The sequence below is a fragment of the Nitrincola nitratireducens genome (assembly GCF_000585235.1).
GTDB lineage: Bacteria > Pseudomonadota > Gammaproteobacteria > Pseudomonadales > Balneatricaceae > Nitrincola > Nitrincola alkalisediminis.
Genome location: NZ_AONB01000004.1, coordinates 1 through 57,671 on the forward strand (window position 1 = coordinate 1; position 57,671 = coordinate 57,671).

General features: G+C 46.7%; 54 protein-coding genes (1 of these 54 running past the window's edge). 46 read left to right on the forward strand and 8 right to left on the reverse strand.

Annotated elements, in window-relative coordinates; all coding sequences use genetic code 11:
• The first annotated feature begins 296 nt into the window (after positions 1–296).
• The 3 genes from D791_RS05285 (at position 297) to D791_RS05295 (ending at position 2,560) form a co-directional block, all read left to right on the forward strand.
• On the forward strand, positions 297–716 hold the full coding sequence (locus D791_RS05285) for a nucleotidyltransferase substrate binding protein (RefSeq protein WP_036508753.1): 420 nt from the start codon (positions 297–299) through the stop codon (positions 714–716).
• Positions 717–726: 10 nt separating this feature from the next.
• Positions 727–1,032: a nucleotidyltransferase domain-containing protein gene (locus D791_RS05290; protein WP_036508755.1), complete on the forward strand. Its 306-nt coding sequence runs from the start codon at positions 727–729 to the stop codon at positions 1,030–1,032.
• Between the two features lie 82 nt (positions 1,033–1,114).
• Positions 1,115–2,560 carry a hypothetical protein gene (locus D791_RS05295; RefSeq protein WP_036508757.1) on the forward strand — a complete coding sequence of 482 codons (1,446 nt, stop codon included), beginning with the start codon at positions 1,115–1,117 and terminating at the stop codon, positions 2,558–2,560.
• 39 nt (positions 2,561–2,599) lie between these two features.
• Here D791_RS05295 and D791_RS05300 read toward each other — a convergent pair whose 3' ends face one another.
• Positions 2,600–3,994, reverse strand: coding sequence for an MBL fold metallo-hydrolase RNA specificity domain-containing protein (locus tag D791_RS05300; RefSeq protein ID WP_036508760.1), 1,395 nt, complete (start codon positions 3,992–3,994; stop codon positions 2,600–2,602).
• On the opposite strand from D791_RS05300, the gene D791_RS05305 reads away from it, so the two are divergent.
• The gene (locus D791_RS05305) at positions 3,989–4,171 is read left to right on the forward strand and encodes a hypothetical protein (protein ID WP_036508763.1); all 183 of its coding nucleotides are present in this window, start codon (positions 3,989–3,991) and stop codon (positions 4,169–4,171) included. The genes D791_RS05300 and D791_RS05305 overlap by 6 nt on opposite strands.
• A gap of 126 nt (positions 4,172–4,297) precedes the next feature.
• On the forward strand, positions 4,298–5,665 hold the full coding sequence (locus D791_RS05310; RefSeq protein WP_036508766.1) for a Fic family protein: 1,368 nt from the start codon (positions 4,298–4,300) through the stop codon (positions 5,663–5,665).
• A 191-nt stretch (positions 5,666–5,856) separates the two neighbouring features.
• Here D791_RS05310 and D791_RS05315 read toward each other — a convergent pair whose 3' ends face one another.
• On the reverse strand, positions 5,857–6,234 hold the full coding sequence (locus tag D791_RS05315) for a hypothetical protein (protein ID WP_036508768.1): 378 nt from the start codon (positions 6,232–6,234) through the stop codon (positions 5,857–5,859).
• Positions 6,235–6,482: 248 nt separating this feature from the next.
• On the opposite strand from D791_RS05315, the gene D791_RS05320 reads away from it, so the two are divergent.
• On the forward strand, positions 6,483–7,763 hold the full coding sequence (locus tag D791_RS05320) for a Kelch repeat-containing protein (protein ID WP_036508770.1): 1,281 nt from the start codon (positions 6,483–6,485) through the stop codon (positions 7,761–7,763).
• A 380-nt stretch (positions 7,764–8,143) separates the two neighbouring features.
• Positions 8,144–9,496, forward strand: a complete 1,353-nt coding sequence (locus D791_RS05325; RefSeq protein ID WP_036508773.1) for a hypothetical protein — start codon at positions 8,144–8,146, stop codon at positions 9,494–9,496.
• A 61-nt stretch (positions 9,497–9,557) separates the two neighbouring features.
• Here the strand turns inward: D791_RS05325 and D791_RS05330 are convergent, their stop codons facing one another.
• Positions 9,558–9,935, reverse strand: a complete 378-nt coding sequence (locus tag D791_RS05330) for a hypothetical protein (RefSeq protein ID WP_036508775.1) — start codon at positions 9,933–9,935, stop codon at positions 9,558–9,560.
• A 171-nt stretch (positions 9,936–10,106) separates the two neighbouring features.
• Between D791_RS05330 and D791_RS05335 the strand changes: the two genes are divergently transcribed.
• From D791_RS05335 to D791_RS05425, 19 genes are all read left to right on the forward strand, one after another.
• Positions 10,107–11,273 (forward strand): CAP domain-containing protein, encoded by a 1,167-nt coding sequence (locus tag D791_RS05335; RefSeq protein WP_157682245.1) that lies wholly within the window; start codon positions 10,107–10,109, stop codon positions 11,271–11,273.
• Positions 11,258–11,947 (forward strand): hypothetical protein, encoded by a 690-nt coding sequence (locus D791_RS05340; RefSeq protein WP_036508780.1) that lies wholly within the window; start codon positions 11,258–11,260, stop codon positions 11,945–11,947. Before D791_RS05335 ends, D791_RS05340 begins: the two co-directional genes overlap by 16 nt.
• 58 nt (positions 11,948–12,005) lie before the next feature.
• A complete protein-coding gene (locus D791_RS18820) occupies positions 12,006–14,225 on the forward strand; it encodes an NF038132 family protein (RefSeq protein WP_051514258.1) in 2,220 nt (739 codons plus the stop codon).
• Entirely contained in the window at positions 14,195–15,940 is a 1,746-nt protein-coding gene (locus D791_RS05350) for a GspE/PulE family protein (protein ID WP_202806818.1), read from the forward strand. Before D791_RS18820 ends, D791_RS05350 begins: the two co-directional genes overlap by 31 nt.
• The gene (locus D791_RS05355) at positions 15,940–17,145 is read left to right on the forward strand and encodes a type II secretion system F family protein (protein WP_036508782.1); all 1,206 of its coding nucleotides are present in this window, start codon (positions 15,940–15,942) and stop codon (positions 17,143–17,145) included. Before D791_RS05350 ends, D791_RS05355 begins: the two co-directional genes overlap by 1 nt.
• A 28-nt stretch (positions 17,146–17,173) precedes the next feature.
• Positions 17,174–17,593, forward strand: a complete 420-nt coding sequence (gene gspG, locus D791_RS05360; RefSeq protein WP_081763743.1) for a type II secretion system major pseudopilin GspG — start codon at positions 17,174–17,176, stop codon at positions 17,591–17,593.
• 5 nt (positions 17,594–17,598) lie between these two features.
• A complete protein-coding gene (locus D791_RS05365) occupies positions 17,599–18,063 on the forward strand; it encodes a prepilin-type N-terminal cleavage/methylation domain-containing protein (RefSeq protein ID WP_036508784.1) in 465 nt (154 codons plus the stop codon).
• Positions 18,053–18,466, forward strand: a complete 414-nt coding sequence (locus D791_RS18825) for a type IV pilus modification PilV family protein (protein WP_051514263.1) — start codon at positions 18,053–18,055, stop codon at positions 18,464–18,466. The genes D791_RS05365 and D791_RS18825 overlap by 11 nt, the downstream gene beginning before the upstream one ends.
• A gap of 4 nt (positions 18,467–18,470) precedes the next feature.
• Positions 18,471–19,070: a prepilin-type N-terminal cleavage/methylation domain-containing protein gene (locus D791_RS05375; RefSeq protein WP_036508786.1), complete on the forward strand. Its 600-nt coding sequence runs from the start codon at positions 18,471–18,473 to the stop codon at positions 19,068–19,070.
• Positions 19,042–19,914 carry a type II secretion system protein GspK gene (locus D791_RS05380; protein ID WP_157682247.1) on the forward strand — a complete coding sequence of 291 codons (873 nt, stop codon included), beginning with the start codon at positions 19,042–19,044 and terminating at the stop codon, positions 19,912–19,914. The genes D791_RS05375 and D791_RS05380 overlap by 29 nt, the downstream gene beginning before the upstream one ends.
• Positions 19,915–19,931: 17 nt before the next feature.
• Complete coding sequence (locus D791_RS05385) at positions 19,932–20,945, forward strand: PilN domain-containing protein (protein WP_036508791.1); 1,014 nt, start codon at positions 19,932–19,934, stop codon at positions 20,943–20,945.
• The gene (gene gspM / locus D791_RS05390; RefSeq protein ID WP_036508794.1) at positions 20,942–21,493 is read left to right on the forward strand and encodes a type II secretion system protein GspM; all 552 of its coding nucleotides are present in this window, start codon (positions 20,942–20,944) and stop codon (positions 21,491–21,493) included. The genes D791_RS05385 and gspM overlap by 4 nt, the downstream gene beginning before the upstream one ends.
• Positions 21,490–22,059: a hypothetical protein gene (locus D791_RS05395; protein WP_036508796.1), complete on the forward strand. Its 570-nt coding sequence runs from the start codon at positions 21,490–21,492 to the stop codon at positions 22,057–22,059. The genes gspM and D791_RS05395 overlap by 4 nt, the downstream gene beginning before the upstream one ends.
• A 178-nt stretch (positions 22,060–22,237) precedes the next feature.
• Complete coding sequence (locus D791_RS05400) at positions 22,238–25,402, forward strand: M26 family metallopeptidase (protein ID WP_036508799.1); 3,165 nt, start codon at positions 22,238–22,240, stop codon at positions 25,400–25,402.
• 211 nt (positions 25,403–25,613) lie between these two features.
• Positions 25,614–27,752 (forward strand): type II secretion system secretin GspD, encoded by a 2,139-nt coding sequence (gspD, locus tag D791_RS05405; protein ID WP_081763746.1) that lies wholly within the window; start codon positions 25,614–25,616, stop codon positions 27,750–27,752.
• A gap of 22 nt (positions 27,753–27,774) precedes the next feature.
• Positions 27,775–28,311 carry a hypothetical protein gene (locus D791_RS05410; protein WP_036508813.1) on the forward strand — a complete coding sequence of 179 codons (537 nt, stop codon included), beginning with the start codon at positions 27,775–27,777 and terminating at the stop codon, positions 28,309–28,311.
• 89 nt (positions 28,312–28,400) lie between these two features.
• Positions 28,401–30,353, forward strand: a complete 1,953-nt coding sequence (locus D791_RS05415) for an SBBP repeat-containing protein (protein WP_036508816.1) — start codon at positions 28,401–28,403, stop codon at positions 30,351–30,353.
• A gap of 147 nt (positions 30,354–30,500) precedes the next feature.
• Entirely contained in the window at positions 30,501–32,600 is a 2,100-nt protein-coding gene (locus D791_RS05420; protein WP_051514269.1) for a glycosyltransferase family 2 protein, read from the forward strand.
• On the forward strand, positions 32,591–33,598 hold the full coding sequence (locus D791_RS05425) for a glycosyltransferase (protein ID WP_051514271.1): 1,008 nt from the start codon (positions 32,591–32,593) through the stop codon (positions 33,596–33,598). Before D791_RS05420 ends, D791_RS05425 begins: the two co-directional genes overlap by 10 nt.
• Before the next feature lie 14 nt (positions 33,599–33,612).
• Here the strand turns inward: D791_RS05425 and D791_RS05430 are convergent, their stop codons facing one another.
• Positions 33,613–34,476, reverse strand: coding sequence for a nitrate- and nitrite sensing domain-containing protein (locus tag D791_RS05430; RefSeq protein WP_036508818.1), 864 nt, complete (start codon positions 34,474–34,476; stop codon positions 33,613–33,615).
• 22 nt (positions 34,477–34,498) lie between these two features.
• The gene (locus D791_RS05435; protein WP_036509133.1) at positions 34,499–35,635 is read right to left on the reverse strand and encodes a methyl-accepting chemotaxis protein; all 1,137 of its coding nucleotides are present in this window, start codon (positions 35,633–35,635) and stop codon (positions 34,499–34,501) included.
• A gap of 531 nt (positions 35,636–36,166) precedes the next feature.
• Between D791_RS05435 and D791_RS05440 the strand changes: the two genes are divergently transcribed.
• The 10 genes from D791_RS05440 to D791_RS05485 all read left to right on the forward strand — a co-directional run bounded on the left by D791_RS05440 (position 36,167) and on the right by D791_RS05485 (position 45,779).
• Positions 36,167–36,433: a type II toxin-antitoxin system TacA family antitoxin gene (locus D791_RS05440; RefSeq protein ID WP_036508821.1), complete on the forward strand. Its 267-nt coding sequence runs from the start codon at positions 36,167–36,169 to the stop codon at positions 36,431–36,433.
• Positions 36,424–36,927 carry a GNAT family N-acetyltransferase gene (locus D791_RS05445; RefSeq protein ID WP_036508835.1) on the forward strand — a complete coding sequence of 168 codons (504 nt, stop codon included), beginning with the start codon at positions 36,424–36,426 and terminating at the stop codon, positions 36,925–36,927. The genes D791_RS05440 and D791_RS05445 overlap by 10 nt, the downstream gene beginning before the upstream one ends.
• Positions 36,928–37,125: 198 nt before the next feature.
• Positions 37,126–38,169 carry a capsular polysaccharide export protein, LipB/KpsS family gene (locus D791_RS05450; RefSeq protein ID WP_051514273.1) on the forward strand — a complete coding sequence of 348 codons (1,044 nt, stop codon included), beginning with the start codon at positions 37,126–37,128 and terminating at the stop codon, positions 38,167–38,169.
• A gap of 33 nt (positions 38,170–38,202) precedes the next feature.
• A complete protein-coding gene (gene kdsA, locus D791_RS05455; protein WP_036508837.1) occupies positions 38,203–39,045 on the forward strand; it encodes a 3-deoxy-8-phosphooctulonate synthase in 843 nt (280 codons plus the stop codon).
• 317 nt (positions 39,046–39,362) lie between these two features.
• Positions 39,363–40,268, forward strand: coding sequence for a DMT family transporter (locus D791_RS05460; protein ID WP_051514274.1), 906 nt, complete (start codon positions 39,363–39,365; stop codon positions 40,266–40,268).
• Positions 40,269–40,289: 21 nt separating this feature from the next.
• Positions 40,290–41,507, forward strand: a complete 1,218-nt coding sequence (locus D791_RS05465) for an MFS transporter (protein ID WP_051514275.1) — start codon at positions 40,290–40,292, stop codon at positions 41,505–41,507.
• A gap of 300 nt (positions 41,508–41,807) precedes the next feature.
• Positions 41,808–42,935, forward strand: coding sequence for a C4-dicarboxylate TRAP transporter substrate-binding protein (locus D791_RS05470; RefSeq protein ID WP_081763747.1), 1,128 nt, complete (start codon positions 41,808–41,810; stop codon positions 42,933–42,935).
• A gap of 78 nt (positions 42,936–43,013) precedes the next feature.
• Positions 43,014–43,505, forward strand: coding sequence for a TRAP transporter small permease (locus D791_RS05475; protein WP_036508840.1), 492 nt, complete (start codon positions 43,014–43,016; stop codon positions 43,503–43,505).
• A 25-nt stretch (positions 43,506–43,530) separates the two neighbouring features.
• The gene (locus tag D791_RS05480; RefSeq protein ID WP_036508842.1) at positions 43,531–44,823 is read left to right on the forward strand and encodes a TRAP transporter large permease; all 1,293 of its coding nucleotides are present in this window, start codon (positions 43,531–43,533) and stop codon (positions 44,821–44,823) included.
• A gap of 98 nt (positions 44,824–44,921) precedes the next feature.
• Positions 44,922–45,779 (forward strand): alpha/beta fold hydrolase, encoded by an 858-nt coding sequence (locus D791_RS05485; protein WP_036508845.1) that lies wholly within the window; start codon positions 44,922–44,924, stop codon positions 45,777–45,779.
• A gap of 188 nt (positions 45,780–45,967) precedes the next feature.
• On the opposite strand, the gene D791_RS20305 is transcribed toward D791_RS05485, so the two are convergent.
• On the reverse strand, positions 45,968–46,417 hold the full coding sequence (locus D791_RS20305) for an IclR family transcriptional regulator domain-containing protein (protein WP_202806819.1): 450 nt from the start codon (positions 46,415–46,417) through the stop codon (positions 45,968–45,970).
• Positions 46,381–46,605 carry a helix-turn-helix domain-containing protein gene (locus D791_RS20310; protein ID WP_202806820.1) on the reverse strand — a complete coding sequence of 75 codons (225 nt, stop codon included), beginning with the start codon at positions 46,603–46,605 and terminating at the stop codon, positions 46,381–46,383. Before D791_RS20310 ends, D791_RS20305 begins: the two co-directional genes overlap by 37 nt.
• Before the next feature lie 348 nt (positions 46,606–46,953).
• On the opposite strand from D791_RS20310, the gene D791_RS05495 reads away from it, so the two are divergent.
• The 8 genes from D791_RS05495 (at position 46,954) to yddG (ending at position 54,526) form a co-directional block, all read left to right on the forward strand.
• Entirely contained in the window at positions 46,954–48,621 is a 1,668-nt protein-coding gene (locus tag D791_RS05495) for a bifunctional 3-(3-hydroxy-phenyl)propionate/3-hydroxycinnamic acid hydroxylase (RefSeq protein WP_081763748.1), read from the forward strand.
• On the forward strand, positions 48,622–49,572 hold the full coding sequence (locus D791_RS05500) for a 3-carboxyethylcatechol 2,3-dioxygenase (RefSeq protein ID WP_036508851.1): 951 nt from the start codon (positions 48,622–48,624) through the stop codon (positions 49,570–49,572).
• The gene (mhpD, locus tag D791_RS05505) at positions 49,569–50,348 is read left to right on the forward strand and encodes a 2-keto-4-pentenoate hydratase (protein WP_036508852.1); all 780 of its coding nucleotides are present in this window, start codon (positions 49,569–49,571) and stop codon (positions 50,346–50,348) included. The genes D791_RS05500 and mhpD overlap by 4 nt, the downstream gene beginning before the upstream one ends.
• A gap of 42 nt (positions 50,349–50,390) precedes the next feature.
• Complete coding sequence (locus tag D791_RS05510) at positions 50,391–51,326, forward strand: acetaldehyde dehydrogenase (acetylating) (RefSeq protein ID WP_036508854.1); 936 nt, start codon at positions 50,391–50,393, stop codon at positions 51,324–51,326.
• A gap of 12 nt (positions 51,327–51,338) precedes the next feature.
• A complete protein-coding gene (gene dmpG, locus D791_RS05515; protein WP_036508865.1) occupies positions 51,339–52,367 on the forward strand; it encodes a 4-hydroxy-2-oxovalerate aldolase in 1,029 nt (342 codons plus the stop codon).
• A gap of 142 nt (positions 52,368–52,509) precedes the next feature.
• Positions 52,510–52,791, forward strand: coding sequence for a peptidylprolyl isomerase PpiC (gene ppiC, locus D791_RS05520; protein ID WP_036508868.1), 282 nt, complete (start codon positions 52,510–52,512; stop codon positions 52,789–52,791).
• A gap of 62 nt (positions 52,792–52,853) precedes the next feature.
• Positions 52,854–53,594, forward strand: coding sequence for an AraC family transcriptional regulator (locus D791_RS05525; protein ID WP_036508871.1), 741 nt, complete (start codon positions 52,854–52,856; stop codon positions 53,592–53,594).
• A 65-nt stretch (positions 53,595–53,659) separates the two neighbouring features.
• Complete coding sequence (yddG, locus tag D791_RS05530) at positions 53,660–54,526, forward strand: aromatic amino acid exporter YddG (protein WP_036508873.1); 867 nt, start codon at positions 53,660–53,662, stop codon at positions 54,524–54,526.
• 152 nt (positions 54,527–54,678) lie between these two features.
• Here the strand turns inward: yddG and ovoA are convergent, their stop codons facing one another.
• The gene (gene ovoA / locus D791_RS05535; RefSeq protein WP_036508877.1) at positions 54,679–56,796 is read right to left on the reverse strand and encodes a 5-histidylcysteine sulfoxide synthase; all 2,118 of its coding nucleotides are present in this window, start codon (positions 56,794–56,796) and stop codon (positions 54,679–54,681) included.
• A gap of 205 nt (positions 56,797–57,001) precedes the next feature.
• On the opposite strand from ovoA, the gene D791_RS05540 reads away from it, so the two are divergent.
• Positions 57,002–57,574 carry a sigma-70 family RNA polymerase sigma factor gene (locus D791_RS05540; RefSeq protein ID WP_036508879.1) on the forward strand — a complete coding sequence of 191 codons (573 nt, stop codon included), beginning with the start codon at positions 57,002–57,004 and terminating at the stop codon, positions 57,572–57,574.
• Positions 57,574–57,671 carry the 5' end (the start) of a zf-HC2 domain-containing protein gene (locus D791_RS05545; protein WP_051514277.1) on the forward strand. It continues 124 nt past the right edge of the window, so the window shows 98 of its 222 coding nt (coding positions 1–98); the start codon lies at positions 57,574–57,576; its stop codon lies beyond the right edge, outside the window. Before D791_RS05540 ends, D791_RS05545 begins: the two co-directional genes overlap by 1 nt.

A 57,671-nucleotide genomic window follows, 5' to 3' on the forward strand; every position in this document is an offset into this window, starting at 1 on the left:
TCTTCCCTAGCGAATCACTTGAAACAGTTTTAGAAATGCTTTTTCAGCAGTATGTAGGGCGAAGTTTTAATACTAAAGAGCATCGTGAAACCTTGAGAGTTTTTATTTAGTGCATTGATAATACAGTCAATATGTTGCCTTTAATCTAGAAGGAGTGCTGTTGACTTTGTAAGAGCGGAAGTCTTAGTAAAGTATTATGAAACTGGTTTGCATCCTTGCCGAGAATGCCGATTGAGCGAGTGACAGTGATAGACTTTAGTAATGCTAATTTTTTCAACGAAGGAAACTAAACCTAAATGGCAGATGCAGAGATACGCTGGATGCAGCGCTTTGATAATTTTAAGAGAGCTCACTTACAGTTTAAAAATGCGCTGCAATTAATGCGAGAACGATCTCTCAGTGATTTGGAGAAGCAGGGATTAATACAAGCGTTTGAGTTTACATATGAGCTGGCATGGAATCTTCTGCGTGACTATTTAATGTGGCAAGGTGATGCGAATCTTGCTGGTTCAAGAGATACCTTTAGAGAAGCATTTAAACGTGATCTTATTAAAGATGGCCATGCTTGGATGGCTATGCTGCAGGATAGAAATCGTACGGTTCATACGTATAACGAATCCACAGCGAATGAGATAATTTCACAGATTGAGCTAATCTATGCCGGACTCTTTAGTGAGCTAGAGCTTACTTTTAATCGTTTAAATATTTCTGATTGAAGGTAGATAGATGCATTTTGGACTCAACCAAGCTGATATTAATAAGCTATGCCATGTTTTTAGCAAGTATCCAAGCATAGATAAAGTGATTGTTTATGGCTCGCGAGCTAAGGGTACCTTCCGCGATAACTCAGATATTGATTTAACAATAGTCGGTGATTTGGACTGGCTTACCTTTAATGAGTTAGAAACAGAACTGGATGATTTACTACTTCCTTATACTCTTGATCTTTCTCTCTACGAGCAAATAGAGAATAAGGACTTGCGATACCATATCGATCACGTTGGACAAATATTTTTTGATCGGCAGGTATGATTCGTATGCTATGAAATTGACAAGACGGGTTGCTCTGCTAATTTAAGTTCATAACTTGGCGGTGATGTGCAGTGGAGGCAGTATGAAGGTGTTTCAATTAAGTGGGTTGCATGTAAAGAAAATTCTACGATGTTCACTTTCGGTTGCGATTTTAACGTCTTTTAGCACGGTGTCGGCGTACGCAACTGTGGCGGAGCCTGATACCAGTTTGGCGGGGGCGGGTTGGGTAAGGATTGAGTACGTGTCTCCAACCTTTGGTGATGCGCAGCCAAATAATCGTAATAATAATGTGTATGCAGCGAAGGTGAACCCCGACAGTTCTTTTTCGGTGCTGGGCACTACGTCTGTGCGAGCGCAGCAATGCAGTTCGCCTGATTGGTGTTGGACGGTTGATCAGGTTGTTGCCAGTATTGCCAATATTCGTGAGAACGGGACTTTAAATACGGTTGTGACAACGGATGCACAGTTTATTGTTCATGGTGCCTTCACACCGGATGGTAGTAAGGTGTTGTTACTCGCGAATACCGTTCCTGGGGTGACAGGCACGATTAAGCGCTACAATCTTGATGGAACGATTGATACAGGGTTTGCTGACCAAGGGGTGTTTAGAGACCCAAATAGTCTTTTATCTACGTTTTATCCAGGCCTATGGCAAGACAGTGAGGGGCGAATTTTGGTTGCGTCTTTTCCGAATGGATTAGCTCGATTGTTGCCCACTGGCGTGTTGGATGCGACGTTTGGTACGGATGGGGCAACGGGGTCAGCGGGAGGGAATATTTCGTCTGTGGTTGAGGCGACAGATGGTGCCTACTATGTGATGTTGGAGGGTAATATTTCTCCGGGAGCTCGTTTACGTCGCTACACCGGAGCGGGTGTGTTGGATACCGAGTTTGGTACGGAGGGTGAGTTGACATTGCCTACGAATACCTCAGCTGCTCAGATGCTGGCCATGCCTGAGGGTGGGGTGTTGTTGCTGACGGGGTCGTTGCAAACCAATCAGTCCTATAATGCCCGACTAACACATTTTAACCGTCAAGGCGATATTGTCGCTCAGACCGAGCCTTTGTTAGAGCCATCAGTTAGCTTCAGTAACTTTTTGGGATTGTCGAGAGGCGCTTCTTTAACACGTATGCCGGATGGAAAAATCCTCTTAAGTGTGAATAGTCAAGGCGCTGTTCCGCTGACGTGGAGCATTGGATCGATGCGTCTTTTCGGTTTATTTAATCCTGATCTAACACCCGATATAGGGTTTGATGGGGATAATGGTTTATACCTTGCAGAAGAGGAAGGCAAAACTATATACGCATTTGATAATACGCTTCCATTAAAAGTAACTCAGACTGTTGATCCAAAGGGACGAATTGTTTTGGTGGGGGCCAGTATTAATGAAACGGGTCATAACAAGTGGACGGTTGCGCGTTTGATGGGTGACTTTAATGGCATGACTCCGCCACCGCCACCCCCCAATCAGTCAACGCGTCAACGTGGAACGGGCATGCCTGCTTGGTTGTTTTTGAAACAGGATTAAAGTGTTCAAGCGTTTTGAAAAGGTCTTGTTGGTCATTTTTCACATACTGATTTCAGTATTGGGAAGTTTGGTTTGCAAGGCTGTTTTCAACGCGCGTTTGGCCGCTAATTCGCCATGAACGAGGTGTATTTTTTTAGGTGGAAAGCGCATGCGTGTGACAAATCGCACCAATTCGGCTTGGTCAGCATGCGCCGAGTAGCCTGACAGCGTTTTTACCTTGGCACGAATATCAATACGGTCATCATCGAGGATGACATAGCCATCACCCTTTGGACCATGGGTTTGTATGATGCGTCCGGGTGTGCCTTGAGCTTGATACCCAACAAAGACCACTGCGTGACGTGGATCGGGTAGCAGGTGTTTCAAGTAGTTCACTATACGGCCTGCGGTGCACATACCGCTGCCAGCAATCACAATGGCGGGGCGTCCGGATTGCGCTAAGTGGTGTACCATGCGCAGATGTTCGTCGTGGCCTTGAACAGTAATAAGTTGTTCAAATGCCAGTGGATTGCGTCCTTGGCGTAGGGTTGCGTGTGCTTCGGTATCCCACCAACTATTCAGCTTTTTATACAGTTCGGTAAAGTTACTGGCCAGAGGGGAGTCGACGATAACGGGCAGTGCTGTCCAGGGTAAGTCTGCTCGAATGGTTCGATCCTTTTCAAAATGAATAATGGATTCTAATTCGTATAAGAGTTCTTGCGTGCGTCCAATGCTAAATGCAGGAATCATGACTGTGCCTTTGTTTTGCAAGGCTTGGTGCACGACTTGCTGCAGTGCCCGGCGTCGATGCTGGCGGTGTTGATGCAGGCGATCGCCGTAGGTGCTTTCTAGCACCAAAACATCGGCTCGCCAAGGTGAGCGAGGGGCGGGTAATAAGGGTGTGTAGGAGGCACCGAGATCGCCGGAAAAAACGACAATTTGTTTTTGTTTAGACGGACGTTGAGTGATTTCAATTTCAAAATAGCAAGAACCTAAAATGTGTCCAGCACGCTGTAGGCGCAAGCGAACACGATGAGTGTCGGTGTCATAGAGTTCAAACCAAGTTTTGTAAGTCAACGGCTTGACGCGTTGCATGACCTGTTTGATAAAGGTGTCTCGATCACGTGTATGGCGGCTGACGCTGAGTGTAAAAGAGTCCTCTAGCACTAAAGGTAGCATTTCAGCGGAGGGTGCCGAACATAAAATAGGCCCTGTAAAACCTGCCGCTAATAGCCAGGGTAGCCGGCCAACATGGTCGGCATGTACGTGTGTGATCAACAAGGCACGTAGCGTGGAGATGTCGAAGTTGATGGTGTGAGGGTTGGAGGTGTCGGCGGCTTCTTCAGAGCCTTGAAAAAGGCCACAATCAATCAGTAAGCTGTGTTCAGGGTGAGTAAAGAGTTGATGGCAGGAGCCGGTTACGCCTTGACCTGAGCCATGGTGAATAATATGCATGCGATAAGTCCTTTTCGCGGTGGTGTCAAAATCCGAGCAGAGTATACCATAGCGTTTAGAGGTGTAAAAAGCGTCTGCGGGACTGGCGCGGTGAACATGGTGACGGCAGCAGCCGTAGAGCATGTGAATCCTATTCCTGTCTTGTTTCTTCTGGGCGATACCTTTGCCACTTTTTAGGGTTAAACGTTTTTTAAGTTGAAAAAAACGCCATAATCGCGCCAAGCAACTCGTTCAAGCTGGCGCGATTCCAGAAATCGCGCCACAATTGCGCCAATCCTAACTTACAATTGCGCCAACAACACTATGTCATCTACCAACGATTTGTTGAAAAGCATTAATGCATCCACCAATGGGGTCTCAATGGCAGAGCTCATGACCATGCATCCCGGTATAGCCAGACGTTCAGCGCAGCGACAAGTTGCCAAGCTGGTTGAAGATGGGCTGGTCGTTGCTCGCGGGGATGGCAGGGGGCGGCGCTATTTCAGTGCTGTTGTTCTACCAGAAGCACCATCAAAAACAAATGTCCTCACGAATAAGGGCGATGTTTTTCCTAGCTATATCCCGGTGTCTGCGGATAGTCAAGACATATTAAGTTATATCAATCAACCGCTTGAAGCTCGGAAACCTATAGGCTATCAACGGGATTTTTTGGATTCTTACCATCCTAATAAGACCTGGTATTTGTCAGAGTCATTGCGTCGTCAATTACACAAAATGGGCAAAACCACGGACAGTCAAGAACCAGCGGGAACTTACTCTCGCGCTATTTTAAATCGGTTGCTGATAGATTTGTCATGGGCATCAAGTCATTTGGAAGGAAATACCTATTCTCGCTTAGATACACGTGAGCTAATCGAACATGGAAAGTCCGCACAGGGTAAGGCTGCCATTGAGACACAAATGATTTTAAACCATAAATCGGCTATTGAGTTATTGGTGGATAATATCGATTCAGCTGAATTTAATCGCTATACCCTGATGAATATACACAGTGCATTGTCGGAAAACTTGCTACCAAATCCTGCCGATGAAGGTCGAATTCGACAACATGCTGTAGATATTAGTCAGAGTGTCTATCGTCCATTGTCAGCTTTGGTACAAATAGAAGAGGCGCTCGATGTACTACTTAACAAAGCTAATCAGATTAGCGATGCATTTGAGCAATCTTTTTTTATGATGGTGCACTTACCTTATTTGCAACCGTTTGCTGATATTAATAAACGCACCTCCCGCTTGGCTGCGAATCTGCCACTATTTCGGGCTAACCTATGTCCGTTGACTTTTCTAGATGTGCCAGAGCAAGCCTATAGCAGAGCTACGTTGGGCATTTACGAAATGGCGCGAGTCGAATTATTACGCGATCTTTATGTTTGGGCTTATGAGCGCTCGACGCAAGAGTATTTAGCGATAAAGCAAGATTTAGCAGAGCCAGATCCATTACGCCTTACTTGGCGAGACTTTATCAAGCAAACGATTCATCTGGTTGTGACGAGTCCTGAACAAGATCCGTTTACACTTATTCAACAAACAGTAAAAACAGAAATCCCTACGGCTGAGCAAAATGATTTACAAGCGTTAATTGTCGAAGAGTTGAGACGATTGCATGAAGGCGTGTTAGCTCGTTATGGTTTGCGCCCCTCTGAATTTTCTGCATGGAAGGCTGTGCAATAGTCTAATAAAAACTGATTTCATATCAATGGTTCTATTAAACTGGTGGCAATTTATGTCTGATAAATCAGGCTGGAAGCCTTATGACTACTGGGCTCGTTCCGACAAGAGCTGCCGCCGGGTTAATAAACAATATTCCAAACAAAAAAGGCGAGGTTTTAAACCCTCGCCTTTTTTATTAGCTGAAGTGCTGGTTATGGCAGTATTTGCACACGTTTAGCTACACACCAGCCATTGTGAGTCTGTTCATCCGTAAAGGTGATGCGCACGCGTTTGTTTAAGGCGAATGCCATTTGCACAAGGCTGAACATTTCGTATGCCTTGTTCTCGTCATTAAATTGCGCATCGCAATCAAAGGTTATCCAGTTATCAGCGCATCCGGGTAAAACCGATTTTGGGTTGTGTGCAGGAAAATGCGCAACACAAGCACCATATAGGTCGTTGTCAAACATAATACGGTCTACAGGCGCGGTGATCGTGCCAGTTGCGGCCATGGCTGAGTTAAATGCAATGGCGGCGGTGGCGGCGATGGCAAATGCGCTCAACTTTTTAAAGAGTGATAAGTGTTTCATAACAAGTGCCCCTGTTAAATGTTGTGATTTAAGTCTATGTGAGATTTATGTATTTGCAAATTCAGAAATGGCGAAAATAACGTATTTTCGGCGAATTTAGCAGGTTTTTATAAGTCGCTTAAAATTTTGATGGGTTTGTTGATCCTGATCAATAGTTCTGTCCTGCCCGAAAATAAACCCCTCTATGCTTAATAGCATAAAGGCGTATTACGTGAGTGGTATGCTTTAATTCTCATGAGGGCAAGGTTATGAAGAGTTTAAAGGGTATTCTTTGTTTGGCTGCCGTCGTTGTTGGATTGTTTCCTTCATTAGGTGGAGCCTCACTTAGAAATGAAACCCAGACACAGTTTATCGAGGGGCCCCCCATGCAGGTTGCGCGCATGGGGCATCATATTGTTCAACTCCCAACGGGAGAGGTTAAAGTTTTTGGCGGACACGGCAGTGGCTTTCGGTCCTTGGATACTGCGGAGTCCATATCATTTGAGTCAAATGAGTTTTCATTGCAGTCCATGCTATATAAGCATGATGATCCAGCCTTCGCTAGGTTGGCAAATGGTCATTATTTGATAATGGGAGGCAGTCGAGATTGGGGGATTCCTAGTTTCAGTCATGCTCAGATTTACAATCCGTTTACCGATACATATACACCAGCGGGATCAATGGTTCGCTTTAGAGCGGGAGCAGGGAGTACGTTGTTGAACAATGGCCAAGTATTGGTTGCAGGGGCTTGGTGGACACACAACACCGCGCATACCTATGGGGAGGTGTATAATCCGAACACCAACACCTTTTCTGAGACGAATGCTTTTTCAGTGAGGCGTTCTCATCCGATTGTGCTGCCATTGGTTGATGGGCGCGCCGTTATTTTTGGCGGAGTGACTGAGTCAGGACAGCATGTTGATATGCCTGTTGAAATTTATGATCCGGTGAGCGGATTAAACTCTGTGTACCAACAGTTCATGTTTCCGAGTGAGCCAGGTTGGCACGTTGTCCAAGATAAGCGTTTACATGAAAATCAAAAATTGACCGATACTGAGTACCTGTTTTATGCGTGGAAGCGTGAAAGTAATGTCTATCATTATCGACTTTTCACGTTTGATACAGAGAGTTTGGCATTTGAATGGGTTTCAACAGAGGTTGAGTTGCCTACTTCTACGGTTATGTCGTTTAGTTCGCAGCCCGTGCTGAGTCAAAATAAACAGGCGGCGCATGTGCTAGTGACATTGACTGAGGGCGATAATGCGGGTTCTGTTGCGTTGTTAAGTGTCGATTTGCACTCAGGGCAGGTGTACTTATCAGAGCGTAGCATTGCGCTTGGTTATTCTTTAGGTGGTGTTGGTGTATTGGGCTTGCAGGATAATCGGATTTTTGTAACAGGCGGAACGCTTGATGGTTCTAACTTTAATCCGGTTAATAAAACATTTTTCATTGAGCCTATGCTGTTGGGTTCAGAACCTGAGGAACCCGAAGACCCTCATAAATCAAGACGTCGTTCTAAACCGATTTGGTTGTATATCCTCAATAATTAATACGTCATTTTAACATTCACTCTCGTTCAGTTGGGCGAGAGTGATTTTTTTGTCAATCTTGGTGTGGCGATTAAGCACGATGGCTAAGTGATGGGGTAGAGCTGTCTGTTCAAGAGTTAAAACAAGAAGGGATACTAATAGACCAAATTAATTTTAAGCGCTTACTTGGGGAAAACCTAAAAGGCTGACAGTAAAATGAGTTGACACATTTTAAACAAGGACGATAATCTTTTCATTTTATGCATATACTTATGTTGGTAAAGTACCACTAAGTTCGTGGATGTCAGTGCGGGTCGCTCGATTGTGGTAAGCTTTTGTTAATGTATGACCGAAAACACGAGATTTCTGGGAATAGGCGCCGTTGAAATTAGGATGAAACTATGAAAAATAAGATGATAAAGCCGCTTGTGATAGCCGTAGGATTGGCCTCTTCAGTTGGTTGTGTGTTTGCTAATCAATTGATGAATGTCGACAGTCCGGCCGACAACTTGCCAACTCTTACGTCAGTGGGAGGGGAGTTCGAGGGAGTTTCGTTTAATACTTGGTCAGAGCGTTTATCGGGACATTATGTTTCGCGTTGCCAGCAGGTGACAGATGTGCGCTATCAAGGGCGTCCAACCTATGAAAAAGTCTACGAGTTTTTTGAGCCATCTGGTGAGGATACCGAGGTTGATTTATCCGCTGTCTTTTATTATTACAGGGATACCGATACGACGTGCTCTGGTGAGCCGTTGGTCGCTTTAACTTTTGAGGGTGTGCGTGTTGAGCTCGATTCTGAGTTTATGCAGGTTCATCCCGAGTACGGAATTTTTGTGCCTGTTAGTCGTCTAACCTATCATGTAAATAATAGTGGATCTTTTTCATCTGAGCCGACTCGCTTAGCTTCGGGTGACTATGTGGTCGGTGATTTTACATTCAGCCAAGATCATGTCGACGGGGGTGAGTTTAAAGCCCTGCTAAGTGCTGATACGATTTTACACAGGACCTTTGCCGATGATGATGTGGACTTGGATATCAACGGCTTCCCGGAATTAATGGATTTTTTCAATACCTTTGATCAATTACTGAGATATGGTTTCTTACAGCGCCCCTTTGCTGAAGGTATTGTTGCAGTAGGTCAGTTTAGTGCCGATTTATCCTCATTAAACGGTGTCTTTGCCAGTGCGTGTGAGTTAGATGACAATGTGCAGATGCAAAATATCTGGGGGCCTTTTGCGCGTGTTCGTGAGATAGTGACGCTCAATGCTGTGAGTGATAATCAGGTGATAGGTAATTTACAAAAGCATATTTATGATCACCATAATACCCTGTGTCTGGGAGAGCCAATACTGTCATTTGAACAGGAGGGGTTGGTGTTTGATGTGGTGTCTGAATCATCCCGTTTGGAGCCCGAGTTTGGGTTGGATTTGACGGCTTTACGTGTCGATATTGCTGGGCCTACGGCCACGGGTTATGAATGGGTCCCAGAGGGCGATTATATCTTTAGAGATGGTTTGGTGCTCTCTTATGAGATGATTGGAAGTTTTGAAACCAAAGCAATTATAAATACGGATCCCTTTGGATTGATTGCAGGTTTTGATGAAGAGTCCGGTCTTGATCCAGATGGGTATGTGAATGTTTTTGATACCTATTTTTATCGAGTCGCGCTAAGCGAAGACGGTGGCGTCGACATGCCAACCTCCAGAAGACGTGGAGGGTTGCCCGTCTGGTTACCTGCAATTATTCAGCAGTAATGTTTTAAAACAAAAAAAGCGAGGCATTGTCCTCGCTTTTTTTTTTGTGCGCGATGCTTACTTAGGGCAGTAGCTGAACGCGTTTTGCGACACACCAGCCGTTATGGGTTTGTTCATCAGTAAAGGTGATACGGACACGTTTCTCAAGGGCAAATGCCATTTGCACCAAGCTGAACATTTCGTAGGCTTTGTTTTCGTCATTGAATTGAGCATCGCAGTCGAAAGTTATCCAGTTATCCGCGCAGCCCGGTAAAACCGACTTTGGGTTGTGCGCTGGAAAGTGCGCAACACAGGCACCGTATAGGTCGTTATCGAACATGATCCGATCAACAGGTGCCGTGATGGTTCCTGTAGCGGCAACCGCAGAGTTAAAAGCAACAGCGGCGGTGGTGATAACGGCGAAAGCGCTTAACTTTTTCAAAATTGATGTTTTGTTCATAACAAAGGGTCCCTGTCAAATTATGTTTAACCTAGTCTAAATTAATTCTTGGTTTTTTCAAGTCGACAAAGTGGTATATTTCAGCTAATTTTGTACCCAACTACAATGCGTGTTTTTCACGTTTTGATTCAAAATAATGCCTTCAATCCCAATATGCCCCAAGGTTCTGTGATGCTGCCTTTTCAATTCCACCCCCGTGGTTTTTATTCGTTTTTAATGATGGTGGGGGGGATGTGTCTCGCAACCCCGTTAATGGCTGTTGATTTTAAAGGACACTTTTTCGATGTGTCGGATCGAGAGCAGGTTCGACAGTTTTACAATACGGTTTATCGCTCGTCTGATGGTGTATTGGCGAATTGGACAGGAAGTATTGAGAGCTGTGATGCGGGTCGAGTTTCAGAAGCCTATGAAGCAGCAACGCTTCGGCGTATTAATTGGTACCGGGCCTTTGCGGGAGTTCCTTCAACGATTGTTTTAGATGAAACCTATTCACGTAAAGCGCAAGAAACGGCGTTACTTCTCTCGGCAAATAATACCTTAACGCATTTCCCTACGTCGGATATGCGATGTTACTCCGCTGCAGGTGATGAGGGGGCGCAGAAGTCGAACCTAACCTACGGGCAGGCAGGCGCTGGGTCTGTAAAAAACCAATTCGAAGATTATGGTAGTTCAAATAAAAGCGTCGGTCATCGACGATGGCTTCTTTATCCGTTTACCCAAAAAATGGGTGTGGGGAATGTCGTGCCAGAGTCACCCAATCCACGAATTGGAGCAGTTTGGGTTCTTGATCCGCCGAATTTAGCGTCTTGGGGTGCCCCACGTCCAGAGACTCGTGAGGCGTTTGTTGCGTGGCCGCCACCCGGTTTTATTCCTTATCCTCTCGTGTATCCCCGTTGGTCGTTTACCTATCCAAATGCGGACTTTTCCGATGCGCAGGTGACGTTGTTTCGAAACGGTGAAGCGCATCCATTGATGTTGGAGCCCTACGAAGTCGGTGCGGGTGAAAATACGTTGGTTTGGATTCCATCACCTTATAAAGACGGAGATCGCTGGCAATCCGTTGCGGAGGATGAGCAGTATGAGGTAATCATTGACGGCGTTCGCATTGCTGGAGCGCTTCAGACGTTTAACTATTCAGTCACTATTTTTGATCCTTTGTATTCTGCACAGGGTGTGTTTAGTGAGTCGATGTTGCCGCAAGGTCCTGAACAGTTATACAGGGATGATGAGGTAGCATTTAGCATTTTCGGATTACACTTTACAGATGGCTACGAATGGAGTGTACAGACTATTCTTGAGTCCGAGGCTCGTTATGATGCTGAGTGGATGATGATTTAGAGATCCTGCGTTCCGAAGGTTACAGCGGATACGTATCGGGTATTGAGGCATTGGAGGGAGAGCGTTCATACCATTTGGCTCATCCAGTTCCAAGGGAGCAGTTGTTGGTGCTCCCGCAAACATTTTTGGTGAACTTAGATTCTCATATCGCTTTTCAAAGCTATTTAGGGTGGGCGAGCAATGGTCAAGTTGCCTCGTTTGAGGTGAGTGATAACGGTGGTTTAAGCTGGACTCCCTTGTGGGAGCAAGCCGGAGTAGGCAATCCCCAAGGGCAAGTTGTCAGGCAGATTCGTTTGTCATTAGGCGATTATGAAAACCAAACGCTTCAAATGCGCTTTCGCTATCGTTTTAATGATGGAAGCTATTTTCCGCAAGTGTCGGCGTCTGTAGGCTGGCGTCTAGACAGTATTGAGTTGGAAAATCTGGATGAGTTAGACTTATTGATGAATATTCAAACGAATGATTCAGTTCTTAGCAATTTAGATTTACAATCCTTTGAAATTTTTTGGTTACAAGTACGTTCGCGAGTTTTTAAAGATCACTTTACGGAGTGGGGACCAGGCAAACGTTTTGAGTTACTTGCTGACTTTAGGGACGATCCTAAGGATGATGAGCAGGCTCCAAGAAAGAAGCGTAAGGGCTTACCCGTTTGGTTATTTCATATCACACCCTGATTGGCGTGTTTGAATATTGATTTAGCCTTGTATTAATCGTTTAAATTATGGATGAATTATGATTAGAGTAAAGCAAGTTCAAACCGCGTTTAAACTGGGGGTTTTGAGTGCACTCGTGCTGTCAACTCCGTATGTTTATTCGGATACCCTGAATGACAACCTCCGAGCCCAACGTGATGCAAAGCCCAAAAGGGAAGCGCCTCAGTTACGGCAGTTGTTGGTTGACACATCTCAGTCCACCTCCGTCGCAAACTTTCAATCGCGCTCAAAAGGATCTCCTTATGCTGCACTGCTTGACGAGGTGCGCGAGCAGGGCACTATTCGGTTGAGAGTGGGCATAGCCGTTCCCTTTGCTGAAGAAGGCAAGCTGTCAGCGGCACAGGTACGCACTCAACGTGCCGAAATACAATCGGCTCAGAGACGCTTGTCTGAGCGTCTGCAAACGGCTCGTGTAAAAACATTTAATTCAATTCCATTCGTTACGCTTGAAGTCAATGAGCAGGAATTAGAGGCGTTATTGACCTCACCTGAGGTATTAAGCATTGAGCGAATCCAAAAATACCAGCCGATGCTGCCTGAAAGTGGGCGTGTGATTGGTGCGGATGTTGCCTTTGCTCGTGATTTGACAGGGACCGGATGGAATGTTGCTGTTTTAGACACAGGCGTGGATAAAAATCATAGTTTTTTGCAGGGAAGGGTGGTCGCTGAGGCTTGCTTTTCGGGTGAGGGTGGTTTTGACTTAGAAAATTCGCTTTGCCCAAATGGCAGTGCTGTCCAAATTGGCAATAATGCAGGTGGGGCCTGTAGTGCGAGCCTAGACCCGGGTTGCGATCATGGAACCCATGTCGCGGGGATCGTTGCGGGGAATGTTCGTGGCGGCGGTTTGCAAGGGGTGGCACCTGCGTCAGGGATTTTAGCTGTTCAGGTTTTTAGTGGTGATGAGAGTTGTGACCCGTTTGAGCAAAGCTGTATTGGTGCATATGACGACGATATTATCTCGGCACTTGAATATATTTATGATACGGCACGTTTTGACCATTCTATCTCAGCGATTAATATGAGCTTGGGCAGTGGGCAGTATTTTTACCATTGCGACTATTTGTCTATGGCAATGACCAGCGCTATCAATAATTTGCGCTCAGTTGGAATCCCAACCGTTATCGCGACGGGCAATGATGGTTTTACCAATAGCATTGGCTCGCCTGCGTGTATCTCTTCGGCCATCAGTGTTGGATCGACTTGGGACAGCAATTTCTCGAACCAGCAAGATTATTGCCCATCACCCTGGAGTGATCCCACAGGCAGTGTTGATCGTGTTACCTGTTACAGTAATTTGTCTTCTAACTTTGATACCTTGTTAGCGCCGGGTTCTTTGATTCGGTCATCTGTTTTTAACAATCAGTTTGATGCGTGGCACGGTACCTCCATGGCAGCGCCGCAAGTTGCAGGCTGTTGGTCATTGCTAAAACAAGCCAGCCCTGAAGCCGGTGTCGATGAAATTTTTTCTGTTTTGAAAGCAACAGGGACTCAGGTTCAAGATTGGCGTAACCCTGCCAACGTTTTCCCTCGAATCAATTGCTACGATGCTATCACTGCCTTGTTGGCGTTTGAAGACTGGTCCTGTGAAGGAACCTGCGGTGTGGCAGGCACGGATGGTGTCGTTTCACGTCCTCCCGTTGATGAGCCAGTGCGGTGGGTGAGTACGTTTGGATCACAAGAGAACAACGTAGCATTAGAAGGGGTGGGCGGCTCAGGCTACCCGACTAACGGCTCTCGATCATTGTCGCCGCCATTCTTTGGAACCGAGGGTGAAATATTAGAGTTTTATTTTAATTATGTAACGTCGGATGGGGCCGATTACGTTGATTATGCGTGGGCGCGTCTCTTAGACACCGAACTGAACCAAGAGTCATTACTGTTTACGGCACGTACCACGGAAAATGGCAATACGGTTCCCGGTTTGGATATGCCTGCACCAACGGCGGTGATTACTCCTGCCGTCAACCGGATTATTCCGGGGGGCCCTGAGTGGTCAGCTTTAGGCTATGACAGTGGTGATTGCTATTACGAGGGATGCGGGTATAGCGGCTGGATTAAAGCCACGTATACACTGCCAAAGTCAGGCTATTTCCATTTAGAGGTCGGGGTTGTGAATTGGGATGACCAACTCTATGCTTCGGGTATGGCATTTACCATGCCTTACGTGGGGAAAGCACCGCGTGAGCGTAAGCGTCAAGGAATGCCACCTTGGTTACCGGCGGTTATTTTACAAAAATGATAGAAGGGAGGTCTGAAGAGGTTGCCACAGGTGTGGCGACCCAATCGAAGCTTGGCGAGCGCTTGCTTGCCAAGCGTCTGATCAGCGCTTCAGATGTACACCGAGCACTTCAGGCTCAAGCGGAGATGGGTGGTCTTTTGGGGCAGGTGTTGGTTCAGCTAGGTTTGGTTGATGAGTCGATCATTCTAGAAACCTTGTCTGAGCAGCTTGCTTTGCCTTACTTGAGATCGCATGATTTTTCCGACAGCAGGCTGGAGCTGCCAGCAATCAATCTTGAATTTCTTGCGGCGAATCGGGTTGTTCCTGTCAAATATGTGCAGGGGCAAATTCTATTCGCTGCCTCTATTCCCCAAGATCCTTTCTTACAGAAAGCCTTATCCTTGGTGTATCAGAAAAAAGTTCACTTAGCTTTGGCACGTGAGCAGGATATTGATCGTGTGCTGGCTGACTACCAGCAGCCTAATGTGGATGAGGAGGTGTTGTTACACACCCATCAGTATGCGAGTGATGATGAGTTTGTTGAGCACTTAAAAGACCTCGCCAGTGAAGGGCCCGTGATTAAAATCGTGAATGATTTTTTTAATCAGGCCTTAGAGCTCGGTGCCTCAGACATTCATATTGAGCCTTTTTCGGATCGGCTAATTGTCCGCTATCGTGTGGATGGCGTGATTCAAGAGTCACTATCAGCGCCTGATGTGTCCTTGGCGCCCGCGATCATTTCACGTGTAAAATTGCTCGCAAATTTGAATATAGCTGAACGACGTTTGCCACAAGATGGTCGAATTATGCTGCGTATAAAAGGGCATGAGCTTGATTTAAGAGTGTCATCCGTGCCCACCGTTCATGGTGAAAGCTTAGTGATGAGGCTGCTTGATCGGCAAAGTATCCGTTTAGGTCTGACGGATATGGGGTTTTCTAAACATCATCTTCAGCGTTTTCAGAGCTTGCTTGAAAGACCGCACGGTATACTGTTAGTGACGGGTCCCACCGGATCGGGTAAAACCACGACCTTATATGCAGCGTTAAACAGCCTCGACTGTCAATCCACCAAGGTGTTGACGGTTGAGGACCCGGTTGAGTATCAATTGCCGGGTGTGAATCAGATTCAGGTGCAACCGCAAATCGACTTAACCTTTGCTAATGCTCTGCGCTCAATTTTGCGGCAAGATCCTGACATTATCATGATTGGTGAGATGCGAGATTCAGAAACAGCCAAAATCGCTGTGCAGTCAGCCTTGACCGGTCATATGGTGTTATCAACGCTTCATACCAATACAGCCGCAGGGGCTATTGTCCGGTTGGTTGATATGGGGGTCGAGCCTTATTTAATCACTTCGTCCTTGAATGCCATTTTGTCTCAACGTTTGGTGCGCTGCTTGTGTCCGCATTGCCGTGTTCCGGTGGACTCTCTCGATGCTCAGCTCGCTCAAGTGCGTGAGATGCGCGTGACGCAATTCAAAAGCTCGGGGTGTGAACAGTGTCAAGGCACTGGGTACAAAGGGCGTACTGCTATTCATGAGCTCTTAGTATTGGATGGTAGGTTAATTGAGGCCGTGCTAGCTGGACGAGATGCATCCTTTATTCATGAAGTTGCGATTGAGCAAGGGATGCTAACACTCTATGAAGACGGTCTGCGCAAGGTTGCAGCGGGGGTAACCAGCCTTGAGGAGGTGTTACGAGTGACGCAAGATCAAATGATGGATGCACTGATTTAATGGAGTATTTGTACAAGGCGATGACCCGCCAAGGTGCCATCTTAGAGGGCAAGGATTCGGCAGAGTCACCGGATATTTTGGTTGGACGCTTAAAAGCGCGAGGGTTAACGGTCCTTCAAATTGACGCTTTTTCCAGTCAAGATGAGGTGATTACGTCTTCCGTAAGGGCGTTTCCTTTGGTTGAGCTGTGTCGTTTTACCCGAGACTTATCTGTCTTGATGCGCTCGGGTTTGCCGATAGAGCGAGCCTTAAAATTGCTGAGTGAAACAGTATCGAATGCCGCTATGGGAGCGTTTATTACGGATGTTCGTCAGCAGGTTAAGCAAGGTAAACCCCTGAGTCAGGCGTTGGCGCCTTACGAAAAGTCTTTAGGTCGTTTTTATTTGAGTCTGATTAAGGCAGGTGAAGCCAGTGGCCGCATGGTTGAGGTGTTGAGCACTTTGGCTGACTATCTCGAACAGCTGCGTCTACTTCGTTCAAATGTTATTTCTGCGATGATATATCCTGCCATTCTGCTGGCGTTTGCCATTATCTCTATTTGGGTGATGTTAGGCTTTGTTGTCCCACAGTTCGATACATTGTTTTCAGATATGGGCGATGCGTTGCCGCTGCCGACGCGTGTTTTAATGTTTGTTGGTGATTTTTTTAGTCATTATGCCCTACATATGTTGGTTGGGTCTGTGCTCTTGGCTGTTTTTGTATGGAAAGGGTTAAAGACGGACAAGGGGCAAACGTCTTTGCAAGCATTTTTGATGCGATTGCCTTTGGTTGGCTCATTATTAATCACTCTTGAAGTGGCCAGGTTTACTCGGACCCTTGGAACCCTTTTGGCAAAAGGAGTGCCGATGGTCAAAGCATTGGAGATTGCATTAGACACCTTGTCTTTGGTAACCATGAAACAGGCGTTTGCTCAGTTAATTCCGGCCGTTAAGAGCGGCCGGGTCATGTCAGACACGCTAAAAGATTTCAAACGTTTTGTAACGCCAACGTTGATTCAAATGATTCGAGTCGGTGAAGAAACTGGGCGCTTGGATGCTATACTCTTGGACTTGTCGGCGCTGTACGAGGCGGAGGTGGCGGTTAAAATCAAGCGCTTGTTGACCTTATTGGAGCCTGCGTTGATTTTAACCTTGGGGGTGGCAATTGCGTTTATGGTTGTGGCGATTTTACTGGGTATTTTGTCGGTGAATGACTTTATATTTTAATTTTGTCGGTTAGTGTGAAGGGTGTTTCATGTATAAAAATCGTGGGGTTAGGGGCTTTACACTCATTGAGTTATTGGTAGTTCTTGCGGTGTTGGCGCTGTTGGCCGGTTTGGTTGGACCGCGTGTTTTAAATCAGCTAGGGGGGGCAAAGAGTAATACGGCGCTGGTGCAAATTCGTGATTTGGAGCAGGCAGTTGAGTTGTTTATGCTGGATGTTGGGCGTTTTCCGTCGAGTGAAGAGGGATTAAATGCCTTGGTGGTGAATCCAGGTGCTAACGGCTGGAAGGGGCCGTATTTACGACGCAATCAAGTGCCTAAAGATCCTTGGAATCGAGAGTATGTGTATCGTTCGCCAGGTGAGTATGGCCCTTACGACATTTTTTCGTACGGGGCGGATGGGCGCTTAGGGGGTGAGGGTGAAAATGCCGTGGTAGGGAACTGGAATTAAGTCCCATGTCGCTCACACAGCCTAAACCAACGCAAGGTTTTACATTGCTTGAGTTATTGGTGGTGCTGGTGATTTTAACCGGTGTTGTCGGTATTTCGTCGCCTTATATGATGCGTTTGTACGAGACGGTTCGCTTTCAACGTTTTGTCAAAGACATGCAGCAATCTTTATTGGAAGTTCGGCACGCCGCGATGATGTCGGGTGAGGTGCGTCGTTTTTATTTTTCATATGAATCACAACGCTTTGGTGACACTGATGCGCTGACGCAACAGATACCTAAAGCCTTTAAGGTCGATATGATCGCAGCGGCTGAAATTCAAGAGGGGGCTGTTGGGGTGATCGATTTTTACCCTGCTGGCGGCTCGTCTGGAGGGAGTTTAGAGATTCGACAAGACGAGCGCTCTGCACGTGTGCGAGTGGATTGGCTCTTGGGTCGTGTGACATTGGAACCGCTGTTGAATGAATCATAAGCAGATGGGGAGTCCTCTAGCACCGAACTATTCCCCCTCTCGGGATTTAGGCTTTTCGTTGCTTGAAATGTTAGTGGCCTTGGTGATCCTCAGTATTTCTCTGGCCGCCTTGTATCAGAGTGCGGGATTATCGTCTCGGATAGTGGTGGCCGAAGAGCGTCGAGTGAAAGGTTTGTTAATTGCTGAGTCTGTGTTGGAGGGCGTTCAGATGGAGAGTGATCGTCAACCGCGTTCGGGTGTTGTAGATGATTTCGCATGGAGTCTTCGCTTGTATGCCTTACCGGATCATCCTTTGCAACAAACCATCCCGATGGCATTGGTTGAAGTTGATGTATCCTGGCCATCTTTGTTCCGCCACGGATCCGTGCAGCTCCACAGTTTTGTCGTGCTTGGACAGGAGTAGCCAAATGCACCTCACACGTCGACGTATCCAAGTAGGCTTTACGTTATTAGAGGTGTTGGTTTCGCTGGTTCTTTTATCCCTGATAATGACGGTCAGTGTAAGTGCTTTGTTTACGCTCAATCAATCATCAAAACGCATCAACCAAACTTCCACTTCGCTTGATGAAATGCGTTTGGTATCGGCGTTTATGCGTGAAAAATTAACATTGGCTCAATTCCCACGAGGCAATGCTTCGCTTTTTCAGTCGTCCTTACCTTTGACAGGAAAGAGTGATTCTCTTGTTTTATTGAGTGTAATGCGAGCACACCAAGATCAAGGTGGATTGCATGTGATGCGGTTTCGACTGACCCAAGACAAGGGTTTAGTGTTTGAATGGTTACCCTATGTGCCTCAGCGTGTAGAGATTGACTGGGCACATGCAAATGCATTGAGCCTATTGCCCCAGGTAAAACGTTTCAATCTTCTTTATGAAGATGCAGATGGGCAGGTGTCATCCCAATGGCACAGTTTGGAGAAACTGCCAACCTTTATTACGGTTTCAATTGAGGAGCCTGAACGGAGTTGGCCTGCCATTCGTGTTCGCGTCCTGGGTGCTTATGGTTAGGTTTCCATTAATATTTGGCATTCGTAAGGACGAGGGCGTTGTGTTGCCCATGATGTTATGGCTAATCTTGGCCTTATCCTTGATAGTGGCCGGGATTGCAGCTGTCGCAAAGATGGATGCGCGCGTGGTGAGTCATCATGTAGCCAGTATTCAGGCGTTCCAGTTGGCAAAGGGTGCTGTTCATTTGGCCATGCGTGATCTGCAGCTTGCCCGGGAAACGGGCGAACATCAGGGGCGTGGAGTCTTTGTTGTGCAGTATCAATTTAACCAATCTCAGTTGACCGTGACGGTTATGCCAGTAACCGGTTTGATGAATGCAAATCGTGCATCGGAGGCACTTTTATCCTTGGTCTTTCGACAGGCTCTGCAAATGGAGACAGAGGCGGCAGACACATTGGCCGCTCGATGGGTTGCTTGGCGTGCACCTTCAGACGACAATATGAGCGATGAACAGGATTTAGGTGGACGCCGCTTTGAAGTAATAGAGGATCTGCGTCAAGTGGTGGGTATTCAGTTTGATCAATATGCGCGACTTAAAGAACTTGTGAGTGTAATACCCTCTAACCACTCGGGCATTGATCCTGTTGCAGCACCTGCAACACTGTTATTGGCATTATTAGAGGGAGATGAGACCCAGTTTGAACGCTTGATGAGTCTTCGTGAAAATGATGCGCTGGATCATCAGCCGTTTGATTCGATTGAATCTCAGTTCTTAACATCCGCCAGTTCGCGTGGGTATCGTGTTGATGTTAGGATAGAAAAACAGACGGTGTTCATGCATCGGTTTTGGGTGATGCTAGACAGCTATGATGAAAAACAACCCTGGCGGATCGTGTCTTTTTAATAGGATGAAAACTTTACGTGCTTAAACTCGAACCCAAGTTATTTGGTCTTGATTTATCACATTCAGGGCGTTGGCTGCGTCATTGGAATGCACGAGTATGGTGGCAGCAAGATGCGTGGATGCGCGCCTATTTAGATGTGCCTGTGTTGTTGCAAGATCCAGAACATCAGACGCACTATTGGGTCATTAAAGGCGCGGCAATCCCCGCACCCTTGCCGATGCCTAAAAATCCTGTGGAAGGTATTTTACTCCCTGAAGAGGTGTGCTTGGTGAAGCGCCTGCACTATCCCCGCCATCTGCAGGGAGAGTTGGATTCAATCATTGAGAATGAGCTGAAATACTCAAGTCCTTTTCTCGAAGAAGATACCTGTTGGACCTACCGTATAACGCAAACAGATAAGACGTTTACCTTGACGCTTGTGATGGCATCGATTGCGCAAATACACGCCTTTTGTTTAGATCGCACAGTTTCAACGACGTCTAATCACGAAGTTTGGTGTCAGGTTGACGGCCATTTTTTATGTTTTTCTCATTTCAAACACCCTGAGCGAGAGCGTCAATATCAAAAGCGTGTAAGCACGTTTAAGGCATGTGGTGTTTATATTTTAGTGATGTTGGTGTTACTTCCACTCCTGCCGTTGGGAGTCAAGCACAAACAGTTGCAGCGAATTGAAGGTCAAGCGCAGTTATTTCAAGCTCAAGCGCAGGGCAGTATTGCAGCGCGTAATCAGATGCTGGCCTATCAAGCGGGTTTAGCAGAAGTGAGTGCCATGGATGTGACGCTTCCTGCTCCCTTATTTCATTTGAGTGAGCTTTCGCGTTTATTGGACGATAGCGTGTGGCTGACCCACATTGAATTGACGGCATCGGGTATTCGCATAGAAGGCCGTGCACCCGATGCTTCGAGAGTCATGGCGTTGTTATCCGCCAGCGAAACTTATGCGCAGGTGAGAGCTCCATCTCCTATTGTGCGTGATAATGCTGGGTATGAGCGGTTTTTACTGGATGTTGCTCCAAGGAGTGGCCTTTGAACTGGAATGTATCGAATATACAACGGCTGGGTCTATTGAGCACGATTGGGGTGCTGCTTGTGCTTGTCTACGCAGTGTATGTGTCGGGTGTTTATGCGGCCTATAAAGCATATGGCGATCAAGTACATACAGTCTCCGAACGTGTTGCCCGTTTGCAAGGCTTCGTTGAGGCAGGGCCATTAATTGAAGCACAGACACATGAGGCTGAGCGCTTCATGCACAGTCTTGTTTACCCGCGTACCGTTGATGATTTGAATGTTGCCGCTCAGTTACAGCAAAAAGTACGCGCCGTTTTTCAAGCGGTTGAAGGGGATATTTTGGGTGTTCAGATTATGCCAACCCAGGCGTTGGGTGGTTTTGAGCAGGTTCGTGTGCATATTCGTGCTGAGCTCGATATAGAGGGGCTGGAGACCTTATTAAAGCGCTTAGAAGAAGAGTCGCCAAAAATTTGGATTGAGTCTTTGGCTGTTCAACCGATGGGAGCCAATCGTTCAGGGAATCGGTTGACTGTGCAAATACGTTTTGTGTCTTTACGGTGGTTAGCATGAGTCATCCTCTACTAAACGTTACGTTTACTGTGTGCGTTGCATTGACGTTAGGCTTGGTTGGTTTGGCAGGCTTTCAATGGCAGGCATTGCATAAAATGACTTTACCTGAGGCACAGCTACCGAGCTTTCCTAAGGCGGTTGATTTGAGTCCTCAAAGATCAACCCTGCCCTCAAATACCTTAACGATACGGCCTTTGTTTTGGCCCCGTCCTGAATCTGTGACGGTCGAGATCGAAGAAGTCCCTGTGTTTCTGCCGGCACCTGAGGCCTTGTTGACAGCCGATTTTTTAGATGGATTCATCCTTAGAGGCGTTTTTCAGAATGCAGAATACTCAGGTGTGATTTATGAGTATGAAAAAATGTCGGGGCGTCTCAGAGTGGGTGAACATATAGGTGATTGGGAGTTGTTGCATGTGGATGAGAGAGGGGCCATGTTTGGTTCAATGCCTGCTCTATCTGACCAGCTTAACACGCCCTTAAACCATTTTGTTGAACTGCCTTATTTTATCGGAGAAGGCCGTTTTCCGGCTACAAATCTTGACCCAAGTCAGCAAACACTCAAATGATTTCGGTGTTATTTGCGCTATTCACCTGCCCGTCTTACGCTTAAAACGAATCATTAGATGATTTTAATGTAGTGACATCTAGTGAAGATGTGTCAACGCATTCGCACGCAAGAAAAATAAAATGATGTCACAAGATCAGATAAGAGAAGGGAGGTTGAGCCCTTCCTGAGGAGTCGTTATGAATAGCGTGACTGCTTTTTATCGTTTCATCTGCAGCAAAATGCATCGGTCTGTGTTGAGTGTACTTCTGATCATTTTGGTGTTGATGAGCGCCCCAGTGAATGCACAGTTTTCAGGCGGAGATGGAACTGAAGCCAATCCGTATTTAGTTGCCACGGCATCTGATCTTAATCAGGTCAGGAATCATTTAAGTGCACATTTTCGCCAGGTGAGTGATATTAATCTCTCGGGACAGTCTTGGTCTGCTATTGGCAGTTCTCATGTCAATGAGCGTTTTAGCGGTGTATATGACGGTGGCGGTAATCGTATTCTTGGATTAACTCTGCAACGGCCCAATGAACACTATCAAGGCTTGTTTGGTTATATTAGCGGAGGCAGCGTTAAGAATTTACATTTACAGAATGTCTCGATTCAAGCCAGGAGTTATGCAGGGGCATTGGTCGGTTATGCGACTCAATGTGTTATGGAGAACGTGTCTGTATCGGCCACCAATGTGAGTGGATATATGTATGTCGGTGGTTTGGCTGGTTGGCTTTATGCGTGTCAGGTTCGATCAGCGGAGTCTGATGGAGTCGTGTCTGGCTATCAAACAGTGGGCGGTTTAGCGGGCATTACTCAAAGCACAACTCTGCGGTATGGAAGTGCAAGAGGGCAGGTGTTGGGCAGTCACTCGTATGTGGGTGGCTTGTTAGGCCAGCAACAATCAGGTGCTACATTCGACAGTTTTAGTCATGCGCAGGTTAGTGGGGGCAATATTGTCGGTGGACTCATTGCAATGGCCTATGGTGGTGGAGCTGCGATAGTTAAGTCATACAGTGCTGGATCAATTGATTCCGAGGGTGATGCTTTAGGTGGGTTGATTGCTCAGCGTGTTGCTTTGTATGGTGTTCCAGTCGTGGTTGATTCGTTTTGGAATCAAGAGACTGCGGGCGTCAATAACAGTGATGGCGGTGTTGCAAAGTCCACCCTGCAAATGCAGCAGGCTGAAACCTTTATCAATTTTAATTTCCGCACTGTGTGGTCAATGCAAGGCGAGTCTTACCCCACTTTTCAGAGTTTACGTCAGTACTCACAACCTGAGCGGGTACTGTTAGAGTCCTTGCAAGGTCAGGGGACAGCGGAGTCACCCTATTTGATTTACACCGCTGGCGAGTTAAATGCGATGCGTATGAATCCCAGTGCACATTATCAATTAATGAACGAAATCAACTTGATTGACAGTGTTGTGTGGGAATACGGTGCGGGTTGGTTACCTATTGGCTCTTCCGATGCACCTTTTGTTGGAGTACTGGACGGGGCTGGTCATGCCATTCGTAATCTAGTGATTAATCGTCCTACATCTCATGTCCAAGGTTTGCTTGGTCAGACTGCCGAAGGTGCGGTGGTGACTAACCTAAGTGTGTTAGATGCGAATGTGTATGGCGGTGATGAGGTCGGCATCTTAGTGGGGCGCGCAGTTGGTGTCGATATTGACAGGGCTGTTGTCAGTGGCGAAGTCTCCGGACGTAACCAAGTGGGTGGTGTTTCGGGTCGGATTTATTCAAACAGTCGTCTCGTATATGTTGGCAGTGATGTGTCCGCTAAAGGGTTTAATCATGTTGGAGGGTTTGCAGGGGTAACTCATAATATCTCTATGATTTACACCTACAGTCAGGGGGCCGTTCGTGGAGATCAGAATGTTGGTGGCTTATTGGGGCAATTACAAGGTGGTTTGACCGCTGATAGCTATAGCTCTTCGGATGTGAAAGGCCTGCAACAGGTCGGTGGCCTAATGGGGTCAACCTATGGGGGAGGTTCCCTTGTCTTTAGAACCTACAGTAATGGCTCTGTTATGGGCGACCCAGCACACAGTGAGACAACCGGTGGTTTGATAGGCACACGCATTGCACTCTACGGTGTAGGTGAGGTTGAGGACAGCTATTGGGATATTGAAAAATCCGGTCAAGTCGAGAGTAGCATGGGCATAGGGCGCTCATCGGCTGAAATGTCCATGGCTGAAACATTCCAACGTTTTAATTTTAACTTAGTTTGGATGCTTCCAGATCAGATGAATGCATCCCCTGTCTTTCAGGATTTGTCGGTTTATACTCATCCCGAAGAACGTTCGCTGTCTGATTTGAGTGGCTCAGGCACACGCCTTGATCCGTATTTAATTCACAACCGACATGAGCTCAATGCAATGCGGTTAAATGTAAATGCGCATTATCGCTTAATGGCCAATATCGATCTTGCTGATTCGGTTGTGTGGAACATGGGAGAAGGCTGGTTACCTGTAGGTACTCAGGAGCAGATGTTTGTGGGTTCCTTTGATGGCAACGGATTTGCTTTAGAGAACTTGGTGATTAATCGCCCTGGAAAAAATGATCAAGGGCTCTTTGGTCGTACCAACGAAGGGGCTGAACTCAGCCGCGTATCGTTGAAATCCGTCAATGTATATGGCTCTAGTTACACAGGTGCCCTTGTTGGTCGGGCAAACGCAACGGTTATTCATCGAGTTCGAGTCGAGGGTGATCTTTCAGGACGTCATTCTGTGGGTGGTATCGCGGGTGAAATGACCCAAAATGTCAGTGTCGCTAATGTCCGTTCTCAGGTGAGGGTGCGTGGTTACAATTATATAGGCGGCCTTGTCGGCAACAGTGGTAGTACTCATGTTCGTATGGCGTTTTCAACTGGTGAATTGTCGGGTGCGGCATACGTGGGTGGACTTCAGGGGATGCAAAGCGGGGGACTCACTGAAGACAGCTATAGTCATGCCCGAGTTCGCGGGGCAGGTTACATTGGAGGGCTTTTAGGCTCAATTAACTCAGGTTCGGCTCAATTAAGACGTGCCTACAGTGCGGGTCAGGTCTTGGCACTCAACGAGGCATCTGTGCAAGTGGGTGGTTTGGTCGGCGCATCAGGGTGTTTTTATGGTTGCCCAGTCGTTAGTGATAGTTATTGGGATACAGAGTCATCAACTGTGTCAGTCAGTGCGGGTGGGACAGGTTATTCGACTGCCGCAATGACTTGGCCTTATGCCCAAGGGGTTTATCAAGGATGGGATTTTAGCAAAACCTGGCGCAATGACGTGAAACAGGCCGCTCAGGGGTATCCGTATTTGCGTGATCCAGACCAACAGCGTTCAAGACGCGGTGGGTTACCCGTTTGGTTGCTCATTCAGTAGTGTGTGATGTGTAGGTGTACGCCTCTTCTATCGGTTCGTTTGTGTAGAAGAGGCGTTTCTTTTTATTTGTTAAAACATCCCACGACTAAGGGCGAAGCCGTTTAGTCGTGGCAGTTCATGAAGCATTTCGATACACTCTTGCTGTTGATGCTTTAGGATTAAAGCGGCTCAATGTTCATTCGGGCAAATATTCAGGGTAATAGTGAAGTTAATGGCTAGGAATACGTCTATTTGGGTCCCTATTCTTGGGAGTTTTTTCTTAAGTGCTTGCCAATCACCAACACTTAAACCGGTTTCTGATCCAGTACCTGTACTCATGACAGAGCCAGTGTTGATGTCACCGAGTCAAGAGGGACGTTATTCCACGAGTTCTGATAAAGAGTCTGAATCAATTACGCCAACCCTTCCACAGTTATACAAAGGCAATGATCAGGTCGTCCGAGCGCCATCGTCATCAGAGCCTGTGCGTTTTTTTGGCGAAGATGTCAGCTTGAGTTTTGAAGAGGCACCCATTACCCAAGTGGTGCATATTATTCTCGGTGAGATTCTCAAGCTGGATTATGTAATCGAACATCCATTATCCGGCAATATCACGATTCGAACGCGGTCTCCAATTCCTCAAGATCAGTTGTTATCGACACTGGAGTCCTTGTTGCAGGCCAATGGCGCTGTCATGATTCGTGACAATAATGGTCGTTATTTTGTTGGAGCGGGCGCTTCCATGTCGAGCTTAATGCCAGGCATTGCCTCCGCGAACGAGCGCAATGCAGGCTATTCAAATGTGGTTATCCCTTTGCGCTTTATTGGCGCACAGGAAATGGCCGATATTTTAGGGCCCGTTGCAAGTGACTCTGCATTTGTGCGCGTTGATCCCCGCCGTAATCTTTTGATTTTGGCGGGAACTCGCCAACAGCTCGATGGTTGGTTGGATATTATTTCGACCTTCGATATTGATCTACTTAAAGGCATGTCGGTGGGTGTGTTTCCCCTCCAATATGCGCCAGTTCAAGAGGCATTCACCATGCTGCAGGCGCTGATGGGGGAGGAAGTGCTGGGAGATGGGAATATTTCGAGCTTGGTTCGCGTTATTCCGGTAGAGCGTTTAAATAGTTTGTTGGTGGTTACCCCCAGATCACATTATCTGGAGCAGGTGAAGGTGTGGATGGAGCGCTTAGATCAGCCGCCCGATCATTTGTTTGAGCAGCAACTGTTTGTCTATCCGGTGCAAAATGGCTCGGCCGGATATCTCGCATCTCTGATGAGTAAGCTCTTTTCGCCGTCGCCGGGAAGTGCTGAGATGACTGATGCGGGGGTGGCCCCTAATCTCACCGCGTCACGTATTTCTTCAGGAACAACCCCTCCCTCATCAAATCCGATATCGAGCGGTAGTACGACAGGTAGCTCAAGCGCGAGTGCGCAAACGGCATTGCCTGCGTCTACTGGGCCGACCTCGACCAACTACGATTTAGCACAGAATGTTCGAATTGTTGCGGATGAACAAAGCAATGCTTTATTGATTTATGCCAATCGACGCGAATTTCGAAAAATTGAAGCAGCTTTGAAAAAGTTAGACATTGCGCCGTCTCAGGTGTTGATTGAGGCAAGTATCATTGAAGTGTCTCTAAATGATGAGCTGCGCTATGGTTTAGAGTGGTTCTTGCAAGAAAGCTTGGGCAGTGGCTGGCGAGGCAATGCATTGTTGAATTTATCGGATGATCCTATTGGGCCAAGAGTGCCTGGGTTTTCCTTCACCGTCACAAATCCGGCAGGTGCTATTCGTGCGGTGATAAATGCCTTGGCAGAGAAATCCTTAGTCAATGTGATTTCAACACCATCGGTCTTGGTACTGGACAACCATACGGCAACGATTCAAGTAGGCAATCAGCAGCCAATACGTTCAGCGCAGACGGTGACGGATGGCGGAACCATCACCTCGTCGATTCAGTATAAAGATACGGGTGTGATGCTGTCAGTGACACCATCGGTGAATGCAGGCGGCATGGTCAATATGGAGATCAAGCAGTCAGTTACGGACGTAGGTCAACAAGACAGTGCCACGGGACAGCGCAGTTTCTTAGAGCGTAACATTAACAGTCGAGTGGCCATTCGTTCGGGTGAGACGGTTGTTCTAGGGGGGCTGATTCGTGATAACACGTCGAGAACACGTTCTGGCTTGCCCATCTTGCACGATATCCCTGTGATGGGGAACTTGTTTGGTGCAACTGGCAATACGACTAACCGAACTGAGTTGTTGGTCATGATTACTCCGCGTGTACTATCCAATGAGCAAGATCTTCGTGATGTGAGCCGAGAAATGCGCTCGCGAATGTCGGGCTTGGTGTTTGAGTAAGCTTTATTAAGAAGGAGAAGCGATGAGTGCACTGAAATACTCAATGGTCGCCTTAGTGGTTTTAGTGATGGGAGGTGTCGCTTGGCTTTTTAGCCCTGACGATACCGCCCTTAGTCGAGAGGATTCTTCTCGTGTGGTTGATATTGACAAAAATGGACTATACTCAAATCGATCCATGGATTCTGAGAGGTTGTCAGGTGTACTGAGTAGTGGCTCTGCAGAAGCGCCTCGCTTAGAAACCTTAACCCCTTTGTCCCATGCGCGAGTTGAAAGAGTTGACCCAGATGTTCAGTTGGCGGAGTTAGAGCATCATCGCGTTATCCAGCCAAGTGATTCGGCAAGACAAGGTGAGTTTATTGACCCTGATGATGAGTCGTTTCAATACAACCTGACGCGCTCTGAGGCGATTGGTACTTGGATCGATCCAGACGATGAATCGCTACAGCGTACCATTACAGCGCCTGGGCGTGTGGGTGAGTTTATTGACCCTGATGATCTTAGCCTAGAGCGAGAGATTACAAACCCAGGTCATCTCGGGGAAAGGGTGGCGATAGAGTGATGATCGAGCCTTAGATCGTCTATTGTTTGGATTTTGCAATCTTGGTCTATACGAGGTGTGATTAAGAGCAATAACTAAAGGTGTTGACGATGTTAAGTCAGAACGTGTTTGCTCAAGGGTTTTTGAGTCTTCTAATCTTTGCCGTACCATCGCTAAGTTCGGCCAGCCTTTTAAATAGTCTAGACTCATCCAAATGGTTTGTGTGGGCAACAGTGGATGAGCGTGCTTGTGGTGGATCCATCTATCAAGAGTCGATGATTTTTTACATAGATCAGCAGGGAAACCAACTGAATGTGAAAGATGCAGACGGCTATGAATATACGGGTACACTCAATGGGCAGAATTTAACTTGGCAAGGTATGTTTACGGAGGATGAGGGCAGCACCAACATATCGGTTTCGGCGACAATTTCGGATGATTGGATCACTATGGAGGGTAGTTCTCAATTCACATTTACCCCCTTTGTTGGGTTTCCTTGCAGTGGAGGCAGTACCTTTAGCGGCGAGCGTGAGGTAGAAGATACCCCCATCATTGAACCTGAACCTCAACCCATTTATGCACCGTTATCTTCTGAATGGCCTTTGTATTTAGGCGGCAGTGGTCGTGATTTTGCATCTTCTGTGGTTGTTGATGGCAAGGGAAATATTATTGTTGCGGGGAATACCCATAGCCAATCCTTTTCATGGGGTGATGGAGATGATTTACGTCAACAAGAAGGCATGTTTGGCAGTCAGTTTGTTGTTAAGTTTGATGATCAAGGGCGTTATGTATGGGGGCGCATTCTTCAGAACTCGGCGTTCACCACAGGGCTTGCCGTTGATTTTCAGCATAATATCCTTGTTATGGGCCTTTATGATCTAGTCAAATTAGATCCTGATGGGGCGGTGCTTTGGACACATTCGCTTAGCGATTGGGGTAACCAAGCCAGGCTGCGCGACGATGCCTCACCCTATGTTGGTTCGGGTCGACGAATCGGAGTCGACATGTTGAACAGAATTATTGTGGGAGGGCGAACAGTGCGCCCAGAGCTTGCGCAGGGGGGATATTTAACAGAGCATCAAGGTGGGTATGATGGCTATATTCAGGTCATCTCTCCCAGTGGCAATCGTTTGTGGTCAACCTATATTGGTGGTTCAAATGATGAGACCATTGAAGGTATCGCAGTGAGTCCAGTCTCAGGCACGATTTATGTCGTTGGCAATACGTCATCAATGGACTGGGTTTCGGGCGGTATGAGTACTGATCTGAAACAGTTTAAACAAGGCGGTATACCAACGAGTCGTATTTTTGGCCAAACCTGTTTTGTTGCGGCACTCAACTCTGAAGGCGAGCATATTTGGTCAACCTATTTGGGAGGGTCACTTTTAGAACAGCCACCTGTTTTCAATGATAGGATTTACTTGTCTGATAACTGCTTAGCCATCGATCTTGATTTAACGAACACGCTCAATATTGTGGGGCTGACCAGAAGTGTTGCGGACGATGGTGCCGGGTGGATGCCCCCTTTGGGTGAGCCCAGTGCCAGTATGCTCCGTTTAGAGCCTTCGCCCGATTTTCATCAGGATGGCTTTGCGGTGAAAATGTATGACAATGGCTCTGAATTGCTTTGGGGGACCTATTTAGGGCGGAAAGGAAGTCATATTGTGCCATTGGCGTTGCAGTCTACCTATGCGGGTGATTTGTTTATTGTAGGTGTTACATCTTCAGAGTATTGGACGGTAAGGGGGCGTGATACTGTTTATAATGGTGAGCGTGACGGTTTTTGGTTGCATCTGACATCCGCGGGACACACGCGATCGTCAAGTTATATGGGAGGCTTATTGGATGATGAGGCCTGGTCAATTGCGTTCGATAAGGCTGAAAATCCGATTATAGTTGGTATTACCAACTCTCCATTTTGGCAAGAGGGTAAGGCGTCTCTGCGCCTGAACCCTGATCCATACTATCGAGGTGACTCTGACGCATTTGTTGTTCGATTATTGCCACCTTCTTCTCGTAAACCCAAACCTTTACCACTTTGGCTGCCGGCTATTCTGCGCTAGAGGCATCCGTCACTCACTTCATGGGTAAAGTGACAACTAATCTGATTCTTTGTTGATTGTGTCTGAAACATTACATACCATTTGATCCTATTGAATTTATTAAAACTTTAATGCAAATAAAAATCATTACGACAGGTTGTTTCATTGATGATGCAGCACACAGTGTGTGACGATTCGGTCCTTCTTAAGCAAGGTTGGATTGCAATAAAAGGGCGTTTACCCGTATTAAGAAATATGGGGGTGGTCAACTTCACGGCGCAGTCGCGCTATCAGACCCTAAACTTTACTTTACATCTTTCAAAAACAGGGAGCTTTTTTGAGTTAGTCTATTTACCAACAGATATGACTCTACTCAATTTGGATATATTGCAAGACTCGATAGAGCATGATGCGATCGTGGTGAAATTGCGGCGAGTGTTTTGGCCTGAACGTATGTACTTAATGTCAAAGCGTGTTTGGCCTGCATTTAAAAATATTCATCGCTTTCGGCGTTATCGTGCAGGACTGTTTTGGTACACGCCCTTGCTGTCAATCAACAAGGCCTACCAGATTGCTTCCTGGTTTAGAAATCATTCACCAAACATAGAGTATGACGAGTGGTTGGGTGACTTCGATGAAGTTACACCTGAAGAAGCCAGAAGTATCATTGCCTATTCAACTCAGCTTCGCAGCAAAGCACCGAAGGTAATTGTTCTTGTAGACGCACGAGAATATGGCGTTTTTCAATTAGAAGATGTGTTGAAAACACTGACTCGACAACTCTATCGACAGTTTGAAACCTGGGTGCTGGTTGCGGATGAGAATCAAAAGGATCAATTTGCCAAGCGTTTGACGGGGGATAGGTTCACTACGGAAGAGGGGCTGCTTACCGAGCTTAAGCAACAACCCAGTTCTGCATTGGTTTTGTGGTTGGGGAAAGGCACCTATTTGAGTCAGCATGCGTTAACCTGGTTTATTGACTCAGCGAAGGCGCAACCTGACTTCAGCATGGTTTATAGTGACCATGATGTCTTAAATGAACAAGGTCAAAGAGTGAGCCCGCAATTCAAACCAGACTGGTCATCAACCTTTGCTAAAGTATCGGCGTACCCGGGCAATGTTTTATTGTTTCCGCTTGCGCAGGTCACTGATTACCTCCAAGCAGAGCATTACACGCGTTTATCCGCCTACGCGTTGATGCTGAGTGCAGGGTGTCTTTCAAGCGCACCGAAGGTCCTCCATATTCCCTCGGTTTTGTGGAGCCATAATGAGGCCTATTTGACATCCTTCGACGCTCATGTTGAAAAGCCGGTCTTAGAAGAAACATTACGGCTTGAAAAGATCGATGCACGCGTTTCGATCCTAGAGTCTGGCTTTTTCCGGCTTCATTATGAGTTGTTAAAGGCGGATGTGCAGGTTAGCATTATTATTCCTACCCGAAATATGTTACATCTGCTTAAACCTTGTGTTGAGTCGGTTTTAACCAAAACAGAGCGTGTTTCATACGAAATTATTATTGTAGATAATAACTCGGATGAAGAAGACACTTTGGCCTTCATGCATGATTGTCAACAACAATACGAAAATGCGAGAGTTGTGCATTATGCAGATGGGTTTAACTTCTCGGCGATCAATAACTTTGCAGCCTCCTTTGCGAAGGGTGACTATCTGTGCTTATTGAATAACGACACAGAAGTGATTACGCCGAGCTGGTTATTTGAGATGCTGTCGATCCTGCAGGCCGAACCCAATGTAGGTGCCGTGGGAGCAAGGCTATTGTACAGCGATAATCATCTGCAGCATGCGGGTGATTTAATCGGTGGAGGTGGGTGTGCGGATCATTTACACGGTGCAATCGCGTACGATGATCCAGGTTACATGCATCGTGCCGTTTTACCTCAGGATTTGTCAGCGGTGACCGCTGCCTGTGTGTTAACGCCAAAAAGTGTCTTCGAGACTTTAAAAGGATTGGATGCCGAGAACTTATGCGTTGCCTTTAACGATGTGGATTACTGCTTACGAGTGCGTGAAGCCGGTTTACGTGTTTTGTTTACTCCGTATGCAGAGCTTTATCATCATGAGTCTGTGTCTAGGGGCCTTGATAAAAGCCTTAAGCAGAGAAGACGCGGTAAGCGAGAAGCCAACTACATGAGAAAGCGTTGGAAGGACATCATTGGCAATGATCCCTTTTACAATCCGAATTTGAATTATGTGCGTTCGGACTTTTCACTCAACGCTAATCCTCGGGTTAAACGACCATGGGAGTGACGGATAGTAGGGTTGACGCCGTATGCAATATTAAGCATGGACGTTATATTGTTGTTGAAGAAGGCTCAAACCCTTCTTCAGATTTTTTTGTTAAACCCTTACTCACTCGTCTGTCGTTTAAGTTCACGTGTTATCAGCATAGTGATACGCCAAACATCGCTGATATAGAGAATACAATCCTCGTATTTGTGCGTTATATCCCGTCAACGTGGAGATCGTTTGTTGATCAGTATCGTCATCGACTCGCAGGTTTGGTGATCTTTATTGATGATGATTTGTTTGATGGTCGGGTGTTGGCATCTTTATCTTGGGGGTATTTGTCGAAGTGGTATCGCTTGGCTTATCGACATCAGTCTTGGCTGAAACAGCAAAAAGCCGATTTGTGGGTTTCGACCTCTTATCTGTTTGATAAGTACTGTGATTGGTGCGCGCCTGGATGCCAATTAACCTTGATTGATCCAGTATCGCCATACGGGGAGGATGGTGCAGATTCTTTTCTCTCGTCGCCGATCATTTTTTATCATGGTTCACCATCACACAGAGCGGAAATTGATTGGTTACTGCCAGTGTTTGAAAAAGTTCTTCATATGCATCCTCAGGTAACAATTGAGTTAATAGGGGATGATACGTTGAGACGGCGGTGCCTTAAATTCCCTCAGATTCGTGTTTTACATCCTATGTCTTGGTTGTCTTATCAACGTATGTTGAAGGAATCGAAGCGTCTGATAGGGCTGGCTCCCTTGTTAGATACTAAGGTCAATGCCGCTAGAGCACCGACGAAGTACTTTGACATTTCGGCAGCAGGGGCTGTTGGTGTGTATGCAAATAGTCACGTTTATCGTCAATTAGTGACGCATAAGGTCAATGGCCTACTCGTTGAGATGGATCAAGAAGCGTGGGTGGAGGCGATTACGTCTTTAATAGACGATGTTCAGCAAAGAAGAGCGCTGTTCATTGAAGCAGGGCGTAGGCAGCTCATTTTGCCAGATATCGTTTAAAAGACACTAAAAAATCATATAGCCCCCTCAATATCAGTTAATGTCTCGTCGACCAAATCCAGAAGAACATCAATGGTTTGGGTTGCTTGGTTAAAGTAGTCTTTAGCCGAAATAGTGGGGGCGTTGTTGTTTAACAGTTGATCTTGAATACACACAATCAGTTGGTTGACAGCATTCTTGGCGGCACGAAGATCAAACGTAGTGGAGTTGGTTGGTTCTTCCGTTTGTTTGGCTAAAATTGCAAATGCAACGACGGAGAGTTCTTGGATTTTATCACACAAGAAGCGCATGCGAATGCGCTCCTGAGGGGTGCTGCTGGCTTTTGCCGCCATGCCAGTTCCAAGCGCTCTTGCTTGGCCTGCCCACTCTGCGGTTTGCATAACTTCTCTCCAAATACAGTGAGCATAGGTATGCTCTGGGAGGTTAGTGATGCCTGATTCATTAGAAATGTCTTCGGCTAAAAAGATCAAATTACGAATCATGGCGTGATGCTGTTGCAGATTGTTCTCGGGTTTAATTTCATTGGCCTCTTTTAGTCGTTGCCAATGATCAACGTGCCCTTGCCAGCGTTCATTTGTAACAAGGTATGTGTCGTTTTTGTGTTGTTGGAGCGATGCCGTGTTTTGCGCTATGGCCGATCGAGTCTGTTGAAGTGAATGTTTTAAAGACGTATCACCTGAAAGCAGTCCATTGGAGAGGCCGCGATGTTTTTGAATATCTGCGATTAACACACGGAGTGATTTCAGCAGTTGCAGGGTTTGATAACGTTTCGCGCGTGCTGTATTGCGCATGTGCTTGTAAATCAGGATTGAGATACAGCCCAAGAGTATAAAAGTTACTGACATGAGCAGTAGTGGAAATGTGTCAAATGGGGTCATGTGTGTCTCTACTCGTTCAAAATTAGGTGCGGTGTGTGAGTTTAGCTAAGTGCAAGGCAACGGCTTGAGTATGCTGAGCGACTTGGATGTTACAGTCGTTGCTCTCTCTCACCTTGTCTGTCAGTTGTGTGATTTCATTGGCGGCTAGACTTTGTTGAAGCGCACTCGTCGCCACTTGACTGACTTGTTCAGTCACGGTTTCAGTTTGTTGGCAAATTGTGTTTAAGGAGCCTTTCAAAAGCTGTGCACTATTTACACTTTCCTCTGATAGTTGTGATAAGTGATTCATGTAACGACCTACGTCGGCTATATAGTGTTGTATTGCGTCTATATTCTGGGTGATTTCACTGGCTGAGCTTTGGCTACGTATCGCTAGGTTTCTCACTTCGTCTGCGACGACGGCAAAGCCTCTTCCTGCATCGCCCGCTCTAGCGGCCTCGATTGCTGCATTCAGTGCAAGAAGGTTCGTTTGGTCAGCAATGTCTTTGATTACACTCGACATTTGATTAATGATGTTTGAATTGTCGTTGAGTTTAATAATGAGCTCTAGTGTTTCATGGGCTTTTATGGCCATGCTTTGAATATGACCCGAGAGTGATGCGAGCGATTGATTTCCATCCAACGCTTCTTCTCGAGCATTGATGCAGGCCAAGTGAGATTGATCGGCTAACGAGGCGACCTGGCTAATGCTAGTGTTTAACTCTTCCACGGCCGCTGCCGCCGTTGTGGCAGATTGTCCTTGTTGTTCTGCATTTTTGGCCACTTCATTTGCACTGTGTTCGAGCTCTTCTGTGGCGTGAGAAATTTCCTCTAGCTTTTGAGTTAAGGAGAGCCTGAGTCGTTCAGATTCACTGGAGTAGCGCCTAAGGTGCGTAGCAAAGGGCGATTGATAGTGAGACGAAGGGTAGAGTACTGATTGGGTTGACGTTGAATCAGCAATCCATTCCTCTAGCTTCCGCTGCTCAGTATGTATGAGGTGCAAGCTGGTGAGTGATAAATAGCCGATGACAAACAGACCCGAAAATAGCACGTAGCTGGGTTCGGGGACCAAAAATGATATCGCTGAAAAGATCACAAGCACCGCGAGTATGGCAAGCATCATACCCGGTAGTTGTTTCCATTTTAGTAGCAGTAAAGAGGGTGCAAATAAAAAGCTCATCATGCGTCCTTATTAAAAACAAAAACGCCAGCCTCCTCCGTGCAGTATGTGCATAGATGAGTGCTGGCGTCGTTGCCATGATTTGTAAAAAATCATATTTTTGGCCACTCATTGCACGAATGCTTGATATGGCAGGTACATGTACCGTATATAATTTAGGCATGCAATTTTAATACCATGTTTAATAGGCCTTAATTTAAGCGAATATAGGGGGGGGGGAATGTCGCATTTTGTGACAAGGCTAAGAAAGCTTGCATGATTCGAGTGCAAGGGGTGTTAGGAGGGAGGCTAGTATGTATGCAGTAACCTATAATGCGGAATTCTCAATCCAGAAGAGCGGCAAACTCTTTGTAAGGAGCCGCTTTGTGAAGAGCAGTTTAGCCTATAAAGGAGCACTTGAAGTCCGTGAATGTGTTTGCAGAAGGTTACTTGAAGTAATCTGCAATAGAGCGAAGGGATGTCCAGTGTATCTATTGACTATACGAAAAAAACACTTAAACTGTATATTAAATAGATATACAGGATTGTGTGATGGCTACAAAAACAGCTCCAATCAACATGCGAGTACTGCCATCGGTAAGAGATATTATCGATGCTGCAGCAAGCCTGAAAAAAGTGGACAGAACCGTATTCATTCAACAAGCAGCACTCAATGAGGCACATAACGTACTGGCCGAACAGCGGGATTTCGTTCTTGAAGCAAAAGCCTTTGAGGCATTCGATCTCGAACTTGGTGCAGAACCTCAGACTCTTGAAGGTATGACAGATCTCTTTAATAGGAAAGCACCTTGGGAATAAGTGCACCGACACTACTGACCGATCAGCATCAGCTCAATCCGTTTCAATGTGGCATTGAAGAGCTAGATATCTGGTTAAGCAAACACGCCTTGAAGAGTCAAAAGCGGGGAACCGCGAGAGTATACGTGGTCAATGATACGACGACTCGCCAAGTCATTGGTTACTATGCAATTGCCATGGGCTCAGTATCAAGAGAGCAAGCATTCAGTTCGCTAAGAAGAAATAGCCCTGACCCCATCCCAATGGTGATATTGGCTAGACTTGGAGTGGATAGCGCATATCACGGTCGAGGCATTGCCGCGGGTCTTTTAAAAGATTGCATATTACGCTCTATACAAGCAATGAACGCAGTAGGAGGTGCTGGTATTTTGGTTCATGCTATCGATCACAGTGCGCAGACGTTTTACAAAAAATTTGGTTTCAAAGAATCAGCATTTGATCCTCTTGTATTGATGGCACGGATTTGCGATATCGAGAAAACATTAAAATTATAATAAAGTAACCAATTTATTGGCAGGCTCTCAAGCAATCATCCCTGTCTGTATTTTGTAGCTCTGAGTTTTTCCAGCATAGGTTTTAGACCGGAGGATGATCATGAGTGTCTTGTTCGCTGTAGGTGTTTTCTAGCCCACTTTGCTGTCATAGCAAGGTTTTGCTAAAGTGAGCGCCAAACTATTAAACAGCTATGTATTTTGACGCCCTTTGATTTTTCACAGCCAGTCACCCTTGTCGGTTTTTCTCGTTGGAAACGAGGTTTTCTTCCTAATTTCTTCGACGCAGGTCTTCAGTTACGCTTTATCGATCGCCTCGAATTGGATTTGGTTAACGCAGGTGACCAGTTTGTTCTTTGGTCAAATCGTGTGACGCCCGAGTTGGCAGAGGCCATACTGCTCCGGGGAGCAAAGTTATGGCGAATGGAGGATGGTTTTGTTCGCTCTGTCGGTTTGGGGGTGGATTTGGTTGAGCCTTTATCCTTGGTTCTGGACTCGAAAGGGATTTACTATGATTCGACTCAGCCCTCTGATTTAGAATGCCTTTTGAATGAGGCCCAGATGGATTCTGCATTGCTGACAAGGGCTGCCCAAGTATCTCAACGATTGATCCACTTGGGTATTTCCAAATACAATGTGGGTCTTCCAAAGACATTAGATCTTCCTAAAAACAAGAGAATTATTTTAGTACCCGGGCAGGTTGAAACAGATGCTTCAATTCGATTGGGCAGTCCAGACGTTAAAACAAACCTTGAGTTGCTTAAGCGTGTAAGGACAAACTGCCCTGATGCGTTTATTATTTATAAGCCTCATCCAGATGTTGTTGGGGGTGGGCGCATCGGTGAAGTAAACCACGTTGATGCCAGTGCCTTTTGTGATGTGCAAATCACGGATGTTGCGATGCCGGCTCTCTTGTCCCAAGTGGATGAGGTGCACACGATCACCTCGCTAACGGGTTTTGAGGCCTTGATACGTCAGATTCCAGTGGTGACCTATGGTTTGCCTTTTTATGCAGGCTGGGGGTTAACGCAGGATCATTTTGTCTGCGAACGAAGAACAGCCCAACGTTCATTACATGAGTTAATCGCCGCAACGCTGATCCTATATCCTATCTATGTGTTACCGGGCAAGAAGGGCAGTGTTGATGTTGAGGATGCGCTAGAAGAGTTGGCCCGACAGAAGATACAAAATGTACGTCCAACATTAAAAACGCGTCTTTACCGATTGATTAGAAAAAGAATTTAGTGCCCATTGAGTGGCAAACTAACAGGGGAATGTATGATTAGAATTACCGAGAGCATTGGTGTTGATAATGCTCAATCATTTGTGTTGTTTGGTGGCGTAAACGTATTAGAATCACGCGATTTGGCATTGCGTGCCTGTGAAGCCTACGTCAAGGTAACGACTGACTTAGGCATTCCATACGTTTTTAAAGCCAGCTTTGATAAGGCCAATCGCTCTTCGATTCATTCGTATCGTGGACCTGGAATGGAAGAAGGGTTGCGTATCTTCGAAGAGGTGAAAGCGGCGTTTAATGTGCCTATCATCACCGATGTACATGAGATACATCAGGCCGCGCCCGTTGCCGAAGTCGTCGATGTCATTCAATTGCCCGCATTTTTAGCGCGTCAGACGGATTTAGTCGTAGCAATGGCTAAAACTGGGAAGCCCGTCAATATTAAAAAGCCCCAGTTTTTAAGCCCTGCACAAATGTTGAATATTGTTGAAAAATTCAAAGAAGCAGGTAACGATCAGCTGATTTTGTGTGATCGTGGTACGTGTTTTGGGTACGATAATTTAGTGGTTGATATGTTGGGCTTCGGTGTAATGAAAAAAGTATCGGGCAATTTGCCGATTATTTTTGATGTTACCCATGCGTTGCAGCAACGCGATCCAACAGGGGCTGCTTCGGGTGGTCGTCGTGAGCAGGTCGTTGATTTAGCAAGAGCGGGTATGGCTGTTGGTTTGGCTGGATTGTTTTTAGAAGCACACCCTGAGCCATCTAAGGCAAAGTGTGACGGTCCGAGTGCATTGCCATTGGATCAATTAGAGCCTTTCCTCAAGCAGATTAAAGCGATTGATGACTTAGTCAAGAGTTTTCCTGTTTTGAACATCGACTAGGAGAAGAGAGATAAAAATGAGAGGTAGACGCTTGCATCCATGCAGGTTTTCCTCTCAAAACCGACTTCCATTTCGGTGAGCACTCATTCCTAGGACGTTAGGAGAAGGTGAGTGCTGCTTTTCAATACACTTGTGTTACATCTGCGTCGGATGTATACAAGCCACGTGATTCTAAAGTTGGACCTGTAAAGAGTCAATAAAATCAATGGAATGATCTATTTTTCAGTCTATTTTAATGCGCTTGGCTTGATTTTATGGCGCTATTTGATGCAGATTGATGCTACCTGTGCGCCTTTTATAACCTGGAAAAAATAATAATGATTCAATCGCTGAATACGCTGTTTGCATCGCCTCGTTTAGTGAGGGTAGCGCCCTGGATTTTTGTTCTTTTGTGGAGCACAGGGTTTATTGGGGCAAAGTATGGTTTACCCTATAGCGACCCTTTTTCATTTTTGGCTTGGCGCATGCTGTTTAATCTCGCATGCTTTTTTGTGTTGCTCAAGGTGTTTTCAGTCAAGTTGCCCACTCAAATGTCACTGTGGCGACAACAACTCTTCGCTGGTGCTTTGATTCATGGTGCTTACTTGGGCGGTGTGTTCTCTGCAATAGAGTTGGGCATACCCGCGGGTCTAACCGCACTTTTGGTTGGCTTGCAACCTTTGTTGACTGGCGTGCTTGTATTCGTAATTTGGAAGCAGCAACTGAGCTTTCGCCAGTGGTTTGGCCTGTTTTTGGGGCTCGCTGGTGTGGTGTTAGTCGTGCAGCAAACTTCAGGCATGGACTTGGAGCATATCAGCATTACGTGGGTTGGACTTTTGTGGGTTTTGTTGGCCTTAGTGGGCATTACACTTGGGACGCTTTATCAGAAGAACGTATGCGAACCTCAACCGCTTTTAGCCGCTTCTTTCATTCAATATGCAGGATGCTTTGGACTCATGCTTCTGGGTGTATGGATTAAGGGAGAAGGAGCGGTTGAGTGGCATCGAGATTTTATTTTAGCACTGACTTGGTCCGTTTTAGTGTTATCGGTCGGGGCCATTTTATTATTGATGTTGATGATTAAGGCCGGGGAGTCAACGCGAACGGCGAGCTATTTTTATCTTGTTCCACCTTTAACGGCCCTTGAGGCTTGGGTATTGTTTGATGAACGTATGACGGCCTTGGCATTGGTTGGGATGGTGATCACCGTGATGGGTGTGTACTGGGCGAATCGTTCAGTTTAAAAACGTTTGGGAGTTGTGTCAGTGACAAAGTCAGGTTTGAATCCGTGGTGGGTGGTGTTAGCGGGAGGGCTAGTGTTGGCTTACAGCATGGGGGTACGCTTATCCTTAGGGCTGTTGGTGCCAGACATTAGCCTCAATTTAGGTATCTCTGTTTCGGACTTGTCGTTTAGTTTTGCAATGCAGAATCTGCTTTGGGGCGCCGTATCGCCCGTTGCAGGTGCGTTAGCGGAGCGCTATGGCACGGCTAAAATTCTACTGGCTGGCGCACTGCTGTATGCCGCTGGCTTAGTGGTGGCCGCCTTAGCGGCCAGTAGTACGATGTTCTTTGTCGGCAATGCTATGTTGATTGGCATTGGGACGGGAGCCACGACTTTCCCGATCGTTCTCGCCGCCGTCGGTAAACGTTTTCCGGCACATAAACGAACCTTGGCCTTGGGTATTGCCAGCGCGGGCGGCTCGTTAGGGCAGTTTTTGTATGCGATTCTTTTGGGCTATCTTGCACCTTCACAAGGCTGGGTCAGCACCTTTTTAGTGTTTGCCGCAACCACGCTGTTGATCTTAGGGTTGATCGGCTTATTGCGTGATGGTGTGCGTCCCGTTCGGCAGGCCCATGATGCACCACTGCGAATATTTGATTGGCAGGCCATTGCGCAGGCAATGAGATCACGTGAGTATCAACTGCTCAGTATTGGTTTTTTTGTTTGTGGGTTTCATATTGCCTTCATAACTGTGCACATGTCTGGCTTAGTCGCTTATTGCGGTTTATTGCCGAGCGTCGCATCCGATTCCCTGGCCATAATTGGTTTAATGAATATTGTGGGTGTCATTTTAATTGGATGGGCGGGTGATCGTTGGCATAAGCCAGGTCTGTTGTTTGCGATTTACGCACTACGAGGCGGCTTAATTTTAATGCTGTTAACCCAACCGATCACCGATCAGCTTTTGTATGTTTTCTCGGGGATTATGGGCATGTTGTGGTTATCGACCGTTCCTTTAACCAGCGGCGCGGTGGCGCATCTATTTGGGACGAAGAACTTGGGATCACTGTTCGGTATCGTGATGTTTAGTCATCAAATTGGCGCGTTTTTTGGCAGTTGGTGGGCGGGCCTGACATTTGAGTGGTATGGTTCGTACGACGTTGCTCTGATCGCAAGTGCACTATTAGCTTTTCTTGCCGCGGCTGTTCATTTGCCGATGACCCCCAAGCGCATGCAACAATTATCTTTTAGAGATGCCTGATTTTGATCGTGCACCTAGTGCACAGAAGGGTAGTTTTTGATTGCGCCCCTAACTCCCTCTTCCTAGACTTACGCCGTTACTTACAAAAGCGTGCGATTACAATAATCATAAGACACATGGCTTAAACATCGATTGAGGGTGTCACCGGACTGGGTGGAAGGTGGTTCAGTTGAATGTGCAAGGCATGGGTCATAGCATCAATGATGTGCCTCTAATTTTAGTATCTGTATACCTAAGCTATCTAAAATGGATACGGGTATCAAAATAATCGGCATGTCAAAAAAACAATAGGATAATAAAATGACTATGCGTAAATCATTTAGGAGAGTAGCGCTTGCCGCCACACTCATGGGTGCTATTTTTTCACAAACCTCTCTCGCTCAGCAGCTGAGATTAGCCTCTGGGCTGCCGCCGATGCAACCTGCTCATAATCCGCTCTATACCGAATTCCAGAAAATGCTACCTGAAATGTCTGATGGGCGTTTAAAAGGGCAGCTGGTGGGAATGGAAGTCGTAAATTTAGCCAATATGCGTACCGCCATTAGCAGTGGGCTGGTACAGGTTGGACTTTTTCTTCCAGCCTATTTCCCAGCTGATTTACCCAACTTTAACCTAGTGGGTGACTTATCCTTGATGGGGGGCACTCCACACGCAACGGCCGCTGCCATTACTGAATATATTGTGACCTGCGCAGATTGCCAGGCAGAGCTCAACGCACTCGGAATCGTGTATACCGGCTCACATGCCAATCCCTACAATTTACTGACAACGAAACCCGTAGCGGCAGAAACAGACTTGCGTGGAATGCGCATTCGTGTGGCAACGCCTCAGCATGCGCGTTGGGTCGAGGCCATGGGAGCGACTCCTGTAAGCATGGCGACAGGTGAGGCCTTTGAAGCACTGTCACAAGGGATTATTGAAGGTACAGTGACGTCTTTATCCGATCTCATTTCCTTTAATCTCCAAGATGTGATTAAGCATGCAACGCTCATTGAAATGGGGACGTTTCATTCCTTAATCGATCATGCAGTACGCCGTGACACTTGGAACTCGATGTCTCTGGATAATCGCTCTGCCATTATTAAAGCCTCCAATACAACCAGCATGCTCACGACGAGCCGCTGGGTTGAAATGGCGGAGCAATCAAAGCAGATCGCAACTCAAAAAAGCATCGACCTGCTTGAACCTGCAGAATCCTTTATTCAAGCAACGGCAGACTTTGTCATTGCCGATGTGGACACTGCTGTGACCTTAGCGGAAACCCGCTTCGGGGTCACGGGAGCTAAAGCTAAAATTGAGCATTTTCAAGCGCTTGTTGCAAAGTGGGAGACGATTGCAGAATCATTGGAGCATGATCCAATCTTAATGCAAGACGCCATTCAACGCGAAGTATGGGATTCACAAGATTTGTCTCAATACGGGCTGTAGCGTCATTGTCTCTAAATGGAGTGTGATGCCATCAGCTGTGGCATCGCACTGCGTCACTTTGTATCTAGGGTCATGGGTATGTCTTTATTAGCAAAGCTGGTTGAAAAATTAACCTTCAGTTTAATGGTGATTGGCGTTATTGCCGTGGTGGCAATGATGCTGCACATTACGCTGGATGTCGTACTCAGAACGACATTCAACATTTCTGTACCCGCAACTGAGCGTATTGTTACGCGATATTATATGGTCGCACTGGCCTTATTACCGCTTGGTTGGGTGGAGTGGTCTAAAAATATGATAGCGGTCGAAGCCTTCACGCAATTATATGGGAAAATAGGGTTCCTTATCCTGAGTGTATTAACCAGCCTTTTATCGACGGTTATTTATTATCTACTTGGCGTTGCGACCTGGGTGCAGGCCGTTGAGCAGTATAATCTGGGGTCATACATTATGTCGTTGAACCTGGTGATTCCGATTTGGCCTGCTTACTTTTTCGTACCTGCAGCCCTGTTTGTTGCCATGGTCGTTTGTGTAGCACGCATCCCCTTAATGTTGAAAAATCGATATTAATTCTTTGTTTTGTAGAGGTCGGTAAATGAGTATAGAAACAGGGGTATATGGGCTCGTCGCTTTGCTCATATTACTGGGACTGCGGGTTCCCGTTGCTATTTCATTGATTACAGTATCCTTAGTAGGGCTAACGTCCATGCTGGGTTGGGATACGGCTATTCAAATGTTAGCGTCGCGTCCTTATGATTTCCTGGCACGTTGGACATTAAGTGCCATTCCCATGTTCTTGTTAATGGGATTTGTTGCCTACCACTCTGGTTTGACTGCGGGGCTGTTTAATGCGGCTAAAGTGGTTTTTCGTTGGTTACCGGGTGGCTTAGCGATTTCAAGTATTTTTGCAAGCTCTGGGTTTGCAGCCGTTTCAGGTTCAAGTGTGGCATGTGCGGCTTCTATGGGCCGTATCGCCATCCCTGAAATGGTAAAAAGTGGTTATAAACCCAGCTTTGCCTGTGGCACGATTGCGGCTGGCGGAACGATCGGCGCATTAATCCCTCCAAGCATTCTCATGATCATTTATGGGGTGTTTGCGCAGGTCTCGATTACAGAGGTGTTTTTAGGCGGTATCACCATCGGTCTATTAACGGCTTTAGGTTACTGCATCACCATCTTAATGGTGAGTTGGTTGCGTCCTGACATTGTTCCTCGGACATGCCAGGGAGGCGAGGGCTATACGGTTGCGCAAGCGCTGAAAGAAGTATGGCCAGTGGTGGCATTGGGCATCATTATTTTTGGAGGAATGTTTTCGGGTGTCTTTACGGCAACAGAGGCGGGGGCTGTTGGAGCCTTAGGTGCTTTGGTTATTGCGCTCATAATTGGTAAATTGGATTGGTCTGTTTTAAAACACTCAATGATCGATACGCTGACAACCACGTCTTCGTTATTAATAATTGGCGTTGGGGCTAGCATGTTTACGGTCTTTCTGAGCATGAGCGGTCTTTCTGGATATCTTTTAAGTGCTTTAACGGGTTGGGAGCCCAGTTATTTACAACTCATGCTAATGATGGTGATCATCTATTTGCTTCTAGGGCTCTTTATGGAACCCTTTGGTGCAATGCTAGTCACGCTCCCGATTTTTTTACCTATTTTACAGAGCATGGACATTAGCCTTATTTGGTTTGGCGTGTTCTTGGTTAAATTGCTTGAAATAGGCATGGTAACACCACCTGTCGGAATGAATATTTTCGTAATTAAAGGTGTGGCTTCCCAGTACGCAAGCTTGGTGGATATTTTTAAAGGCGTTTCTATTTTTCTGATCGCGGATTTGTTAATTGTCGCGTTTATGATTTTTGTGCCGGGTGCTGTGTTCTTATTTATGTGAAGTGAGTATAGCAGGGGGATCCTATTGCTCTGCATTCTTACATACCAGATAAAACGGACACTTTTTAGTTTAAGTCTCAGATTAAGGGTAATAATACAATGCAATCATTTGATGAAGCCAGCAGCAGTCATTTTGTAGATATTGTGGAAGGCGATCTGTCACTGCGCATTCACTATAACGAGGTTGGGCAAGGCGATAAGGTTGTTGTGACTCTACACGGTTCAGGTCCCGGTGCGACCAGTTGGGCTAATTTTAGTAAAAATATAGCGCCACTGGTTGCTGCAGGATACCGAGTGGTGTTGATGGACAGCCCGGGTTGGGGTAAAAGTGATCCGGTTATTTGTGAAGGATCACGCTCACATTTGAATGCAAGAGCCTTAAAAGGACTTGTCGATGCTTTACACCTAGACAAGGTCAGTTTAATTGGAAACTCTATGGGGGCGCATTCAGCAACCGCTTTTACACTGATGTATCCTGAGCGAGTTGAAAAATTAATTTTAATGGGCGGAGGCACAGGGGGTGCGAGTCCTTATGCGCCTATGCCAACCGAAGGAATCAAAAGGCTTCAGCAGTTGTATCGTGAACCTACGATCGACAATCTAAAAGCCATGATGGATATCTTTGTTTACGATACATCCGATTTGACTGAAGATTTATTTCAGCTTCGTTTAAACAACATGCTGTCGAATAAGGTGCATTTAGAGAACTTTGTTAAGAGCCTGGAGTTGAACCCTAAGCAGTTTCCTGACTTTGGAGCGGAGTTGACTAAAATTACACAGCAAACGTTGATTTTGTGGGGGCGAAATGATCGGTTTGTGCCAATGGATACCGGGTTGAAATTGCTTGCACATATTCCAAACTCAGAATTGCACCTGTTTAATCAGTGTGGACACTGGGCGCAATGGGAGCATGCCGAACGCTTTAATTTCTTGGTTCTGAATTTTTTAGAAAACTAAAAAGACAGATACACACATATTATCTTAGTGTTCATCGTCAAGGCTGAGCTCTATTTTATCGACCGTGGCCCGCATTTTAGCTAAATATTTACGGGCCGCTTCTTCGGGTAACATGGCTTTTGCAATGTAGACGAGATTTAAGACGCCAATAACCGTTTGGTTTTTAAAAATGGGCAGGGCGATAGCCGCTATTTTTGCTCAGCCTCCCATTCAGAGTAATTGCTGCCGTACCCACGTTGACGCGTTCGATAGATTAACTGAGCTATATATTCTTCGTCACGCGCTAACAAGCCTTGAGCGTCTTGACGGCTGCCTAATAGATCCAGCAAGGCTAAGCGTTCGGCTTCTGGGCAGAATGCAAGATAGGTACGACCTGCCGCCGTATACAAAATGGGCAAACGACGCCCAACCATCGAGCGATGAAAGGATAAGCGGCTAAAACGATGTGTGGTCTCACGCACAACCATCGCATCACCATCCAGGGTGCAAAGATCGGTTGGCCAAATGACCTGTGGCAAGAGATCGGCCAGCAAGGGCGCTGCAATGGCGGATATCCATTGTTCATCACGAAACCCCTCACTCAATTCACGGACTTGTATTGTCAATTGATAACCATCATCTGACAGGCTTCGGCGCACGTAGCTTCATCTTGCAGTGTTTCCAGTAAGCGTCGAACGGTGGTGCGATGTATGCCAGTTAGTTTGGCGAGCTCGGAGATACTCGCCCCACCATCCAGCCGATTAAGCGTGTTCAACAAGAGCAGTCCTCGCGTGAGACCACGAACGGTTTTGTATTCAGTTTCTTTAGAGACGGGTTCTCGGCTCATGGAAATGTCCTTTTGTCGGCAACGAGTGTGCACTTAGTGCACAAGAAAGGCCTTTTTGGTTGATGCTATTAAGCATAGCTTTTTATAATCGATGAATAAATGAGCAGGCTAAAAAATATAACAGAATATTGAATTCTTCTTTATTTAAATAAAGATCAATCGATAGGTTATATAAAGATCGATGTAAATTGATGGCCCAATAAAAATCATGAAGAAACTCCATTCTTCATATTATTTTGTCTTAAATGCAGTTTTTTGTTCTATTCAATATTCATATCGTTTGAAGAGGAATAGAGCGACGTTGCTAAACCATAATAAAACAAACGGTACAACACAATGAGTACAGTTATGTCACAGACAGTATCAACTTCCCTTGATTATTCGGCAGATGTGGTCGTGTTGGGTGCAGGACCTGTGGGTCTGACGATTGCAAATTATTTAGGCCAGGTCGGAATACGGGTATTGGTCATCGAAAAGTTGGATACGCTAATTGATTATCCGCGTGCAATTGGCATAGACGATGAGGCGCTGCGCACCTTGCAGTCTGTCGGCCTGATCGACAAGGTTTTGCCGCATACGACTCCCTACCACTGGATGCGATTCTTAACCCCCAAAGGGCATTGCTTTGCATCCATAGAACCCAAGACCGATGAGTTTGGTTGGTCTCGGCGTAATGCATTTATTCAACCGCAGATTGATAAGGTTTTGTTGGAGGGACTGAAGCGCTTTGATCAGGTTAATACATTATTCTCACGGGATATGTATCAGTTTGATCAGGATTCTGAAGGGGTCAATCTCTATATGCGCACTGCGGAGGGTACGGAAGAGCGTGTTCGTTGCCGCTATTTGATTGCAGCCGATGGTGGCAATAGCATGGTTCGTAGGACGCTTAATATTGCGTTCGACGGTAAAACAGCCCCTAACCAGTGGATCGTGGTGGATATCAAGAATGATCCTCTGGGCACACCGAACATCTATATGTGTTGCGATCCCGTGCGTCCTTACGTGTCGGCTGCTTTGCCACAGGGGGTTCGTCGTTTTGAGTTTATGGTGATGCCGGGTGAAACCGAAGAAAGCCTATCTCAGCCTGACAATATGCGTAAATTACTGGCCAAGGTGTTGCCGAACCCCGAAAAAGTTGAACTGATTCGCCAGCGTGTCTATACGCATAATGCACGACTAGCCGCTGAGTTTCGCCGTGGCAAGATTCTGTTGGCAGGTGATGCGGCACATATTATGCCAGTGTGGCAGGGGCAGGGGTATAACAGTGGAATGCGCGATGCCAGCAATCTTGCCTGGAAAGTTGGAATGGTGGTTAAGGGACTGGCGGGTGAGGCATTGTTGGACACCTATCAGCAGGAGCGCCGGGATCATGCGCGGGCAATGATTGATCTGTCTGTGATGGCAGGGCATGTGTTAGCACCACCAAAGCCTTGGATGGGGAAACTCCGTGATGGTGTGGCGTGGTTATTGAATTATTTACCGCCCATTAAACGTTACTTCTTGGAAATGCGCTTTAAGCCCATGCCCCAGTATGAAAAGGGTGTATTGGTGAAGCCTGATATGAAGCTTACCCATAATCCCGTGGGCCGTTTATTTATTCAGCCCAAGATCCGAACTGAATCGGGTGATGTTTGCTTATTAGATGATGTCATTGGTGCGAAATTTGCCATCATTGCTTGGGGGACCGATCCAACCTGGGGATTAAGTCAAGAACAGATCGCATTTTGGAAGCATTTAGGGACAGCGTTTATTCAGGTTGTGCCATCTGTGCAGATGTTAGCACCCACGACCTTGTCTGATGACGTTATTCGAGTTGGGGATGAACAAGGGCGATTAAAAGACTGGTTTGGTCAATACCCCGCTTCAGTGGTGGTTGTCCGTCCAGATCGATTTGTCGCAGGACTCACTCTTCCGCAGACCCTCGAGCAGACCTGCTCACGCCTATCACAAGCCCTTGCGGCTAAGGCTGTGTCGCATCGCGCTAGCGTTGAACCTATAGGGAAGGTGGCGTGAATGAAGACAATGCTGCACTGCATGTCCCACTCGCCGCTGGTGGGGTTTGTTGACCCGTCACCTGAAATCCTGGATGAAGTGAATGGGGTTATTGCAAATGCGAGAAAGGCGGTAAAGGCCTTCGATCCAGATCTCGTTGTGCTCTTTGCGCCGGATCATTACAACGGCTTTTTTTACGATCTGATGCCGTCTTTCTGTATTGGAACGGAGGCTTACGCAATTGGTGATTTTGGCACCTTAGCTGGCGATCTCAATGTACCTCAAGCCTTGGCAGAAAACCTAGCGGCATCGGTTTTGGATTCAGGTGTTGATGTGGCGGTTTCCTACCGCATGCAGTTAGACCATGGTTTTGCTCAGCCACTTGATGAGCTGGTCGGAGGGTTGGATTGTAAACCTGTGATTCCCATTTTTATCAATTCGGTTGCAGTTCCCTTGCCAAGCTTTCAACGTGCCCGATTGTTGGGTGAAGCGGTGGGGCGCTACCTAAAAACACTGGATAAAAAAGTCCTGATCTTAGGCTCGGGTGGCTTATCGCATCAACCTCCCGTACCAGAATTGGCGACGGCGAATGCGCATATGGTTGATCGTATGAAAGGGTCTGGTCGTTACTTGCCAGACGATGAACGCGAAGCACGCACTCAACGGGTCATCGCAGCGGCTCGTCGGTTTGTGGAAGACCAAAGCACGCTTCACCCTTTACATCCTGAGTGGGATCAGTCGTTTATGACGCTGTTATCGGAAGGGCGAATGGCTGAGCTAGATGCCATGAAGAATGACGAGCTATCGGCAATCGCCGGAAAATCAACCCATGAGGTAAAAGCTTGGGTTAGTGCCTTTGCCGCTCTATCGGTAATGGGACATTTCAATACAACGGATCGCTACTACCGTCCCATTCCAGAATGGATAGCGGGTTTTGGTTCGTTAACCGCCTACACGGAAGAAACACTATGAATACTTTGTTGGAAACACTCGCATTAGATCTGCGCAATGCCGAACTGAGTGGACAGCCTATTGCCCCCATACGAGATCAATTGGGTGATGTCGATGCTGAGTTGGCCTATCGCATTCAACAAATTAATGTTGAACATGCGTGTCTTCAAGGGCGCCGTGTCGTGGGGCGTAAAGTCGGCTTGACCAATCCATTGGTGCAACAGCAGCTAGGTGTGAATCAACCTGATTTTGGGACTCTATTTGCCGATATGAGTTATTCCGATAACGCCATAATTCCGTTTAATCGAGTGATGCAACCTAAGATTGAGGCCGAAATTGCGCTGATTCTTGATCAGGATTTACCCGAGGCTGATACCACTCTGGCGGATTTGATCCGAGCCATCGGTTGGGTGCTGCCAGCCTTGGAAATCGTAGGAAGCCGTATTGATGCCTGGAATATTCAGTTTGTTGATACCGTTGCTGACAATGCATCAAGTGGTTGCTTTGTGCTGGGAGGCCCTGCTCGCCGCTTAGAGGGATTGGATTTACTGAATGCCAAAATGAATATGACGCGTAATGGTGAGTTGGTGTCGAGCGGTAAAGGGGCTGAATGCTTAGGGCATCCGTTGAATGCCGCCGTCTGGTTGGCTCAAACGCTCAGTCGTTTGGGTACGCCGTTGCGTGCAGGCGACATTATTTTAACCGGTGCATTAGGCCCGATGGTCAAGGTAGAGCCCAATGATCGCTTTGCAGCGGATATCGAGGGCCTAGGCTCTGTGTCTGTACGCTTTTCTTAAGCCTTTATATGTTCTGCCATCACCCTTTACTAGGATATCTCCATGAAAAAATTTAAAGCGGCCATTATAGGTTCAGGCAATATTGGCACTGATTTGATGATAAAAATTCTGCGCAATGGTAAGTATATTGAGATGGGAGCCATGGTTGGGATTGATCCTAACTCAGATGGCTTGGCACGTGCGTCGCGCATGGGCGTGGCAACCACACATGAGGGGGTTGAGGGACTCGCACGCTTACCTGTTTTTTCAGAAATCGATGTTATCTTCGATGCAACGTCAGCTGGCGCGCACTTGAAAAATGAAGTGTTTTTAAGAGGCTTGAAGCCGAACTTGCGTATTATCGATCTGACACCGGCTGCAATCGGACCATATTGTATCCCAGTGGTGAACCTGGATCGTCACTTAGAGGATACCAATGTCAACATGGTGACCTGTGGCGGGCAAGCCACGATTCCAATGGTGGCAGCTGTGTCTCGTGTTGCAAAGGTTCATTACGCCGAAATCATCGCCTCTATTTCAAGTAAGTCAGCCGGCCCGGGTACGCGCGCGAACATTGATGAATTTACCGAAACCACCTCAAAAGCGATTGAAGTCGTCGGTGGTGCGGAGAAAGGGAAAGCCATCATCATTCTGAATCCCGCAGAGCCACCTCTAATGATGCGAGACACCGTAATGGTCTTGTCTGAGGCGGCGGATATGGCTGAGGTTGAAGCCTCCGTGTTAGACATGGAAAAAGCCGTCCAGAGCTATGTGCCAGGGTATCGGTTAAAGCAGCGTGTACAGTTCGATCGTATTCCTCCCGAACAGCCGGTCAATATTCCGGGTTTAGGCCGCTTTAGTGGTTTAAAAACATCCATCTTTTTAGAAGTTGAGGGCGCAGCTCACTATTTGCCAGCGTATGCGGGTAATCTCGACATCATGACCTCAGCCGCTCTATCGACGGCAGAGCGCATGGCTCAATCATCATTGACGGTTTAAGGAGATTTGACTATGAGCTTTAACCCAGGAAAAAAACTCTACATCTCCGACGTAACGCTGCGTGATGGGAGCCATGCGGTGCGTCATCAATATACGATTCAACAGGTGCAAATGATTGCGCGAGCGTTGGACAAAGCCCGTGTTGACAGCATTGAAGTGGCGCATGGTGATGGACTTCAAGGTTCTAGTTTTAACTATGGCTTTGGCGCTCATACCGACCTGGAGTGGATTGAAGCCGTGTCTGAAGTGGTTGAGCATGCTCAGATCGCCACGCTGTTATTACCAGGCATAGGGACGGTTCATGATTTGGAGGCTGCCTACGCAGCGGGTGCTCGTATTGTCCGTGTGGCGACGCACTGCACGGAGGCCGATGTTTCACGCCAGCATATAGAGCATGCACGTAAACTGGGTATGGATACCGTTGGCTTTTTAATGATGAGCCATATGACGACCCCGCAAGGCTTAGCCGAACAAGCCAAACTGATGGAAAGCTATGGAGCCACCTGTATCTATGTGGTGGATTCGGGCGGTGCGATGGCTATGGGCGATATTCGAGATCGTTTCCGTGCGTTGAAAGATGTGCTGAACGCCAGTACCTTGACGGGGATTCACGCGCATCACAATCTTTCATTGGGTGTGGCAAACTCAATGGTGGCGGTCGAAGAGGGCTGTGATCGAATCGATGCAAGTCTTGCAGGCATGGGAGCGGGAGCCGGAAATGCACCACTTGAGGTGTTTATTGCGGCTGCGGAACGTCAGGGATGGGACCATGGAACAGATTTGTACACACTGATGGATGCAGCGGATGATATTGTACGTCCCCTTCAAGATCGCCCCGTACGTGTGGATCGTGAAACCTTGGCATTGGGCTATGCCGGTGTTTATTCCAGTTTTTTACGTCACTCTGAGATCGTGGCTGAAAAGTATGGTCTTAAAACCGTGGATATTCTGGTTGAACTGGGTAAGCGGCGTATGGTGGGTGGTCAAGAAGATATGATCGTGGATGTTGCATTGGATCTTCTCAAGGCCCAATCCGCTTAATGAGTTGAAATAACCGCTAGGTTTAAACGAAGCGACGCTCAGTCGCTTCGACATCACGTCAGTAAACAGCAAACCAGAATTTCAACGCTTTGATTAAAAAGTCTCAGCCTATAGAATGATTAAAAATTTTATAGGTGCAATCATGGCAACAGCAAGTGCGGTCCATATTTTAGTTAAAACGGAAGAAGAGGCAGTGAAATTAAAGGAAAAACTGGCAAAAGGTGCCGATTTTGCCTTATTGGCTAAGAAACATTCTATCTGCCCATCTGGAAAGCGAGGTGGCGATTTAGGTGAGTTTCGTAGAGGTCAGATGGTGAAAGCCTTCGATCAAGTGGTGTTTACCAAGTCTCTGTACAAAGTCCATGGGCCTGTAAAAACTCAGTTTGGTTTTCATTTAATCAAAATTCTCTACCGGAACAAGTAGGAAATGTATTTGTACTCTATTTGCTGCAGATTGGTTGATTGCGTGCCTGAGGCGTTATTGGTGTGAGCATCGAGTTTTCGTCCCTCGACCTACGATCCTATTCGAATGAAGTGGCGAGCCATCAGCACGATTATCATCAATTGGTGTTGCCCGTTGCGGGGCGCTTGTCTTTAAGCATCGAGCACGCCGAGGGGGATGTGACAGCTTCGAAAGCGGCGATTATTGCGGCAGGGGCTTCTCACGGATTTTTTGCATCAGATCGAAATATGTTTCTGGTGGCCGATGTACCATCATCCTTGGCTCCGCGTTTGGAGTCATTTCCAGCGTTTATCGATTTGGATGAAGCACTGACGCGCTATGTCGGCTTCTTGTCTGCTCAGGTTCAGGCTCAACAAAATACGCCGGATCTACAAAAGCAAATGCTAGGCTTGTTGATACAGTTGCTGCAGGAAAAGGCGGGTGTTCAAGTACAGGTGGATCAACGCGTGGCCGCTGTTAAAGCCTATATCGCGCACAATTTGGATCAAGGTATTACACTGCCTCAACTGGCTGGGGTCGCCCATTTGAGTGTTCGTCAACTGAACCACGTGTTTACTCAATCTGAAGGATGCTCTCCACAGCACTACCTCATTGAACAACGAATGCAGCGTGCTCGGGACTTGCTGGAGTCAACGGATTTAAGTGTGCAACGTATCTCCGAATCCGTGGGCTATTCAAATTTGGCTGCGTTTAGTGATCGTTTCCGACAATGCATGGGTCGGTCCCCCCGTCATTTCCGCCGATTGAGCAAAGAGATACGCTGAATCACGAAAGCGTCGTCTAGGCCTTTTGGTTACAGTCATGTTTTTCAATCGACAGTAGGATCAAGATGGCTTCCTTGCATACAGCAACCTTAATAGGATCTGTTTCAATTCTTCTCTGGGGGACCTTGGCATTGCTCACCCGTATGACGGGCGGCGTGATTCCTGAGTTTCAGTTAATGTCCATGACTTTTGGTATTGCATTTTTATTGATGCTTGCGCGATGGTGTTGGCGTAAGCAATCGGGCTTTGTGTTTATCCGTCAGCCTATCGCAGCATGGGGGTTAGGGGTGGCCGGTTTATTTGGCTACCATTTTGTCTACTTCAAAGCCATGACATTGGCGCCCGCTGTTGAAGTGAGCTTATTGGCCTATCTTTGGCCATTGTTGATTGTCTTGTTCAGCGCTTTGTTGCCCGGTGAAAAGATACGAAAACCCCATGTGACAGGGGCAATACTGGCCTTATTTGGATGCTGGATATTGGTGGGTCAGAATGCAAGTGGCTTTCAGTCACAGTATGTACAGGGATATCTATTGGCTCTATTGTGTGCGTTGATTTGGTCTAGTTACTCTGTGTTAAGCCGTTTGGTGAAGTCTGTTCCCACGGATGCAGTGGGTTGGTTTTGTGCGGTGACCTCAGTATTGGCGTTGATTTGCCATCTAATATGGGAGCAGACCGTCTGGCCGCAAACGCTTGTACAGTGGGTTGGAGTGGTCGGTTTAGGGCTTGGCCCTGTTGGGATTGCTTTCTTTACCTGGGATTACGGTGTTAAGCATGGCAATATCCAGCTTCTTGGCACGTTGGCGTATAGCGCTCCCTTAATTTCGGTTGTCTTGCTGCTGATGGCCGGAGAGGCGGAACCAAGCTCGGCAATCCTGTATGCGAGTCTCGCGATTGTCGGTGGATCCTTCATCGCGGGAAGAAAATGGGCATAAGTCAGAATGTAAAAAAGGCCAGCGACCTCAGCAAATGTGCCTTTTGGTGACTGGCCTTTGACCTGTGCGACCACATTCCTAGAATGGGTGCTTGCGGTCTGAGATCGTACATATCTCTGCTTTAAGTATAGCGCATAATAGGAAAGTGCAAGTTATCGCGTCACTTTTTTCCAGACCGACATTTCGGCAACCGTATGCTGGTGCTTGCGCGCTGTTTCACGAATCACAAACGGAATATCTTGAGTGCCGATCAATTCAAACTCTGGCGCTAAATGCTGTTTCAGACCTTCGAGCGTTGTGAGGTTCTCGCCAGCGTCTTTAAAGCCGCCTAACCACTGGTTTTTATCCGTAAATTCGGCTAGCCAAGTGTAGGGCGAGGTGAGTACAAGATAACCACCTGCAAGGATGCGGGGTTTGATGTCGTTTAAAAACTTCGCAGGCTCGTACAGTCGATCAATCAAATTTCCAGCAAATACCAGATCGTAGCCGGTATACATGGCTTTCAGATTGCAGGCATCTCCTTGGGAAAAGGTCACTTTGTAAGCCTGTTGCTCAAGTCCCAAGTGCGCAAGATGGATGTCTTTGAGTTCAGTTAATTCTCCCTCAGTGGGTATTTGATAGCGAATCTGACCCTTCTCTGCGAGCAACTGAGCATTGCGGATAAATCGTGCTGAAAAGTCTAAGGCATCGACTTTGTCTGAGATATTGGCCAGCTCGAAACTGCTGCGACCGGTTGCGCAGCCAATATCCAAAACATGTTTAAAGTGATTGCGTTGAGTGAGTTGCTGTACCTGCTCAACACAGGCTTTGGGGTAGTTTGGAACACCAAAATATTCTGCACCGTAGTGAAATTCTAGATACATTGAAATAAGCGCGTCGGTCTCGTAGGTGTTCATATGGTTATTCGGCATTAGGGCAGACTCCACATATCGAAAGCCCGCGTGTTGAAAAAAGTGACGTCGAAAGGCATAGCGACTGTCACGGATGGATTCATTTCCGGTTGAAATCCAGCTTCCCCCTTTGATTAGATTATGTTTACCATCAAAGGTCGGAACTGAAAAGTCATCATAGCTAGGATGGACTTCAAAACCGTTAAACGCATCAATGGGCGTCTCGGTCCATTGCCATACATTGCCGACAATATCGTAAAAATTGCCCTGTTGAAATTGATTCACCGGACATGAAGATGCAAACGCTTCTAAATTGACATTGCCGGGTGCCTTTTCCCACTCAACATGATCCTGTTGAAGGTTAAGGTCATAGAGTCGATACCATTCTGCTTCGGTGGGCAGCCTAAGGGGTTTTCCTTGCTTGGTGGACAGCCATTGGCAAAAGGCTTTGGCTTCTAAATGATTAACATCAACTGGCCAGCTCCAGGGCATTTCAATTTCCTCTAGCATAGCCCGATATTTAAAGCTGCCATCGCTTTGAGGCACCCAGAAAATGGGGTGTTTAGGCCTTTTATAGCTCACCCACTGCCAACCTTCATCTGTCCACCATTCTTGTACCTCATACCCTCCGTCACGGACAAACTGAAGGTATTCGGCATTACTGACCAAGTACTGGCTGGCCTGAAAGGCTTGAACCTCTGTCTCTAAATGGCCAAATTCATTATCCCACCCGTAGGTGTTCGATTGGTTTTTATGGCGGCCTTGAATCACAAGACCTTGGTTCACGGGAAGGAGATTGTTGCTAGGGGGCGTGCGGGTTTGGTCTGGACAAATCGGCCACTGATTAGACGGTCTGACTTGATGAATGGGTAGCTGTCGAATTAATACAGATGAAGTTTCAAGATGAATACGTTCGTGTTCGATCCCCATTAAAATAATCCAGAAAGGGTCTTCCCACTGAATCGGCAATGCTAGAGGCAATTCATCAATAAGTTGGTTGACGAGGACTTTGACTTGATCGCGATAGCGTTTCACTTCTTCAACACTAGGCCAATCATAATGGGCGTCATTCAGATCATCCCAAGACATTTCATCCACACCGATGGCAAGCATGGACTCTAGCTTTGGGTTCAAGCGATTGCTGATGATTTGGCTTACGCGAAGCTTGTTTACGAAAAACGTAGCGGTGTGGCCAAAGTAAAAAATCAAAGGATGACGCAAGGGTTCGGGACGTAAATAGAACGTCTGATCGGATGCTAAGACTGAAAATAAGGACTCATACAGCTCGAAGGTATCATTAAAGTAGGTTTTGATCTCTTGTCGCTTAAGGATAGGGTCACCAGCGTTGATAATCGGTGTTTTATGAGGTCTGGTCAGCATGCGAGAAGTCCCTTGATTGAGAGTTTATGTTTCCATTACGCAGTGAAGGGTGAGATGGTTTCATTGAAACCCTGCTTGATCTATAGGTCTCTTTTGTGAGTAGATCAACATCACCTGTGTCCCCTTTCTTAATAGACTTTAACCTGTAATTGTTTAATCTTATGGACAAGTGTACTTTTACATAAAAATTGATTGGAAAGTCTTAATGATACCTGATTATGAAAAGCGCCTAACAGCCTTGAGGCCACGATTACTAGCGTTTGCACGTTTACAGTTGCGTTGTCATGATGAGGCAGAAGACGTGGTGCAGGAAGCATTGTTGGTGGCGACAACTAAACAGGATGAGTTTAAAGGACTTAGTCAATATGAAACATGGGTATTCGGAATTCTTAAGTACAAACTACTGGATCTGTTTCGTGCCCAAAAGGTGCGTTCACGCTGGTTGGTTGATACGGATACCTCATGGCAAGATGAACTGGATAAACAGTTTCGTGAAAATGAGCGCTGGCAAGATGAGCATCGACCCCAAGACTGGGGCGATCCAGAAGCGGTTCTTGCCAGCAGTCACTTTTGGCGTGTCTTCGATGCCTGCATGATTCATTTGCCCGATGTGCCTGCACGTGTTTTCTCGTTACGTGAACTCATGGATGTCGATATTGAAGAAATATGCTCCATCCTGAACATTACAGAAAACAACTGCTCGGTGATTCTGTACCGAGCTCGAATGAAGCTTCGCCAATGCCTTGAAAAGGGTTGGTTAGTCGGAGAGGGCACATAATGTTGACCTGTCATAAAGCCACGCATCTTATGTCTGCTCGTTTAGACCGTCCTCTGCCTTTAGGCGAGAAGTTGAGCCTTAGGTTTCATTTGATGAT

Coding starts and splice junctions, on each gene's coding strand:
- D791_RS05285 (WP_036508753.1), top strand. CDS start 297: ATGGCAGATGCAGAGATACGCTGGATGCAGCGCTTTGATAATTTTAAG.
- D791_RS05290 (WP_036508755.1), top strand. CDS start 727: ATGCATTTTGGACTCAACCAAGCTGATATTAATAAGCTATGCCATGTT.
- D791_RS05295 (WP_036508757.1), top strand. CDS start 1,115: ATGAAGGTGTTTCAATTAAGTGGGTTGCATGTAAAGAAAATTCTACGA.
- D791_RS05305 (WP_036508763.1), top strand. CDS start 3,989: ATGCATGCGATAAGTCCTTTTCGCGGTGGTGTCAAAATCCGAGCAGAG.
- D791_RS05300 (WP_036508760.1), bottom strand. CDS start 3,994: ATGCATATTATTCACCATGGCTCAGGTCAAGGCGTAACCGGCTCCTGC.
- D791_RS05310 (WP_036508766.1), top strand. CDS start 4,298: ATGTCATCTACCAACGATTTGTTGAAAAGCATTAATGCATCCACCAAT.
- D791_RS05315 (WP_036508768.1), bottom strand. CDS start 6,234: ATGAAACACTTATCACTCTTTAAAAAGTTGAGCGCATTTGCCATCGCC.
- D791_RS05320 (WP_036508770.1), top strand. CDS start 6,483: ATGAAGAGTTTAAAGGGTATTCTTTGTTTGGCTGCCGTCGTTGTTGGA.
- D791_RS05325 (WP_036508773.1), top strand. CDS start 8,144: ATGAAAAATAAGATGATAAAGCCGCTTGTGATAGCCGTAGGATTGGCC.
- D791_RS05330 (WP_036508775.1), bottom strand. CDS start 9,935: ATGAACAAAACATCAATTTTGAAAAAGTTAAGCGCTTTCGCCGTTATC.
- D791_RS05335 (WP_157682245.1), top strand. CDS start 10,107: ATGCTGCCTTTTCAATTCCACCCCCGTGGTTTTTATTCGTTTTTAATG.
- D791_RS18820 (WP_051514258.1), top strand. CDS start 12,006: ATGATTAGAGTAAAGCAAGTTCAAACCGCGTTTAAACTGGGGGTTTTG.
- D791_RS05355 (WP_036508782.1), top strand. CDS start 15,940: ATGGAGTATTTGTACAAGGCGATGACCCGCCAAGGTGCCATCTTAGAG.
- gspG (WP_081763743.1), top strand. CDS start 17,174: ATGTATAAAAATCGTGGGGTTAGGGGCTTTACACTCATTGAGTTATTG.
- D791_RS05365 (WP_036508784.1), top strand. CDS start 17,599: ATGTCGCTCACACAGCCTAAACCAACGCAAGGTTTTACATTGCTTGAG.
- D791_RS18825 (WP_051514263.1), top strand. CDS start 18,053: ATGAATCATAAGCAGATGGGGAGTCCTCTAGCACCGAACTATTCCCCC.
- D791_RS05375 (WP_036508786.1), top strand. CDS start 18,471: ATGCACCTCACACGTCGACGTATCCAAGTAGGCTTTACGTTATTAGAG.
- D791_RS05395 (WP_036508796.1), top strand. CDS start 21,490: ATGAGTCATCCTCTACTAAACGTTACGTTTACTGTGTGCGTTGCATTG.
- D791_RS05400 (WP_036508799.1), top strand. CDS start 22,238: ATGAATAGCGTGACTGCTTTTTATCGTTTCATCTGCAGCAAAATGCAT.
- gspD (WP_081763746.1), top strand. CDS start 25,614: ATGGCTAGGAATACGTCTATTTGGGTCCCTATTCTTGGGAGTTTTTTC.
- D791_RS05410 (WP_036508813.1), top strand. CDS start 27,775: ATGAGTGCACTGAAATACTCAATGGTCGCCTTAGTGGTTTTAGTGATG.
- D791_RS05415 (WP_036508816.1), top strand. CDS start 28,401: ATGTTAAGTCAGAACGTGTTTGCTCAAGGGTTTTTGAGTCTTCTAATC.
- D791_RS05420 (WP_051514269.1), top strand. CDS start 30,501: ATGATGCAGCACACAGTGTGTGACGATTCGGTCCTTCTTAAGCAAGGT.
- D791_RS05425 (WP_051514271.1), top strand. CDS start 32,591: ATGGGAGTGACGGATAGTAGGGTTGACGCCGTATGCAATATTAAGCAT.
- D791_RS05430 (WP_036508818.1), bottom strand. CDS start 34,476: ATGACCCCATTTGACACATTTCCACTACTGCTCATGTCAGTAACTTTT.
- D791_RS05435 (WP_036509133.1), bottom strand. CDS start 35,635: ATGAGCTTTTTATTTGCACCCTCTTTACTGCTACTAAAATGGAAACAA.
- D791_RS05440 (WP_036508821.1), top strand. CDS start 36,167: ATGGCTACAAAAACAGCTCCAATCAACATGCGAGTACTGCCATCGGTA.
- kdsA (WP_036508837.1), top strand. CDS start 38,203: ATGATTAGAATTACCGAGAGCATTGGTGTTGATAATGCTCAATCATTT.
- D791_RS05460 (WP_051514274.1), top strand. CDS start 39,363: ATGATTCAATCGCTGAATACGCTGTTTGCATCGCCTCGTTTAGTGAGG.
- D791_RS05470 (WP_081763747.1), top strand. CDS start 41,808: ATGACTATGCGTAAATCATTTAGGAGAGTAGCGCTTGCCGCCACACTC.
- D791_RS05475 (WP_036508840.1), top strand. CDS start 43,014: ATGTCTTTATTAGCAAAGCTGGTTGAAAAATTAACCTTCAGTTTAATG.
- D791_RS05480 (WP_036508842.1), top strand. CDS start 43,531: ATGAGTATAGAAACAGGGGTATATGGGCTCGTCGCTTTGCTCATATTA.
- D791_RS05485 (WP_036508845.1), top strand. CDS start 44,922: ATGCAATCATTTGATGAAGCCAGCAGCAGTCATTTTGTAGATATTGTG.
- D791_RS20310 (WP_202806820.1), bottom strand. CDS start 46,605: ATGAGCCGAGAACCCGTCTCTAAAGAAACTGAATACAAAACCGTTCGT.
- D791_RS05495 (WP_081763748.1), top strand. CDS start 46,954: ATGTCACAGACAGTATCAACTTCCCTTGATTATTCGGCAGATGTGGTC.
- D791_RS05500 (WP_036508851.1), top strand. CDS start 48,622: ATGAAGACAATGCTGCACTGCATGTCCCACTCGCCGCTGGTGGGGTTT.
- mhpD (WP_036508852.1), top strand. CDS start 49,569: ATGAATACTTTGTTGGAAACACTCGCATTAGATCTGCGCAATGCCGAA.
- D791_RS05510 (WP_036508854.1), top strand. CDS start 50,391: ATGAAAAAATTTAAAGCGGCCATTATAGGTTCAGGCAATATTGGCACT.
- dmpG (WP_036508865.1), top strand. CDS start 51,339: ATGAGCTTTAACCCAGGAAAAAAACTCTACATCTCCGACGTAACGCTG.
- ppiC (WP_036508868.1), top strand. CDS start 52,510: ATGGCAACAGCAAGTGCGGTCCATATTTTAGTTAAAACGGAAGAAGAG.
- yddG (WP_036508873.1), top strand. CDS start 53,660: ATGGCTTCCTTGCATACAGCAACCTTAATAGGATCTGTTTCAATTCTT.
- ovoA (WP_036508877.1), bottom strand. CDS start 56,796: ATGCTGACCAGACCTCATAAAACACCGATTATCAACGCTGGTGACCCT.
- D791_RS05540 (WP_036508879.1), top strand. CDS start 57,002: ATGATACCTGATTATGAAAAGCGCCTAACAGCCTTGAGGCCACGATTA.